The sequence below is a fragment of the Amycolatopsis albispora genome (assembly GCF_003312875.1).
Lineage (GTDB): Bacteria > Actinomycetota > Actinomycetes > Mycobacteriales > Pseudonocardiaceae > Amycolatopsis > Amycolatopsis albispora.
This window is the reverse complement of sequence record NZ_CP015163.1, coordinates 7,168,202-7,225,872: the sequence shown is the minus strand read 5'-3', so window position 1 is coordinate 7,225,872 and position 57,671 is coordinate 7,168,202. Positions and strand designations below refer to the sequence as shown.

The following is a 57,671-nucleotide window of genomic DNA, read 5'->3' as shown; positions in this document are numbered from 1 at the left end:
GCTTTACCGGCCGGGGTCTTCAGCTCGACGCTGGTCATTCGGTGTTACCACCCTTCGCGGCGGTCCTGACGAAAACCAGACCGCCCTTGTTCCCGGGGACCGCGCCCTTGATCAGCAGCAGGCCCTCGTCGGCGCGCACGTCGTGCACGGTCAGGCCCTGCGTGGTGACCCGCGCGGAACCCATCCGGCCCGCCATGCGGAGCCCCTTGAAAACACGGCCCGGGGTGGCGCAGCCACCGATCGAGCCGGGCTTGCGGTGCACGGCCTGCGCACCGTGGCTGGCGCCCTGGCCCTTGAAGCCGTGGCGCTTCATCACACCGGCGTAGCCCTTGCCCTTGGTGGTGCCGGTGACGTCGACCACCGAACCGGCGGGGAACACCTCGGCGGTGATCTCCTGGCCGACCTCGTAGCCGTCGGCGTCGGTGGTGCGCAGCTCGGCGAGGTGCCGGCGCGGGGTCACCCCGGCCTTCTCGAAGTGGCCGGTGCGCGGCTTGTTGACCCGGCGCGGGTCCACGGCGCCGAAGGCCAGCTGCACGGCGCTGTAGCCGTCTTTGTCCTGGGTACGGACCTGGGTGACCACGTTCGGCCCGGCCTGCACGACGGTCACCGGAACCATCCGGTTGTTCTCGTCGAAGACCTGGGTCATGCCGAGCTTGGTGCCCAGGATGCCCTTCACTTGCCTGTCAGACATGAGTCTCTTATCTCCGCCGCTCGCCAAACGCTTACTGGATGTTGACGTCGACGCTGGCCGGCAGGTCGATGCGCATGAGCGCGTCCACCGTCTTCGGCGTCGGGTCGAGGATGTCGATCAGCCGCTTGTGCGTGCGCATCTCGAAGTGCTCGCGCGAGTCCTTGTACTTGTGCGGCGAGCGGATGACGCAATAAACGTTCTTCTCGGTGGGCAGCGGCACCGGGCCCACGACTGAGGCACCGGTGCGCGTGACCGTCTCGACGATCTTGCGCGCGCTGGCGTCGATCGCCTCGTGGTCGTAGGCCTTGAGCCGAATGCGGATCTTCTGTCCCGCCATGGTGGCTGCGTTCCTTGTCGTCTCGTGCCGCTATCTGTTCAACCCGGGCCTGAGGCCCCGGTTTCCGCAGTTCAACGGCCCTGTCTCCGGTCCACGCGGTCGGGCGTGTCGCGCCCGCTGCACAGACGGATCCCTCGGGATCGTCGTCCTGCCTGGTCTTCCTCAACGTGAGGGGGCCACCGCCATGGGCGGCCCTTGCCCGCAACCCTCACCCGAAGGAAGAGCTCGGCGGACCTCGGCTCTCGTGACAGGGCGGCCGCAACCCGGATCGGGTTCGGCCGCCCCATCACGAAGCAACCTGAATAGTGTCGCACAGGCGATTTCACGACCTGAACCCGGGGTCAACAGCCCCCCGGGTTCAGGTGGAAATCACTTGTTGATCTTGGTGACCTGGCCGGCGCCGACGGTACGGCCACCCTCGCGGATGGCGAACCGCAGACCCTCGTCCATCGCGATCGGCTGGATGAGCTGAACGCTGATGTTGGTGTTGTCGCCCGGCATGACCATCTCGGTGCCCTCGGGGAGGGTCACCACGCCGGTGACGTCGGTGGTGCGGAAGTAGAACTGCGGGCGGTAGTTGTTGAAGAACGGGGTGTGACGGCCACCCTCGTCCTTCGACAGGATGTAGACCGAGCCCTCGAACTCCGTGTGCGGGGTGGTGGTGCCCGGCTTCACGACGACCTGGCCGCGCTCGACGTCCTCGCGCTTGATGCCGCGCAGCAGGAGGCCGACGTTGTCACCGGCCTGGCCCGAGTCGAGCAGCTTGCGGAACATCTCGACACCGGTGACGGTGGTCTTGGTCGACTTCTCGCGGATGCCGACGATCTCGACCTCTTCGTTCACGTTGACCTGGCCGCGCTCCACCCGACCGGTCACCACGGTGCCGCGGCCGGTGATGGTGAAGACGTCCTCGATCGGCATCAGGAACGGCTTGTCGAGGTCACGCACCGGGTCCGGCACGTTGTCGTCGACGGCGGTCATCAGCTCGAGAACCGACTCGGCCCACTTGTCGTCGCCCTCGAGGGCCTTCAGGCCGGAGACGCGCACCACGGGGGCGTCGTCGCCGGGGAACTCCTGGGAGGACAGCAGCTCGCGGACCTCCAGCTCGACCAGCTCGAGGATCTCCTCGTCGTCGACCATGTCGGCCTTGTTCAGCGCCACCACGATGTAGGGCACGCCGACCTGGCGGGCGAGCAGCACGTGCTCACGGGTCTGCGGCATCGGGCCGTCGGTCGCGGCGACCACCAGGATCGCGCCGTCCATCTGGGCGGCACCGGTGATCATGTTCTTGATGTAGTCCGCGTGACCGGGGGCGTCCACGTGGGCGTAGTGGCGCTTCTCGGTCTGGTACTCGACGTGCGAGATGTTGATCGTGATGCCGCGCTGCTTCTCTTCCGGCGCGTTGTCGATCTGGTCGAACGCCCGCGACTCGTTGAGCTCCGGGTACTTGTCGTGCAGAACCTTGGTGATCGCCGCGGTCAGAGTGGTCTTCCCGTGGTCGACGTGACCGATGGTTCCGATGTTGACGTGCGGCTTGCTCCGCTCGAACTTCGCCTTCGCCACTGGAATGTCCTCCTGGACTTTTTGAGCTTGCTCACCGAACGACGTGGCTGTCGACGGCGAATCATCTGGTCGGCCGGGCGGGCCCCGGATCGGGACCCGCACGGCCGCGGGCTTGGGGTGTTACTCCCCCGTCGCCTTGGCGACGATCTCCTTCGCGACGTTCGCGGGAACCTCGGCGTAGGAGTCGAACTGCATGGAGTAGTTCGCCCGGCCCTGGGTACGCGACCGCAGGTCACCGACGTAGCCGAACATCTCCGACAGCGGAACCAGTGCCTTCACGACACGGGTGCCTGCGCGCTCCTCCATGGCCTGGATCTGGCCACGGCGGGAGTTCAGGTCGCCGATCACGTCACCCATGTAGTCCTCGGGCGTGGTGACCTCGACGGCCATCATCGGCTCGAGGATGACCGGGTTCGCCTTCTTCGCGGCTTCCTTCATCGCCATCGAACCGGCGATCTTGAACGCCATCTCCGAAGAGTCGACCTCGTGGTACGCGCCGTCCAGCAAGGTGAACTTCAACCCGACGAGCGGGTAGCCGGCCAGCACGCCGTACTGCATGGCGTCCTGCGCGCCCGCGTCCACCGAGGGGATGTACTCCCGCGGGACGCGGCCACCGGTGACCTTGTTGTCGAACTCGTAGAGTGCGCCGTCGGTGGTCGCCAGCGGCTCCAGCTTGACGATCACCTTGGCGAACTGACCGGAACCACCGGTCTGCTTCTTGTGGACGTAGTCGAGCTTGTCCACCGTCTTGCGAATGGTCTCCCGGTAGGCGACCTGCGGCTTGCCGATGTTCGCCTCGACCTTGTAGTCGGACTTCATCCGGTTGACCAGCACCTCGAGGTGCAGCTCACCCATGCCGGCGATGATCGTCTGACCGGTCTCCTCATCCAGCTGGACCTGGAAGGTGGGGTCCTCCTCGGCCAGCTTCTGGATGGCGAGCGACAGCTTCTCCTGGTCGGCCTTGGTCTTCGGCTCGATGGCCACCCGGATGACCGGCTCCGGGAAGGTCATCGACTCGAGCACGACCGGGTTCTGCGAGTCGGCCAGTGTGTCACCGGTGGTGGTGTCCTTCAGGCCGATCACCGCGTAGATGTGGCCCGCCTGGGCCTCGTCCACCGGGTTCTCCTTGTTGGAGTGCATCTGGAAGAGCTTCCCGATGCGCTCCTTGCGCTCCTTGGTCGCGTTGATGACCTGCGCGCCGGCGGCGACCTTGCCCGAGTAGACCCGGATGTAGGTCAGCTTGCCGAAGAACGGGTGCGCGGCGATCTTGAACGCGAGCGCCGAGAACGGCTCGTCGGTCGACGGCTTCCGGCTCACCGGGGTCTCGCCGTCGGGCAGCGTGCCCTCCACGGCCGGGACGTCCAGCGGCGACGGCAGGTAGTCGATGACCGCGTCGAGCATGGGCTGCACGCCCTTGTTCTTGAAGGCGGAACCGGTGAGCACCGGGTACGCCTCACGCGCGATCGTCAGCTTGCGGATGCCGGCCTTGATCTCGGCCTCGGTCAGCTCCTCGCCACCGAAGAACTTCTCCATCAGCGCGTCGTCGGTCTCCGCGATGGCCTCGATCAGCTTCTCGCGGTACTCGGCGGCCTTGTCGGCGAGCGCGGCGGGGATGTCCTCGACCGCGTAGTCCTCACCCTTCTTGACCTCGCCACGCCAGGTCAGCGCCTTCATGCGGACCAGGTCGATGACGCCCTCGAACTCGTTCTCCGCGCCGATCGGCAGCTGGATGACCAGCGGCCGGGCGCCGAGGCGCTCCTCGATGGTCTTCACGGTGAAGTAGAAGTCCGCACCGAGCTTGTCCATCTTGTTGACGAAGCAGATGCGCGGGACCTCGTACTTGTCGGCCTGCCGCCAGACCTGCTCGGACTGCGGCTCGACCCCCTCCTTGCCGTCGAAGACGGCGACCGCACCGTCGAGCACCCGCAGCGAACGCTCCACCTCGACGGTGAAGTCGACGTGGCCGGGGGTGTCGATGATGTTGATCTGGTGGTCGGCCCAGAAGGTGGTGGTGGCAGCCGAGGTGATGGTGATACCCCGCTTCTGCTCCTCCTCCATCCAGTCCATGGTGGCGGCGCCGTCGTGGACCTCGCCGATCTTGTAGTTGATCCCGGTGTAGAACAGGATCCGCTCGGTCGTGGTGGTCTTACCGGCGTCGATGTGGGCCATGATGCCGATGTTGCGGACCTTGTTCAGGTCGGTCAGCACGTCACGTGCCACTGCAGTGTTCCCCTGTCTCAAGCTTGGGGCCCGGGCTGGCTTTGATCGACAGCCGGGCGGACGTCACCAGCGGTAGTGGGCGAACGCCTTGTTGGACTCGGCCATCTTGTGCGTGTCCTCGCGGCGCTTGACGCTGGCCCCGAGGCCGTTGCTCGCGTCGAGGAGCTCGTTCTGCAGGCGCTCGATCATGGTCTTCTCGCGGCGCTGCTGCGAGAAGGAGACCAGCCAGCGCAGGGCAAGGGTGGTCGAGCGGCCGGGCTTGACCTCGATCGGCACCTGGTAGGTGGCGCCACCGACCCGGCGGCTCTTCACCTCGATGGTGGGCTTCACGTTGTCGAGCGCGCGCTTCAGCGTGACGACCGGGTCGGTGCCGGTCTTCTCGCGAGCACCTTCGAGCGCGCCGTAGACGATGCGCTCGGCCAGGGACCGCTTCCCGTCCTTGAGCACCTTGTTCACCAGCTGGGTGACCAGCGGCGAGGCGTAGACGGGGTCGGAGATCAATGGCCGCTTCGGGGCCGGACCCTTGCGGGGCATTAGCTCTTCTCCTTCTTCGCGCCGTACCGGCTGCGCGCCTGCTTGCGGTTCTTCACGCCCTGCGTGTCGAGCGAACCGCGGATGATCTTGTAACGGACCCCCGGCAGGTCCTTCACCCGGCCGCCGCGCACGAGCACCATCGAGTGCTCCTGCAGGTTGTGGCCTTCACCGGGGATGTAGGCGGTGACCTCGATGCCGCTGGTCAGCTTCACACGAGCGACCTTGCGCAGCGCCGAGTTCGGCTTCTTGGGGGTCGTGGTGTACACGCGGGTGCACACGCCACGCCGCTGCGGGCTCCCCTTGAGGGCCGCGGTCTTCTGCTTGGCAGCCTTGTCCTGGCGGCCCTTGCGGACCAGCTGCTGGATCGTGGGCAATGGACCAGCTTTCTGTCGCGATCTTGCTTGTTTCTCCCCGGCCCCCGCGGTCGGGCGTGTCGGCCCGCGTTTGGGTCGTCACGACCCGCAAACTTCCCGTCGGGGTTTCCGTGGAACTGCTTGTGCTCGCCAGCCCGCCCGGACGGCCAAGCGAGCGCTGCGCGCGTCCCGCCCGGCGCCTGACGGCACACGGAGCGGCCCGACATGTGCCGGGCACGGTCATCAAAGATACCCGGCCCGATGGGCAGCTCCCAATCGGGGGGTCGAATCAGGGGGCGGACCACCCAGTCTAGCGCTTCGGCGGCGGGGCGCGGCGGATTCCCACCGGCCGCGTCACCACCTCCCCCACCGCCCGCCGGCCACCTGCTTTTGCGGGCAAAAGCAGGTTCGGGGGCACAGGGACCCGACGTTTGCGCAGGTCAGACGGCCACAACCGGCTTTTCCCCGCAGAAGCCGCGTGGTCCGCGGCGGGGGTGGGGATGATCTTGGCGGGGTGAAAAGAAGAGTGGGGCGCCGCCGCTGCTGCGGTGGCGCCCCACTCGTCGACCGGGGTTCAGTCCTCCGGCTTGGCGTGATCGGGCCGGCCCGGGTTCGGGTCCCGGCTGAGGTCGATCAGCGGGTGCCGGGGCGCGCCCTCGGGGGCCGCGCGGCGGCCGGTTGCCTCCGGCACCGGCTCCGTCCATTCGTTCTGCTCGGTGTTCACAGCGCCCTCCTCGTGTCGCCTGCTGCAACCCGCGCCACGCTACGCGGGCCGATCACGCCACCAGGAGACGCCCGCAGCCGCTACCGCCCAATGGAACTCAGAACCGGACTTTCCGGAGATAATCGAAGCCGACCTTGGCGGTTTTGAGCGGATCGGCCGGATTGTCGTGTTCCACGATGTACTCCCGGATGCCGGGAGTGCCGTCGAAGATCTTCCGGAAGTCGATGTTCCCGGTGCCCACGTCCGCCCAGCCGCCGTCCGCGCCGCGGTCCTTGACGTGGTACTGCAGCACCCGCCCGCGCTGCTCCCAGAACAGCTTGACCGGGTCCACCCCGGCCACCACCGCCCAGTACAGGTCCACCTCGAAGTGCGTGTACCGCCTGCTCGTGCCCTCGGCCAGGATGTCAAACGGCCGCACGCCTTCGACCAGCGCGAACTCGTGGTCGTGGTTGTGGTAGCCGAACCGGATGCCCGCCTTGGCGAACGCCTTCGACGCCTGGTCCAGCCGCTCGGCGAAGGCCTGCCACTCGGCCTTCGTCTCGTACTTGGCCCACGGCACCGCCGAGTACCGGTGCCCCAGCGTCTTGGCGTCCTCGATGAGCTTGTTCACGTCGCCGTCGATGCCGATGTGGCTCGACGTCGCGCGCAGGCGGTGCTTGTCCAGGATCTTGCGGAACTCGGCCGCGCTGCGCCCGTAGGTCCCGGCCATCTCCACGTTGCGGTAGCCGATGTCGGCCAGCGCGCCGAGCGTGCCTTCGAGGTCCTTCTCCAGCAGCGACCGCAGCGTGTAGAGCTGCACGCTGATCCGGTGCAGCGGGATGCTGCCGTGTCCGTGTCCACCGCCGGCGGAGGCGATCCCCGGCAGCGCCAGCATCGCGCCGCCCGCCACCGCGGCACCGGCCGCGCCACGCAGCATCGAACGGCGGGAAAGGTTTCTGTCGACCATCAGATGAACCTCACTTCTGGTTGCTGAACGCGGCGTCGAACGCCGCCGCGGGCTTGTCGAACAGCAGGCCGCGCAGGAAGGTCACGGCCTCGGCCGCCCCGCGCAGCCGGTCCATGCCGGCGTCCTCCCACTCCACCGAGATCGGCCCCGAGTAGCCGATCGAGTTCAGGGCGCGGAAGCAGTCCTCCCACGGCACGTCGCCGTGCCCGGTGGAGACGAAGTCCCAGCCGCGCCGCGGGTCCGCCCACGGCAGGTGCGAGCCGAGGCGCCCGTTCCGGCCGTCGAACCGCTTCCGGGTGTCCTTGCAGTCCACGTGGTAGATCCGGTCGGCGAAGTCGAGGATGAAGCCGACCGGGTCGAGGTCCTGCCAGACGAAGTGCGACGGGTCCCAGTTCAACCCGAAGGCCGGGCGGTTGCCGACCGCCTCCAGCGCCCGCTTCGTGGTCCAGAAGTCGTAGGCGATCTCCGACGGGTGCACCTCGTGCGCGAACCGCACGCCCACCTCGTCGAACACGTCGAGGATCGGGTTCCAGCGGTTGGCGAAGTCCTCGTAGCCGTCGTCGATGACGGCCTGCGAGACCGGCGGGAACATCGCCACGTACTTCCAGATCTTCGAGCCGGTGAAGCCGACGACGGTGTCCACGCCGAGCTTCGCCGCGGCCCTGGCGGTGTCGGCGAGCTCGGCGGCCGCGCGCTGCCGCACGCCCTCCGGCTCCCCGTCACCCCAGATGCGGCTGGGCACGATGGCCTGGTGCCGCTCGTCGATCGGGTCGTCGCAGACGGCCTGGCCGACCAGGTGGTTCGAGATGGTCCAGACCTTCAGGTTGTGCTGTTCGAGCAGCTCCAGCCGCTTCGGCACGTAGTCCTCTTCGGACAGTGCGCGGTCGACCTCGAAGTGGTCGCCAGAGCACGCGATCTCCAGCCCGTCGTAACCCCATTCGGAGGCGAGCTTGCAGACCTCGGTGAACGGCAGGTCCGCCCACTGACCGGTGAACAGCGTGATCGGACGACTCATGGTGAGCTACTCCTTCTTATTTGAGTCCTTGCAGCGACAGCAGCAGCGGGTGCACGTCGGTGGCGGACAGCCGTCCGGCCGGTTCGAAGGCGCTGTCCGAGCAGAGCAGCACCGGACCGTCCTCGGCCGAGTCGGGCAGCCTGCCGTGCGAGCCGCGCACCCAGCGCGGATCGGTCGGCACCACGTTCATCGCGTACCGCAGCCCGGCGAACTTCTTCGCCAGGTTCAACCCCGCCTTGGCCTTGGCCAGCCGGTCGGCCGGGTCGAAGAACAGCTCGGCCGGGTCGTAGCCCGGCTTGCGGTGGATCTCCACGCCGCGCGCGAAGTCGGGCGCGCGGTTGTCGTCGGTCCAGTAGTAATAGGTGAACCACGACTCCGGGTCGGCGACCGCGACCAGCTCGCCGGCGCGCTCGTGGTCCAGGCCGTAGCGGGCCTGCGCCTCGCGGTCGAGCACCTCGTCCACGCCGGTCAGCTCGCCGACGATGGACCGCACGCGCTCCAGGTCCGCGTCCTCCCGCACGTAGACGTGCGCGACCTGGTGGTCGGCGACGGCGAAGGCCCGCGAGGTCCACGGGTCGAGGTACTCCATGCCCGCCTGCGTGTAGACCTCGAGCAGGCCCTCGCGGCGCAGCGCGCGGTTGATGTCGATCGGGCGGCTGACGTTGGTGATGCCGTACTCGCTGAGCGCGACCACGGTGGCGCCGCGGTTGCGGACGTCGTCGAGCAGCGGGGCCAGCGCGTTGTCCAGCTCACGCGCGGCGACCGCCGACTGCGGGTGGTCCGGCCCGAAGCGCTGGTGGTCGTAATCCAGGTGTGGCACGTAGGCCAGGAGCAGGTCCGGTGCTTTTTCCCGCAGAAGCTTGCGGGTGGCGCCGATGACCCATTTGCTCGAGGTCAGCGAGGCCGTCGGGCCCCAGTACTGGAACAGCGGGAACTCGCCCAGCTCGCTGGTCAGCTGGTCGTGCAGCTCCACCGGGCGCACGTAGGCGTCGGGCGACTTGCGGCCGTCGGCGTGGTAGATCGGCCGGGGCGTGACCGTGACGTCGGTGGTCATGCCCATCGCGTACCACCAGCACACGTTCGCCGAGGTGTACCCGGGATGCGCGGCCCGCGCGGTCTCCCACAGCTTTTCGCCCTGCACCAGCCGGTTGTGCTGCCGCCACAGGAAGATCTCGCCGAGGTCCCGGAAGTACCAGCCGTTGCCGACGATGCCGTGCTGGGCCGGCATCAGCCCGGTGAGGAAGGTGGACTGCGCGCTGCAGGTGACCGCGGGCAGCACGGTGCCCAGCTCGGCCCGCCAGCCGTCGTTGGCCAGCGCGGACAGCCGCGGCATGTGCCGCAGCGCCTTGGGGGTCAGCCCGACGACGTCGAGCACCACGAGGGGTTTCATGAAGTTGCCTTTCGGGAGGTCAGCCGGTCGCGCGCCCAGCGCAGCTCGGCGGCGATGCCACCGGCGAGGTCGTCCCCGCCACCCGGGAGCACGCTCCAGGTGTAGGTCTCGACCTCGATGTGCGGCTCACCGCGGAGTTCGGCGAGCACCGCGGTCAGCACGTCGGTGGTGCTGGTCAGCGGCGCGGGCGGGGCGGCGTGCAACGGCATGTGGAAGTGGACGCGCCACGGTCCGTGCGCGGGGAGTTCGGCCGTGGCCGACGGCAGGTCGTCCGACGCCAGCACGGTGCCGTCCTCGGCGAGTTCGCGCACCTGGTGCAGGTACCGCGGCTCGGCGAAGGCGGCCAGTGCGGCTCGGGCGTCCTCGGCGGCCGGGTCGGCGACGTGCAGCGCGGCCGAGGCCTGCACCTTCACCACGTCGAGCCCGGCGTCGGCGATCCGGCGCAGCGTGTCCACCGGGTCGGCGAACGAGACGGCGAGGTGGCAGGTGTCGAGGCACAGCCCGATGTGCGCGGGGTCGACGCGGCCGGACAGCCAGCCGAGCGCGTCGGCGACGGTGTCCAGCACGCAGCCCGGCTCCGGCTCCACGGCCAGCCTGACCGGCCGCTCGCTCTGCGCCAGCGCCCTGGTCAGGTCGGTCAGCGCGGTGGTGGCGACGGCGTCGTCGACCGGCGTCCACGGCTCACGCCAGGCCAGCGGCAGGGTGGAGATGCTGCCGTACACCGCGTCGTCGGCGAGCAGCCCGCCGAGCACCGTCACGCAGTCGAGCGTGTACCGCAGCCGCGCCGGGTCCGTCCACTTCGGATGGTAGACGGCCTGCTTGACCACCTCGTCGTGGAAACCGCCGTACGGGAAGGCGTTGAGCGTGCACACGCCCAGCCCGCGCGCGTCCAGCTCGGCGCGGAACTTCGCCAGCGCCGCCGGGTCCTCGGCGAGCCCGCGCGCGACCGGCGCGGCCAGCCACAGCCCGACGCCCAGCCGGTCTTCCCCATACTGTTCGCGCACCGGCACCGAGTAGCGGTCGAGCTGCGCCAGGATCCCGCCGAGGTCCTCGGCGGGATGCACGTTGGTGCAGTACGAGATCACTTGCGGCCACCCCGGAGCACCGAGTTGCCCTGGAACTCGCTCGCCTCGCCGCTGAACCCCGGCAGCGGGTCCAGGGTCAGCCTGCCGCTCTGCGCGTAGAAGTCGACCGGGTTCTGCCACAGCACGGTGTCCACATGGGACTCCTCGTACCCGTCGGCGAGCATCGCCTGGCCGGTCTTGAGCGTCTTCAGCGGGTCCGAGCGGCCCCAGTCGGCGGCCGAGTTGACGATCTTGCGCTCCAGGCCGTACTCCCGCAGGATCGCCACCATCCGGTGCTCGTCCATCTTGGTGTCGGGATAGATGGAGAAGCCCATCCACGCGCCGGACTCGGCCACGACGCCCACGGTCACCTCGTTGAGGTGGTCCACCAGCACGTGCTCCATCGGGATGCCGGACTCGCGCACCACGGCCAGCGTGCGCTTGGTGCCCTCGAGCTTGTCGCGGTGCGGGGTGTGCACCATGACCGGCAGCTCGTGCTCCTTGGCCAGCTCGAGCTGGCGCGCGAACACGTCGTCCTCTTCCGGGGTCATCGAGTCGTAGCCGACCTCGCCGACCGCGACCACCCCGTCCTTGGCCAGGTACCGCGGCAGCACGTCGAGCACCTCGCGGCAGCGGGGGTCGTTGGCCTCCTTGGGGTTCAGCGCGATGGTGCAGTGGTGGCGGATGCCGAACTGCGCGGCGCGGAACCGCTCCCAGCCGATCAGCGAGTCGAAGTAGTCGGTGAACGAGCCGACGCTGGTGCGCGGCTGCCCGAGCCAGAAGGCGGGCTCGACCAGCGCGCGGACCCCGGCGGCGTACATCGCTTCGTAGTCGTCGGTGGTGCGCGAGGTCATGTGGATGTGCGGGTCGAAAATCCGCATCAGTGCTCTCCCCTTTCCAAGATGGCGAGCGCGTCCGCGGGCACTTCGCGGCCCGCCGCGCTCCGCTCCGCCGCGTAGTCCGAGACCATGCGGCGCAGCTCATCGTCGATCCGGCGGTCCAGCTCCGCGACCGCCGCCAGGGGAACCCCGGTGAACAGGCATTTCAGTACCCCGTGGCGCCACGAGTGGGCGTCGAGGTGACGGCCGGCGAACGCGCCCATGGCAGCCGCGACCAGCCGGGTGTCGTTGGTGCGCAGGGCGTCGGCGACCAGCTGGAGCCCGGTGCCGACGACGTTGTCATCGGGGTGGTCCAGCGCGTTCAGCCCACGCAGCACCCCGCGGCGCTCGGCGTCGTCGCCGTACCGGTACAACTCCGCCAGCTCGGCCGCACATGCTTCTGCGGGCAAAAGCAGGTTCAGCTCGGTGACCAGACGGACGCGGGCCTGGTCATCGAGGGTGCCGTGGACGAGACCCTGCGGATCGGTGTCGGCGTCGACCGGGGTACGGCCGACCCCGCGGCCCGCGGCCGGGAACAGCGTGCCGATCGCGGCGGGCTTCTCCCGGATCTTGACCAGCGCGTCGGCGACCCAGGGGTGTTCGGCTTTCGCGGGCAAAGCAAGGTTCAGCGCGCGGAAGGCCCGCGCGGCGACCTCGGGGGCGGCGTGGCTGTGCCGCGGGAGTTCGACCGCGGCCAGTCCCTCGTAGCCGATCTCGTCGAGCGCGGCGAGCGTCGCGGGCAGGTCGAGCTGCCCTTCGCCGAACTCGAGGTGCTCGTGGACCTTGGGGAGCATGTCGTCGAGCTGCACGTTGAACAGCAGCGGACCGGCCTGGCGCACGCACTCGGCGGCGTCGACCGGTTCGACCGCGACGCAGTGGCCGACGTCGAGCGTGACCCCGAACAGCTCGTGGTTGCCGAGTTGCTCGCGCAGATCCAGCACCTGCCGCAGGTGCTGCACGAAGTGCCCGGGCTCCGGCTCCATGCCCACCCGGACCCCCAAAGCTTCTGCGGGCAAAAGCAGGTTCTGGAGGCCTTCACGCAGGCGGGAGGCGGCGGTGGCATCGTCCAGCTCTTTTGGTTTGACGCCTGACCAGAAGGAGACGCAGTCCGCGTTCAGCTCGGCCGCGATCCGCATCGCCTTCTCCAGGAAGCCCAGCCGCGGCGCCGGGTCGTCCGAGAGCAGCGTCGGGTGGTGCTTGCGCCACGGGTCGAGCAGGTAGCGCGCGCCGGTCTCGATCACCACCCGGTTCAGGCCGAGCGAGGACAGCCGCGCGGCCACGCGGTCGAGCTGCTTCGGCAGGTCGTCGGCGTACGGGTTGAGGTGGTCGTGGTCCAGCGTGAGCGCGACGCCCGTGTACCCGAGGTCGGCGATCACGGCGAGCGCGTCGAGCAGCCGGTGGTTGGCGAAGCCGTTCGTGCCGTATCCGAGCGAGAAGGTCATGTGGGGCTCACCTTCTTCGACAGCTTGCGCGCGATCGGCAGCACCGAGGCGACGAGCGCGGCGCCCACGATCGAGCCGCGCGCGGCGATGGCGGCCTGCAGCGGGACCATGCCGTGGATGCCGGTTTTGGTGGCGTTGCGCACAACTTTCGCGGACGGGTCGGAAACCGCCTCGGCCTGCGCGCGGCCGACGAACCCGGCGTACCCGGAGCCCGCGGTGAGCGAGGCGAGCCGGTGCCAGCCGCTGTGCGCGGGCCCGCTGACCGCGAGCGCGGTGGCCGCGCTGCTGGTGGCCAGTGCCGCTTTGGCGGTGTTCGGCGAAGCGCCGTGGACCTCGCCGGTGGACAGCGCGGTGACGCCGAGCGTGTGCACGCCGATCGCCGCGGCCGCCGGGGCCGCCGCGCGGGTGTTGCCGCCCGCGCCGAGCAGGACGTCGAGCGCGCGGCAGACCGCCATGCCGAGCGGGCCAGCCGGGGTCGGCTTGAGCACGGTGTCGTAGGCCCAGACCGCGCCGGCGAGCGGCACGGCGACCTTGAGCGCCTGCTTGCCGCCGCCGAGCGCGGCAAGGCCCAGCCCGGCGACGGTCAGCGCGCCGCCGGTGGCCAGCGCCTCGTTGGCGGAGATCCGGCCGGACGGGATGGGGCGCTCGGGCCGCTCGACCGCGTCGAGTTCGCGATCCGCCCAGTCGTTCAGCGCCATCCCCGCCCAGTAGAAGGACGCGGATGCCAAGGGCAGCAACAACTTCCGCCCCCGCAACCGGCTTTTCCCCGCAGAAGCTCCGGCCACCGTGTCGCCGAGGACGGTGAGGGCGGCGGGGGCCCGGACCAGTTCGGCGAGGGTGCGGATCCGGCTCACAGGGTGCCCGCCCACTCGTGCAGGAGGCGGGTCTGCTCGGCGAACCGGTGCTCGTCGCTGCCCATCGGGTCCTTGAAGAAGAAGCCCAGCGCGCTCAGCGGGCCCGACTGCCCGGCGGCGTGCGCGGCCGCGGTGAACCGGGCGAGGTCCAGCACCAGCGGCGCGGCCAGCGCCGAGTCGTAGCCGGTCCAGGTGAACTGCAGGTTCATGCGCGCGCCGAGGAAGCCCTCGAAGGACACGTTGTCCCACGCGGTCTTGGTCTCGCCGAGGTCCGGCACGTTGTCGATGTGCAGCGGCGCGGTGACCTCCTCGCCGAGCAGCGCCGCCAGGCCGCGGCCCTTCGACTCCAGCTTGCTGTTGACCTTGGTCGGGTCGCCGAGGGTTTCCCCGTCGCCGCCGCCGAGCAGGTTGGTTCCGGACCACGACCGGACGCGCAGCGCGCGCGAGGTGAACATCGGGGCGAGCACGGTCCGCAGCAGGGTCTCGCCGGTCTTGCCGTCGCTGCCCGCGTACGGAAGCCCCAGGTCAGCGGCCAGGCCGCGGAGGGCCGACATGCTTATGCCCGCAGAAGGCGTGAACTCGACGTAGGGGCTCCCGGCGCGCAGGGCGGCATAGGCCATCAAGGAGCTGGGCGGCAGGACCGCGCGTGCCGGGTCTTCGAGTGCGGCTTCGAGCAGGCCGAGGTCGGCGTGCTCGGGGAGTTCGGGGGTGGGTGCCTCGGTCGAGGAGACGTTGACGACCACCACGCGTTCCAAGTTGTGCCTGGTAGCAAACGATCGGATGTCTTCCGACAGTCTTTTGCCCGCAGAAGCTTGCGAGCCGGTGTGGGTGGCGGGGTGGTAGCCGTCGCGGATTTCGGCGTCGACGGAGGTGAGGCCCGGCCGGACGGCGGAGAGCACGGCGTGGCTGAACACGCCGGCGTCGGCCAGCTGGTCGGCTCGCTTCTCCAGCGGGGTGTGCACGATGTCGTGGCCCCCGAGCACGATGTCGTCCCACGCGGGGAGCGGCACCGAAGCGAAGGCGGGCAGCTCGCTGACGCAACCGGTCGGCCCGGCGACCCCGGCGCGCAACGCCAGCAGCCCCACCGCGGCCGTGGTCGCTACCGATCCTCTCGCCCCCACCAGCCACAGGCCGGTGCGCATAGCTCGCTCGGACATCACAGAACACCTCTCCACGAAAGACGACGGCCCGATGTGGGTGACGACCGATCGGCGCGCCACCCACACCGGCCTGATCAGGGTTGGCCCTGAGTGGTCAAACCTTTCGGATGGAACCACCCGAAGGCGCGATCGCGATAGACCATTCGATTCGCTGGGCCAACTCGTTACCGTCCCTAACCAATACGCCGCGGACCTCGGCGTCCTTCACCAGCGCCGGGTCGGCCGCCAGCTCGGCGAACCGGCGGTACTCGGCCACCGCCTTGGTGTCGTTGTTGTTCGCCTCCGCCTGCCTGGCCTTCTTGAGCTGCTTGCCCAGCTCGTTGTAGGCCGCCAGCGACAGCCGGCTGGTCGCCCGGAACCGGTCGAGCAGCTGCTGCACGTCCCGGCCCGAGGTGATGGTGACGAACTGCACCTTCTGGCTGGTCCGGTTCCCGGCGGCGTCCACGGCGGACACCTCCAGGTCGTGGAAGCCCAGCGGCAGGCGGTACAGCGCGATCAGGTCGCCGTCGCGCACCGGCGCGCCGTCCAGGGTCGCGGTCAGCTCGGTGACCCCGACCTCGTCCTGCGCGTCCAGCTCGAGCACCAGGTCGGTCGCGTCGCCGTAGACCCCGCCCTGCGCGGCCCCGCCGATCGCCACCGTCGGCGCGGTCACGTCCAGCTCCTTGATCTGCACGTTCCGGAAGAACACGTCGTCACCGTTGCCGTGGTTCTGCAGGCCGATGAAGCCCTGCGAGAGATCACGCGCCGGATCGGTCTCGGTGTACTCGTTGATCACCACGCCGTTCAGCACGACCTTGATCGTCTGCCCGGCCAGCACCAGCTCGTAGGAGTTCCACTCGCCGGGCGGCTTCAGCGCCGCGTCCCGCTTGGCGATGTCGGCGCCCTTGAACCCGTAGATCGCACCGGTGGTGCGGTCGGGGGCGTCGGTGGCGTCGATCTGGATCTCCTGGCCCTGGTTGACCGCGACCCACGGGTCGTTGCCGGGGTCGGGGAAGCCGACGAAGACGCCGGAGTTGTCGTCACCGGCCAGCTTCCAGTCCAGCTTGAGGCTGTAGGCGTTGAACTCCTCCTGGTGCCACAGCAGGCCCATGCCGCCGACGGTCTTCCAGCTGCAGTCGGCCTGCCGCTCGAAGGAGCCGGGACCGGCCATCTTCCAGTTCGCCATGCTCGCCTCGGTGCCGTCGAGCAGCGTGGTGTAGCCCGCTTCCGGCGTGGTCGGCTCGCACGCGGTGACCACCGGCTCGGCGACCCCCGGGCCCTGGACGTTGATCGCGTCCACGTCGAACAGCCCGCCGGTGCCCGTTCCGCTGAACACCAGGAACAGCGGCTTGGTGCCACCCGGATCGGTGATCGGGGCGGGCGGCAGGTCGACGTAGGTGTCGAAGCCGCCGGTGTTGGGCACCTGCACGGTCTGGACCACCGGGCCGTCCACCGCGCCCGAGCGCACCTCGATGGTGCCGCCCGCGCCACCGGAGCTGACCCGGTAGCCGATGCCGGTGACGCCGGTCAGGTTCACCGGGGTGAACTGGATCCAGTCGCCGGCGTCGATGTAGCCGACGCGCTTGCCACCGCTGGCCCCGGCCGCCGCGACCACCTGCGTGCCGTTGGTCTCGGTGAAGAACTCGGCCTGCTTGAGCTTCGGCTGCAGAACGTTCTCCGCCGAACCGGTCAACGGCGGCACGGAACCGGAACCGTTGTCGGTGTAGCTGGCGTTGATCACACCGAAGATGTCGGCGTCGAGCCCGTGGCCCTCGTCGGCCGGGGTTTCGATGACGCCTTCACACCCGGTGGCCTGGCTCAGCGGGTGGCCGTGGTTGTCGTGGCCGAGGATGTACTCGACCTTCACCTTGGCGCAGTCGACCGGGCCGTCCTCCGGGTCGGTGACGGTGACCTTGAACGGCACCTTGTCGCCGAAGCCGAAGAAACCGCTGTCCACCGGTGCCTCCAGCGTGACCACCGGCGCGGTGTTGCCCGCGGTGACCACCACGCTCGCCGCCCCGGTCAGCCCGGTCGGGTCGGTCACCGACAGCTTCGCGGTGAACTGCCCGGCGGTGTCGTAGGTGTGCGAAACCGGTCCGGCCGTGGTGGAGTCGATGGTGCCGTCACCGTCGAAGTCCCACGCATAGGACAGGTCCCCGCCGTCCGGGTCGGTGGTGCCCGCCGGGTCGAAGTTCACCGTGAGCGGCGCGGGACCGGAGGTCTTGTCCGCGCTCACCTTCACCTCGGGCGTGCGGTTGCCCTTGGTGTAGTCGATCCGGTAGACCGCCGACTCCGCGGAACCACCGAAGTAACCGGTGCCGTAGTCCAGCACGTACAGCGAACCGTCCGGGCCGAACTCGATGTTCATCGGCCGGACCAGCTCCATCGAGTCGAAGAACGGCTTGATCTCGCCGCGTTCGCCATTGGCGCCCACGGTGATTTCCTTGATCCAGCCGCGGTCCCACTCGTAGAGGAAGTTCTTGCCGTCGTAGTACTCGGGGAACTTCGTGGTGTTCTCCAGCGCCGGGTCGAACCGGTAGGTCGGGCCGCCCATCGGCGACTCACCGCCGGTGCCGAACTCGGGCACCGAACCGCCGTCGTAGGGAATCCAGGCGGGCTGCACCGGCGGCAGGTCGACCAGGCCGGTGTTGTGCGGGCTGGTGTTCTTCGGCGCCGCGCAGTCGAACGCCTGACCCGACTGGCCGGTGGCGAAGTCGTAGTCGATGAACGGCTGGTTGTCGCCGACGCAGTACGGCCAGCCGTAGTTGCCCGGCCCCTTGATCAGGTTGAACTCGACGGTGCCGCCCGGGCCGCGCGCGGGGTTGGCCGCACCGGCGTCGGGGCCGTAGTCGCCGAGGTAGACCCAGCCGGTTTCCTTGTCCACGGCGAACCGGAACGGGTTGCGGAAGCCCATCGCGTAGATCTCGGGCCGGGTCTTCTCGGTGCCCGGCGCGAACAGGTTGCCCTCCGGCACGGTGTACTTGCCGTCCTCGCCGACCTTGATGCGCAGCAGCTTGCCGCGCAGGTCGTTGGTGTTGCCCGAGGTGCGCTGCGCGTCGAAGACCGGGTTGCGCGTGTCGCGCTCGTCGATCGGGGTGTAACCGTCCGAGGCGAACGGGTTCGAGTCGTCACCGGTGGACAGCAGCAGGTTGCCCGCGGCGTCGAAGTCGATCTCACCACCGGCGTGGCAGCAGATGCCGCGTTCCGCGGGCACCTGCAGGATCTGCTGCTCGCTGGCGAGGTCGAGCGTGTTGTCCTCGCTCAGCTTGAACCGCGACAGCTGGTTGTAGCCCTTGAACGGTTCGAAGTCGGCGGCCGTGCCGTTCTCCGGCGCGTCCCCGGCCGGCGTGTTCAGCGTCGGCGCGTAGTAGAGGTACACCCAGCGGTTGTTGGCGAAGTCGGGGTCGATCGCGACGCCCTGCAGGCCGTCCTCGTCGTGGTTGTAGACGGGGATCTGCGCGGCCAGCGAAGTGGTCGCGCCCGAGGTCGTGTACCAGACGCGGCCGTCACGCGAAGTGTGGATCACGTCGCGGTTGGGCAGCACGGCCAGCGCGATCGGCTCGCCGGTTTTCTCCTCGCCCTTGGCCAGGGTGATCTGGTCGAAGTCGGCGTCGCCCGGCTCACCGGTGCCCGGGTCCTCGGTGGAGCAGTCGCCCTCGGCCAGGCCGGCGGCGTAGAGAATGCCGCCCTTGAGGTGGTTGAGGAACTCCGGCTCGCTGTAGGACTCGATGGTGTGCCCGCCACCGGTGTACCAGGAGCGGCCGCCGGAATTGGTGTGGCACCAGGCGATCGGGTGGTCGCCCATGGCGCCGTTGCCGGGGTCGTAGCTCTTCTCGTCGAGCGAGGCGAGCACATGCACGTCCTGGCGCGGGTTCTCGCGGTAGTTGTACCACTCGTCGGTCCGCGGCCACTGGTACGGAAGCTCCGAAGTGGACGGATGCTGGCGGTCCTCGACGTTGACCGTGGCCTGCTGGATCTGCGGGTGCGAGTTGAAGTACGCGCCGACCAGGTCGCCGTAGAACGGCCAGTCGTATTCGGTGTCCGAGGCGGCGTGCACGCCGGCGTAACCGCCGCCCGCCTTGATGTAGCGCTCGAAGGCGCCCTGCTGCTCGGGGTTGAGCACGTCACCGGTGGTGGACAACCAGACCACCGCGTCGAAGCGGGCCAGGTTGGTGTCGGTGAACGCACCGGCGTCCTCGGTGGCCTCCACGGTGAAGTGGTTGTCGGCGCCGAGTTGCTGGATGGCGGCGATCCCGGCGGGGATCGAGTCGTGCCGGAACCCGGCGGTCTTCGAGAAGACCAGCACGCTGGCTTCTTCGTGCTGGGCACCGACTTCGTCGGGCTGGGCCGCGGTGGCGACGGCACCGCCGCTGAAGGCGGTCGCCGCCGAAACGGCGAGCACGCCCAGCCGGGTGGCGAGCCGGCCGCGTGTCGGTGGGCTTTCCGATCGGAGTTTTCTCAATCCGCGCATGACGAATACACACACTTCCTTGGGTGGCAGCGGTAGGAGCGAGGAGACCGAACGAAAAGGGCTGGGGTCACCTCCCCCCGGCCGTGGCGGTGCTGGCGGTGGTGCCGGCCACCGGAGTCCAGCGCGCCTCGTCGGCGGCGCTGGTCTCGACCGCGTGCAGGACCCGCTGAACACGCAGGCCGTCGTCGAAACTGGGGGCGGGATCGGTGCCCGCGCCGATCGCGGCCAGGAAGTCCGCGACCTCGTGCGTGAAGGTGTGGTCGTAACCGAGGCCGTGGCCGGGTGGCCACCAGCCTTCGAGGTACCGGTGGCCGGGCTCGGTGACCAGGATCCGGCGGAACCCGGCTTCGGTGCCCGGGTCGGCACCGTCGTGCCACCACAGCTCGTTCATCGACTCGAAGTCGAACGCCATGCTGGCCTTGGTGCCGTTGATCTCCAGGCGCATCGCGTTCTTGCGCCCCAGTGCGTACCGGGTGGCTTCGAAACTGGCCACCGCGCCGCCGGTGAACCGCGCGAGGAACAACGCGGTGTCGTCCACGGTCACCTCGCCCTGGGCGCCGTTGCCGTCCGGGCGGTGCTTGACGAAGGTGTTGGTCAGCGCGGAAACCCCGGTGATCAGCTCGCCGGTGACGAACTGCGCCGCGTCCACGATGTGCGCGCCGAGATCGCCGAGCGCACCGGAACCGGCCTTGTCCTTGCGCAGCCGCCAGGTCATCGGCGCGGCCGCGTCGGACAGCCAGTCCTGCAGGTAGGTCGCGCGCACGTGGCGGACCTCGCCGAGCGCGCCGTCGCCGACGAGCTTGCGGGCGTGCGCCAGCGCGGGCACCCGGCGGTAGTTGAAGGCCACCATCGACCGGACCCCGCGGGTGGCCGCCGCCCGCGCCGCGACGGCCATCCGCTCGGCCTCTTCGACCGTGTTGGCGAGCGGTTTCTCGCACAGCACGTGCTTCCCGGCTTCGAGCGCGGCGATCGCGATCGCCGCGTGCGAGTCACCGGGCGTGCAGACGTCCACCAGCCCGACGTCGTCACGGGCGACGAGGTCCCGCCAGTCCGTTTCCACCGCGGCGAAGCCGTACTTCGCCGCGGCCGCCTTCGTTTTCGCTTCGTCCCGGCCGCCCAAGGCGGCGAGCACCGGAGTCAGTGGGGTGTCGAAGATCCGGTGCACGTTGCGCCACGCGTGCGAATGCACCGCACCCATGAACGCGTGCCCGACCAAGCCGACCCCGATGCGCTCCCCGCCTGCCGAACTCATTGCTGTTTCCCCGTTCTCCGCGCTGTGACCGCCGACCGCTGCTACGAGTCGAAGCCGACGTCCATGTACTGGTCCACGTTCTCCTTGGTCACCACGGCCGAGTAGGTGGTGATCTCCGAGGGGATCTCGTGCTCGGCGAGGTCGCCGACACCCTTCGCCTGCCCGAGCAGCCTGGCCAGCGCGATCGCCGAGGAGGCCATCGACGGGCTGTAGAGCACGGTGGCCTTGACCGGGTTCGCGTCGGACTTGATGTGGTTCATCATGTTCTTCGAACCGGCGCCGCCGACCATGATGAACTCGCTGCGGTTGGCGTTCTCGATCGCCGCGAGCACGCCGACGCCCTGGTCGTCGTCGTGGTTCCAAAGCGCGTCGAGCTTCGCCGCCGACTGCAGCAGGTTCGCCGTCTGCGACTCACCGGACTCCGGCGTGAACTGTGCGGAAACCCTTGGCCCGACGGCAAAACCGGCGCGGGTGAGGGCGTCCTTGAAGCCCTGGCTGCGTTCCTGGGTCAGCGGCAGCGAGTCGATGCCCGCCACCTCGCCGATCACCGGCGCGGTGATGCCCTTGGCCTTCATCTGCTGGGCGATGTAGTTGCCCGCGTTGACGCCCATCCGGTAGTTGTCGCCGCCGATCCAGGTGCGGTAGGCGAGCGGCGTGTCGAACACGCGGTCCACGTTGATCACCGGGATGCCCGCGTCCATCGCCTGCTGGCCGACGCCGGTCAGCGCCTTGCCGTCGAACGGCAGGATGACCAGCACGTCCACCTTGGCCGTGATCAGCGTTTCCACCTGGGCGATCTGCTGGTTGACGTCGTTCGTGCCCTCGGTGGGCTTGAAGGTGACGTCGGAGAACTTCTCCGCCTGCGCCCGCGCGTTGGTGGTCATCGCGGCCATCCAGCCGTGGTCGGCGGCGGGGGCGGAGAAGCCGACGGTGACCATCTTGCCCGGCTGGGCGTTGTCACCGGCTCCCTGCGCCACCGGCTGCGTGCCGTTCTGCGCCTGCGGCGCCTCGTTCGAAGTACAGCCTGCCAGCACCACACCGGCGCCGACCGCACCCGCGCCGAGCAGGAACCCGCGGCGGGCCAGGAAGGACTGCGTCATTGCTCCTCCATTGATTACTAGGTGGTGCTTCGTTCCCCGCGACCGCGGAACCGCAAGAGCACGGCCAGCACGATGATCACGCCCTTGGCGATGTTCTGGATGTCGGTGTCGAGGTTGTTGAGCGTGAAGATGTTGGACAGCACGGTGAAGATCAGGACGCCGACCAGGGTCCCGATCAGCGAGCCCTTGCCGCCGGTGAGCAGCGTGCCGCCGATGACCACCGCGGCGATCGCGTCCAGCTCGTAGAACATGCCGTTGGTGGAGGCACCGGCGGTGGTCCGCGCGACCACCATCAGCGCCGCGACCCCGCAGCACAGCCCGGCCACCGCGTAGACGAGTGCGGTGTGCCGCTTGACGTTGATGCCCGCAAGCCGCGCGGCCTCGGCGTTGCCGCCGACGGCGTAGGTGCGGCGGCCGAAGGTGGTCCGGTTGAGCACCACCCAGCCGGCGCCGAACACCAGCGCGAAGATCCAGATCAGCACCGGGATGCCGAGGATGTCCCCGCGGAAGAAGTCGAGGAACGAGGTCTCGGCGACCACCTGGGTCTTGCGGCCGCTGATCCGCTCGGCGAGCCCGCGTGCCGAGGCGTACATCGCCAGTGTCGCGATGAACGGCACGACTTTTCCGTACGACACCAGCAATCCGTTGATCAGCCCGCAGCCGAGGCCGACCGCCAGCCCGCAGACCACCATCACGACCGGCCCGTAGGACTGGGTGGCCAGCGTGGTCAGCCAGACGCTGGAGAGCGCGACGATCGAGCCGACGGACAGGTCGATGCCGCCGCTGATGATCACGAAGGTCATGCCGACGCTGACCACGCCGATCGCCGCGGCGAGCCGCAGGATGGTGGAGATGTTGCCTTCGGTGAAGAAGACCTCCGGGCGGGTGAAGTAACCGACCAGGCACAGCACCACCAGCACCCCGGTCAGGCCGATCAACCGGAAGTCGAGCGGGAAGCCGGAGCCGTTCTTCTTCGCCGCGGTCGCCGCGGGCGGCGGGTCGGGCTCCGTGTTGATCGGCCGCGATTCGGTCTGTTCGGTCATGCCGCACTCCCCTCGAGGATCAGGTCGAGCACCCCGGCCTCGGTGAGCTCGTTCGCCTGCCGGTCGGCCAGCACCCGGCCTTCGCGGAGGACGAGGACCCGGTCGGCCAGACCGAGTACCTCCGGGATCTCGCTCGAGACCAGCACGATCGCCACGCCGGTCTCGGCCAGTTCGGTGATGAGGCGGTACAGCTCGGCGCGCGCGCCGACGTCCACGCCCCTGGTCGGTTCGTCGAGCAGCAGCACGCGGCAGCCGCGCACCAGCCAGCGCGCGAGCACCGCCTTCTGCTGATTGCCGCCGGACAGCGTGCGCGCGATGCGCCGCGGGTCGGCGGGGCGCAGGTCCAGCCGCTTGAGCGTGTCACCGGCGTCGCGGAGTTCGCGGGCTCGATCGGTGAAGCCGAACTTGGCGTACCGCGACAGGCTGGCGAGCGTCACGTTGTGCGACACCGGCAGGTCGAGCAGCAGGCCCTGGCTCTTGCGCTCCTCGGGCGCAAGGCCGATGCCCGCCCGGACCGCGGCGTGCACGCTGCCGTTCCGCACGGATTTGCCGTCCACGGACACCGTGCCGGAATCGGCCTTGCGCGCACCGGCGATGGTTTCCAGCAGTTCGCTGCGCCCGGCGCCGACCAGCCCGGCGATGCCGAGCACCTCCCCGGCGTGCACGGAGAAGTCGACCTGCTCGAACTCACCGCGCCGGGCCAGGCCGGTCACGCGCAGCACCTCGGGCGTGCCCTCCGGCCGCGGTTCCCTGGTCGGGCCGAACACCGTCTCGACGCGGCGGCCCGCCATCAACGCGACCAGGTCGGAGGTCGGGGTGTCGCGGGCGTCGAGGCCCTGCGCCACGGTCCGGCCGTCCTTGAGCACGGTCACGCGGTGCCCGATGCGCCGCAGCTCTTCGAGGCGGTGGGAGATGTAGACGATCGCGACGCCGTCGGCGGTGAGCTCCTCGACGATGCGGAAGAGGTTGTCCACCTCTTCCCCGGCGAGCGCGGCGGTCGGCTCGTCCATCACCAGCAGGCGCGCGTCGTGGGCGAGCGCGCGGGCCATCGAAACCAGCTGCTGGTGGGCGGCCGAGAGCTTGCCGACCTCGGTGCCGGGATGGATCTCGGGGTGGCCGAGGCGGGCCATCAGCCGCTGCGCCTCGGCACGCGACTCGGTGACCTTGGTGAAGCCGAAGCGCTGGCGTTCGTGGCCGAGGAAGATGTTCTCGGCGACGGACAGGCCCGGCACCAGGTCCAGCTCCTGGTACATGGTGGCGATGCCCAGCCGCAGGGCCGCGGAAGGATTTGCGGGCGAAACCATCTCACCGCGCCAGTGGATCTCCCCCTCGTCGGGATGGTGCGCGGCGGCGAGCACCTTGATCAGCGTCGACTTGCCGGCACCGTTCTGGCCGAGCAGGCAGTGCACCTCGCCGGGCAGCACCTCGAGATCGACCCCGTCCAGCGCGCGGACGCCGGGAAAGACCTTGACCACACCACGCACCGACAGCAGCGGGGAGTCGTTCATCAGGAGACCTCCGATTTCTCCGCAGAACCCCGCCCAACCGCCCCGACCTGGGCTTCCTGCGGGGAATCCGGCTTTTCCCCGCAGAAGCTGCTCACCGGCAGCGGGGCCAGGGTGGGGTCGGTGAAGAGGCGTTCGGTGGCCAGGTGGGCCGCGCCGAGCAGGGCGGCGGAGGTGCCGAGCGTGGAGGCGACCACCCGGCAGCGCGTGCCGGGGCCGGTGGACCGCGCGCCGAGCGCGACCCGGATCGGCTCGACCAGCCACTCGGCGAGTCCGGCGAAGTAGCCGCCGAGCACCAGCACCTCGGGATCGACCAGGTCGACCACGGTGGCCAGCGCCGTGCTCAACGCGGTGCCGAGGTCGTGCACGGCGGCCGCGGCGCGCTGGTCGCCGTCGCGGATGCGGTCGCGGAGCGCGGTCACCCTGGCGTCGACGCCGAGCGACGGGTCGTGCAGCGAGTCCGGCGGGGAGGCGGCGGCCCGCAGCAGCGCGGGGAACCCGGCCTTGGTCTCGAGGCAGCCGGTGCGACCGCAGGAACAAGCGTCCCCAGCACCATCGATGGTGATGTGCCCGATTTCGCCCGCAAAACCTCGTGCGCCACGGAGTACCACCCCGCCGGAGACGAGTCCGCCGCCGACGCCGATGCCGCCGCTGAGGTAGAACAGCTCGCGCACGCCAGGGCCTTCGAGCACCTCGGCGAAGGCGCCGAGATTGGCTTCGTTCTCGATGACGACCCCGGTCAGGTCGACGCCGAGGCGCGCGGCGATGAGGTCGGCGAGCCCGGCGTCGCGCCAGCGCAACGCGGGGGCGAAGCGGAGCACCTGGGCGTTGGTGTCGACCAGGCCGGGAACCGACACCGCGACCCCGATCGGCGGTCCGTCGAGGTCCGCGCAGACGGCTTCGGCCAGCGCGGCGAGTTCGTCCATGCCGCGCTCGAGCCCGAGCTGGGCGACGTCGGCGACGCTCGCGCGGCTGGCCAGCGGCACGCCCGCGAGGTCCATGGTCATCGCGGAGAACCCGTCGGCCTCGACCCGCAGCGCGAGCCCGTACGCGGCCTCGCCGCGGAGTTCGACCAGCTGGCTGGGCCTGCCGTGCCCGCCGTTGCGGAGCCCGGCCGGGCGGACCAGCCCGCGGTCGGCGAGTTCGGTGACCAGGCTGGAGACGGTGGCCTTGTAGAGACCGGAGTGGGCGGCGAGCTGCGACCGCGAGCGCGGCCCGCGCCGGAGCGCGCGAAGGAGACCGGCGAGGTTCGCCGTGCGCTGGCTGATCTGCTCAGCCTGCACGCTCACGCCCATGGCCACCTTGCCTTCACTTTGTAGTGTCGCCAGCGAAAGTAAGGTGGCGAAGTTCACTCGTCAAGGTGAAGAACACGCCATCTTTTGTCAATCCACCCGATTAGACCAGCCTCCCGCATACCTACTTTCGCTCAAAACATCCAAAAGCTTGCACATCTCTGCCGTTTCCAACTTCTGCAGGCAAAAGCAGGAAACTAACCCACGGTGACGCCCTCACGCGCAAACGATCACCAAGCGTAACGATCTTGGGCAGCATGCTTTTGCGGGCAAAAGCAGGATTCCCAGGTCGGGGAGGGGTCGGGTGAGTGGGCGGGGCCCGGGTCAGGACGAAAGGGTGAACGCGCGGTCCGCGGCGGACCACGCAGCGCCGATCACGCCGGCGGTGTCGCCGAGTTCGGAGAGCACGATCGGCAGGTTCCCGGTGGCCAGCGGCAGCGAGCGCCGGTAGACCGCGCTCCGCACCTCCGCCAGCAGCTGGTGCCCCAGCTGCGCCACCCCGCCGCCGATCACCACCATGCCCGGGTTGATGAAGCTGACCAGCGAGGCCACCACCTGCCCGAGCCGCCGTCCGCCGTCGCGGATCAGGTTGACCGCGCCGAAGTCACCCGACGCCGCGGCCAGGCCGACGTCGTGCGCGTTCACCTCACCCCGCTCGGCGAGCACCCCGGCCAGGAACGCCGACCGCCCGCTGCGCGCCAGCGTGAGCGCGTCCCGCGCGAGCGCCGAGCCGCCGAAGTACGCCTCCAGGCAGCCGACCTCACCGCAGGCACACGTCGGCCCGTAGTCGTCGAGCCGGATGTGCCCGATGTCCCCCGCGGTACCGGCGACACCGCGGTAGACCTTCCCGCCGAGCACGATGCCGCAGCCGATCCCCGTTCCGACCTTCACGAAGATCAGGTCGTCCAGCGAGCGCGCCACGCCCGAATGCCGCTCGCCGAGCGCCATCGCGTTCACGTCGTTGTCCACCGCCACCGGGCAGTGCAGCAGCCCGCCGAGGTGGTCCCGCACGGCGAACCGGTCCCAGCCGGGCATGATCGGCGGCGCCACCGGCATGCCTTCGGCGAAGCTCACCGGCCCCGGCAGCCCGATGCCCGCGGCGAGCAACCGCCCCGGCGCCTCCTCGCGCACCTTCTCCGCCAGCTCGACCACCCTGGCGAGCACCGCGTGCGGACCCTGCCGGATGTCGCAGTCCTCGACCGTGTACCCGAGCACTTCGCAGGCCGCGTCGGTGACCGCGACGCCAACCGAAGTCGCGCCGACGTCCACGCCGAGGATCCGCAGATCCCCCGCCAGCCGCAGCAGCGTCGAGCGCCGCCCGCCCCGGCTCGCCGACGGACCGGCTACCTCGACCAGCCCGAGTTCACCCAGCCGCGCCACCTCCGCGGCGACCCGCGCGCGCGGCAGTTCCAGCCGCTCGCCCAGCTCCACCCGCGACATCGGCCCCTCGTCGCGCAAGAGGGCCAGCAGTTCGGTCTGATGACGGGTCTCGATCATCGGCTGTCCCTTGGTGGATCCGCTGCTCACCGCAGCAGCCTAGAACCTGGGGGAACGATTCCGGTGAATCGCTGGGCGGCACTGCTCCATTTGTACGACAATCAGCCGCGTCGATCGCTGAAACACCCAGCTGGAGGGGCCATGTCCGCGGAATTCGATCAACTCGTCGAGAAGTTCGAGGAGTTCCAGGCCGGGCTCAAGAACGTGGACGACCGGCTGGCGGGCATCGGGCAGATGCAGGCGGAGATCGGCGAAATCGAAGCCGTCGCCACTTCGGCGGACCGGTCGGTCACCGTGGTCGCCGGGCCGGGTGGCGCGGTGAAGGAAATCCGGCTCACCGAAGAAGCCATGCGCCAGCGGCCGCAGGCCCTTTCCGCCACCTTGATGGACACGCTCCAGCAGGCGGTCGCCGAATCCGCGCGCAAGCAGGCCAGCATCGTCGACGCCCACCTGGGTGGTGATCTCAACGCCACCGAACGGGTGCTGGAAACCCAGGCGGAACTTTTCGGAACCACGCCGGAGGAGTTGCGGTCCAAGCTGGCGGAAGAAACCGCACCGGCCCGGCGCCCGCGTGACGAGCAAGAGGACTTCTCGGAGCAGACGTTCCTCAGCGCCACCGACGAGCCGCAGCGGCCGGGACCCTCGCCTTCGGGCGGCGGCTCCCAGGGTGACGCGTTCCTGAAGAACCTGTTCGAGGAGGACGACCGCTGATGCCGGACGGAAGCGGCTTCAACGCCAAGCACGAGCGCCTGAAGGAGTTCAGCGCCGACCTGACCAAGTACGAGGGCTGGGGCAACGACCTCAAGAGCATGGTCACCGAGTCGGACGTGAGCGACAAGTCCTGGGGCCTGGTCGGGCTGATGACCAAGGACAACTACTCCACCATGCTGGCCGAGCTGAACGACCTGCTCGGCCAGCTCAACGAGGGCGTGCTGGCGCTGTCGACCAAGTTCGAGCGCGCCTCGCAGGCCTACCAGTCGACCGACCAGGATTTCGCGAAGGGGTTCAACGACCTGCTGAACGAGATCAACACCGGCGACTCGGCTTCGGGGGGAAGCAATGGCTGAGACCACCACGACCAGCCAGCACGACAAGGGCCTGTCGATCAAGACCGGCGAGAACAACTTCGACCAGGCGATGGGCGCCGCCCCGGCCCCGATCAGCAAGGGTTACACGCTGGTCAAGGACGTCAAGGGGGCGTTCGAGAGCAAGGACGCCGGTGACATCGCGCTCGCCGCGGGCACGGTCATCACCGACACCACCGGCTTCATCCAGTCCATCGGCAGCACCGCGCAGGAGATCGCCACCGACCCGATCGGCTGGCTGGTCGGGCAGGGGCTGAGCTTCCTGGTCAGCATCTTCCAGCCGCTGGAGGACGCGATCGAGCTGGTCAGCGGGGACCCGGAGGGGCTGACGCAGGGCGCGGGCAACTTCAAGGCCATCGGCGAGAGCATGGTCCGGATGAGCCAGGACCTGGTGAAGAACGCCGACGAGACGCTCGCCGAATGGACCGGGGACGCCAGCGAAGCGGCGAAGAAGCGGCTGGGCGAGTTCGCCAGCGGCATCGAAGGCGTGGCGGCGAAGTCCGGCAACGTCAGCGAGATCCTGCAGCTGTCGAGCATGCTGATGACCATCGTCAAGCAGGTCATCATGGCCATCATCACCGAGCTGGTGACCTGGCTGATCACCATCTGGATCCCGGCGCTGGCCGCCGCGGTGCCCACGGCCGGGGCGTCGACCGCCGCCGCCAGCACCGCGTCGGCGGCCAAGGGCGCGAGCAGCGTGTCCAAGGGCAACAAGATCGTGCAGATGCTGCGCAAGCTGCTCGACAAGATCAAGGAGTTCTGGGCCAAGCTCAAGGACAGCCTGGCGAAGATGAAGGACTACGGGTTCCTCAAGTCGCTCAAGGACAACAAGGCCGCGTTCGACCGCGTCCAGAAGATCGGCCTGGAAAAGGGCGCGGGTTACGGGGAAACGCTCGGGAAGTCCGTGGTGGCCGGGCTCAAGGAAGCCGGGATGAAGGGGCTGAAGGAAATCCCGAAGGCCACCGTCGGCATCAACCCGGGCAATTTCGGGGACGGCTCCGGTGAAGGGGTGAAACCGGGCGCGATCGTCAACGACCTGTTTGCCAAGGGCGTCGGCCACGCCAAGTCGGGCAAGAAGGCGAGCGACGCGGACGCGATCGGCGACGAGCAGAGCACCGAGGAGACCAGCGACAAGCTGGACATCTGAGCCGATGGCGAACGCGCTGATTTCGGGCACGCAGTTCGCGGCGGGGGTCGGTGGTGGCCTGGTGGTCAGCATCGCCTCCGCTGTGCTGTACAGCCGCGCGGTGAAAAGCCGCAAACGCCGCGAATTCGAGCGGGTGCTGTCGGGGCGCGCGGAGGAACCGACCTTCGGCTCGTTCACGCACTGGGCGTCCGGGAACCCGTTGAAGGCCGAGGACGTGGCCGGGTTCAGCTTTCGCGGGCAAAAGTTCGTCGCCTTCCGGCACACCGTCAGCACACGCCGGATGCAGGGCGACGATCCGGTGCTGGACACGCAGTCGTACCGCGTCGTCCAACTGGCCACGCCGGTCGGTCCGCGCCTGTCGATCGTGCCCAAGGAGAACGAGCGGGCCTGGGCACCGGTCGACGCGCGTGCCGGGGACCGGGCGATCACCACCGGCGTCGCCGAGTTCGACCAGCAGTACGTGATCTTCACCGAGGACGAGGCCTACGCCAAAGCTGCTTTACCCCGCGAAAGCCTGCGCTGGCTGGCGGGCCGGAAGCTGGGTGTGCCGATCGTGCTCGCGGACGGGGTGCTGAGCGTCGAATCGCCTGGTGAGCTGGACGCGAACGTGCTGCGTTACGCCGACATCCTGGTCGAGCTGGCGCGCCGCATGCCGCCGCTGCGCGTGGTCGGGCAGCCCGCGCCGCGGGACTCCGCGGAGATCCGGCCGGGCGCGCTGGAGCGGGCGCTGCTGGGGTTGCTGGTGGTGGGGTTCCTGCCGCTGCTGGCCACGCTGGTGATCATCGGCGCGGTGGCGTTCGTGAACTCGGTCGCGTACTTCTTCGGGGCGAGCGGGCGGGTGCTCGCCGGGGGTGCGCCGCCGCTGCTGCCGTTCCTGGACAGCCAGTGGTACGGCCCGTACCCGGACTTCGGCACCGCCGCACAGAGCTTCCTGCTCGGCGCCGTCCTCTTCGGACTGCCACTGGTGGCCACCGGAATCGGCCTGGTGCGGCGCGCAAAGGCGCGAACACGCTGACTCGCCCCACCCCGACCTGGCACGGCCCGATCTGGCACGAGTTGACCCGGCCTAGCGTGACCGGGCCTGACCTCGCTTGGCATGACCGGGCCTGACCTGGCTTGGCCTGACCTGGCGTGGCCCGGCCTGGCATAACCGGGCTTGGGTTGGCTCGGCACGAGTGGGCCTGACCTGGCATGAGCTGACCCGGGCTAGGCGGGGCCGAGCTTGGAAGACCTGAGCGGAGCTGCGCTGACTTTGAGCTTGCTGACCCGCACTCGCCTGAGCTGTGCCGACTTGCGCTTGCTGGCCCGAGCCGAGCTAGCGAGGACGGGTGCTCTGATTTGGAATAGTCGCTCTCGTTCGAGAGCGCTGATCTCATCCATGGGCGGCGCTCTCGTTATAGAGCGGTGCCCCGAAAACGGCGGGCGGAAGCGGGACGTTCAAGGACTACCTGCCCGCCTTTGTGGTCGGCGGCTACGCCCTCGCCCGGGTTGCTCGCCTGGCTTCGGAGCAAGCTCGGTGCCAGCCCGCAAGAAGAGCTTTACCCCGCAGAAGAGCTTTAGCCCGCAAAAGCTGCTGGCCGTGGTGATCTGGGGGCTGGTGGTCGCGACCAACCTGTTCTGGCTGGTCGCGGGCGCCGGACTGTCCGGGACGATCACCGTGCTCGCCCTCTTCCTGGTCCTGCCGTTCGTGGTGATCTTCGTGGACCGGTCCTGGTGGTTCGCCTGGGGGCTTTTGCCCGCGGAAGGTGACACCGTGGCGCCGATGTGGCCGTACCCGGCGGACGAGAGCACCTGGTCGGCGGTGCTGATGACCCTGCTCGGCGCGGCCCGGCTGATCCCCGGGGTCCCGCTCGCCCTGCGCGAGCGCCGCAAGGTGGCGTGAACCCCGGGGACCACCGATCAGTTCGGGATGAGGTTGTTCGGCGCCTTCACCACGGACTGCACCAGCCCGAGCACCGGAACGCCCAGTGGCGCGAAGGTCCAGATGTTGTTCAGCTCGCTGGTGTCCGGCTCGTCCACGATCACCGCGTCGGCGAGCGCGGGTGCGGACACGCCGACCAGCGCGATCCCGGACAGCACGGCCGCGGCCACCCCGCGGGCGATGGTCTTCTTCATCACATTCCTCCTTTCCTCCGGCGCCGGTCAGGCACCGATCAGCTTGAGCAGGTCGAACACCGGGGCCAGCCCACCCGGGATCCCGATGGTCGGGTCGAGCACGGAACCGAGGTCCACGCCCGGCAGCACCCAGATCGGCGTGCTGTCCGCGGCGGAAGCGACCCCGCCCGCGGCACCGGAGAACGCCGCCACCGCGACACCGGTCACCAGCACCCGCGAAACCAGTTTTTTCATTTCTCCTCCAAGGGAAATCGCCGCGCTCAGGTGAGCAACGGCAGGCTCACCGGGACCACGGTCGCCTTCGGCACCCACTGCCCGGCCAGCTCTTCGGTCATCGGCATGCCCGGCGCGTGCGCCTCGCCGGGTCCCATCGGCATCACCGTCACCTGCGCGGCGGCGAAGATCTGCACCTCGCCCTTCACCGACTCCGCCTGCGTGCCCAGCCAGGCGTGGAATCCGGCCATGGTCGGGCTTTCGCCGCCAAAAGCATTTCCGACGGCGACGGCGTAGCTCACCGGCAGTTGCTCCCGCGGGTCGAACCGCAGCGGCACCGACGTGGTGGTCACCGAGGTCGCCAGCGGGGTGTTGAGCAGCCACGGCGCCAGATACAGCCCGTGTGCGTACGTCGGGCTTTCCGCCTGTTGCGCACCGGCGGTGGACAGCGCCCGGTGGGCCTCGGCCCAGCCGGACACCGCGACCAGCGCGTTCTCCGGTTGCCGGTCGTCGTCGATCCGCAGCCCGGCCGCGGCCGCCGCCTCCCGCACCACCCCGGCCGCCACCCCACGCGGGGAGTCGTCGGCCTTCAGCGTGATCCCGCCGGCGCCACGGGAATCCAGGAAGGTGACCAGCTTGCGCAACGCGTCGGCGTCCTCAGTGGACAGTGCGTCGGCCGGGCACGAGCCGAGCACGTCGCGGCGGCCGGTGATCAGCCCGCCGAGCGCGGCACTCGCGCATTCGGGACCGTCGGCCCCGGACGCCAGTGCGGGCCCCGGCTGGTCGCCGGCATCCACGTCCACCGAGTTTTCCGCGTCACCGGCGCGCAGCAGCACTTCGCCTCGTCCGGTGGGCAGATCGATTTCCGCCCAGGTGCCTTCGGCCCCGGCCCGGGGTGTCGCGCGGACCAGTGGCCCGCCCGGCACCCCGACATCGAGCTGATCACCCGCGCTGGCCGGGAAGTGCACCAGATTGCGCCCCGGCCGGTGCGGGCTGATCAGCACCGGCACCTGCTGCCCGCCGAGCGCCGCCGCCCCGAGCACGGGAATCCCGGGCACCGGCAGCTCGGCGGGCCGCGGGATCGCCGCCAGCGCACTGAAGGCGACAAAACCCGCGACGATGCCAGCCGTGCCGTAGCGGTAGGCCCGGCTTGGCCGGAAGGCCGCCACCACCGTCACCAGCAGCGGCAGGCTCACCACCACGAGCAGCGCGATGCCGAACGCGCTTTCGTGGACCCTGCGGTCGAACCCGATGCCGGAGGTGGCCAGCCGCACCGCGCCGGCGAGTACGAGCAGCCCGCCGAGCGTGAGCGACAACGGGCCCGGCCGCAGGGAATCGGTGCGCAGCTGGTCCGCCGGGACGGCCACGGAGAGCACCGTGACCCCGAACCACGCGGCCGCCGCGGCCACGTAGACGGTGTCGACGGCGAACTCCACGCCCGACCGCCCGACGGCGGTTTCCACCACCAGCAACAACACCAGTGCCGCCGACAGCCAGCGGGCCGGGCCCGGCCTGCCCAGTGCCGACGGCACCGCGAGCACCAGGACCACGTGCACCGCGGCACCCACCACGTCGACGTCGAGCACGGGCACCGAAACCGCCGCCAGCACGGCCGAAACCGCGGCCAGCGCCCAGGTGAACACCGTCACCCGGAGCGGGATCCGGTCCGCCAGCGGGCGCAGCAACCCGGTTCCGGCGACGAACGCCGTGCCGAGCAGCAATACCAGCCGGAGCAGCAGCGCGGCGGTGTCGGCACCCGCCGACCCGGTGGCGCCGATGTGCGAGTGGTCCATGGTCCCCTACTTCACGTCCGCGTCGGCGATCACGAACAACTCCGAGTGCGGCTTGGCGTTGCCGAACGAACCGTGCGGCCAGTCCTTCCGGTTGAAGTTGATGCCCACCTGACCGGAGAACTCGTCCTTGAAGCTGGTGTCCAGGCTGACCTTCCCGTCGGGGCCCAGCTTCAGCATGTTCACCTTGTGGTCACCGTCCAAACCGGACCGTGCGACGAAGTAGTTCGACACCGCGATCCGCTCCGGCGACTTGGTTTCGTGGTAGAAACCGTCGGCGCCCAGCTTGAAGTTGTCGTAGGCGCCCCAGTGCGGGCCGGCGGCGGGCTGACCGGGATTGATCGGCGCGGCCCCGGCGACGGTCGGGCAGTCGCTTTCGGCACCACCGTTCTGCGCCTCGGCCAGCGTGTCGATCTTGCACTTGAAGTCGGTGCCCGCGGCCAGCAGCTTCTGGATGTCGAGCACGTAGACGCCACCGGTGGTGCCGGGGTCGTTCGGCCCGAGCGCACCCTTCGCCCGCCCGGAAATCGCGCGGTACAGGTACTTGTCGTCGGGGCTGGTCTGGATCCAGCCACCGTTCGAGCCGCCGCCGTTGGCGTCGTTGCCGGCGTGGATCGCCTTGTTGGCGGCCCCGTCGTCGAACACCTCCACCCACTTCGGTTCCTCGGCGGTGATGTCCGGCGTGTAGTGCACCGCGCCGCCCTGCATGGTCTGCGCGAACGCGCCCTTGTGGCCGGGCAGGTTCGTCACCGTCGTCTCCATCACCGCGCGGCTTTCGGCGTGCAGCGGGTCCGCCGGATCGGCACGCGGACCGTCTTGCAGGTAGGACACCGCCTTCAGCTTCGGGTTGTCCCGCTCGGTGATGTCCCAGGTCCGCACGGTCGGGCGCCGCAGGTACGGCGACGGCTGCTTCACCGGGTCGAGAATGATGTTGCGTGGTTCGGCGTAGTCGCTGGTGACCAGCGTGTTCAGGTCCTCGCGGGCCTGGATGCCGTGCGGGTTGGCACAGGTCGGTTTCCCGAGCTGCGGCAGGTTCGCGCACAGCTTGGCGTTGTCGCCCTGCGGGGTGGCCGCCGAGGTCTGCGACAGCACCTTGCCGGTCTGGTCGAACCGGATCAGCGCGCCGGGGCTGCCGGCGAACCCGTTGCCGACCGCGACCTGCCCGTTGGCGTAGGCGTACGGGCCGGGCACCACCGGACCGCCCATGTAGGTGCCGTAGGCGGTGCCGTCCTTCAGCGTCCAGTACGCGTCGGGCACCGAGCCGCCGAGCGTGTTGGTCGGCAGGCTGATGCCCTTGAGCTTCAGCTCCGGCAACGCGCTCACGTCGAAGGCGTAGGTCGCCGCGGCGAACAACGCGCCCGCGTAGATGGTGTCGCCCTTGTGCCACACGTACTGCATGTGGTGCGGCTCGTTCTCCACCAGCGGGCCGACGGTGGCGGTGTTGACCACCTTGCCGTAGGTGCCCGAACCCTCGGTCGCGTCGATCACGGCCAGGAAATCGGGGCCCGGCAAGGCATTGGTCACCTTTCCGAGTCCGCCGGCGAGCGAACCCGGCAGGTTCTTCACGTCCTTGACCAGCGTGTCGGCGATGTTTTCGTCACCGGCCCAGACGAGCAACCATTTCTTGCGCTGCTCCCCGGCCGCGCGGGCGGTTTCCTGCCCGCCGACGAGGTGGTTCTTGACCCAGTACCGCTTTCCGTCGGAGGCGGTTTTCGCATCGGTGAAGGTCTGCACGTCGGCGTAGGCCTCGGTGCTGGATCCCTGGTAGGTGACGGCGCCGAGGGCGAGCACGCCCGCCAGTGCGCCGATCACGAGTTTTCGCCATCGGGGCGAAGTGGACAGCATGGATTTACCCCTATCTTTTCGAATTCGCGCATTCGAAAAATCACCCGCGGGAAAAGGGCACGCGGGTCTTGAGTGAGGTGAGAGAGGTCGTCAGGAAGCCGGACAGAGCGCGCTGGCCTGGTGTCGCAGGTCGACGTGCAAACGCCAGACCAACGCGACTCGAATCGACATGCCCGGAATGTTCGCGGCATCCCCAGGGGGTGTCAATCAGGTGATCAAAGAATGAGACGCCACCGGAGGGAGTGGGTTTCCCACCGTTCAGGGCAGTACGGAGCCCTGTTCGGCCGCTTCGCTGCGCCGAACGGGCGATTCTTTCCCAGAGTCCGGACTGGGCCATTCGCCGGGTGTTCACCGGGCGTGAGCACACCCCGTCAACCACTCCCGAGCCCGTTATCTTTTTGTTACGAATTCCCGGGAACTCTTCCGCCCGCTCGCTGTTACGAAGGTCGGATGTCGCACATCCTCCGCAAGGTGCTCACCGCCGCCGCGGCCGTTCTGCTGTCCGGCGCCGCCTTCGCCGCCCCGGCTTCGGCCGGGCACACCCGCCCGTTCGTGGTGCTGAAGGACTTCGCACCGACCATCCAGCACGACATCCGCTACTACGGCCCGCACAACTTCGTCGGCACCCCGGTCGACGGTTACCGCGAACCGCTGTGCATCCTCACCCGCCCGGCCGCCGAAGCCCTGCGGCGCGTGCAGTGGCAGGTGCTCCGCCACGGGTACACGCTGAAGGTCTACGACTGCTTCCGCCCGCAGCGCGCGGTCGACCACTTCGTGCGCTGGGCCAAGGACCTCGACGACGAGAAGATGAAGGCCGAGTTCTACCCCAACGTGGCCAAGGACCGGCTGTTCGCCGACGGCTACATCGCGGAGAAGTCGGGCCACAGCCGGGGAAGCACGGTCGACCTGACCATCGTGAAGCTGCCGCCGCGACCGCAGCGCCCGTACGTGCCCGGCGAGCCGCTCGTGCCGTGCACGGCGCCGGCGGGTGAGCGCTTCCCCGACAACTCGGCGGACATGGGCACCGGCTTCGACTGCTTCGACACGCTCTCGCACACGGCGAACCCGCTGATCACCGGCGAGGCGCGGGAACACCGCGACCTGCTGGTGACCGCGATGGCCGACGCCGGTTTCCGCAACCTGCCCGAGGAATGGTGGCACTTCACGCTCAACGACGAGCCGTACCCGGACACCTACTTCGACTTCCCGGTTTCGCGGAAGTCGGTGTAGCGGCCCTAGATCCAGCCGTGGTCGCGGGCGATCCTCGCGGCTTGCCCGCGGCTGCGTGCGCCCAGCTTCGTCATCGCCGACGACGTGTAGTTGCGCACGGTGCCCGCCGACAGGTGCATCACCCGCGCGATCTCCGTGGCCGTGGTGGTGTCGTCGACCAGGCGCAGCACGTCCAGCTCGCGCTCGGTCAGCGGGCAGTCGACCTCGGCGATCGCTTCGGCGGCGAACTCCGGATCGACGTACCGGAGTCCGGAGTGGACTCGCCGGATCACGTCGGCGAGCAGCGAAGCCGGTGCGGTCTTCGCCAGGAAACCCTTGGCACCGGAGGAAAGCGCCTGCCGCAGCACGCCCGGCCTGGCGTGCCGGGTGAGCATCACCGAGCGGACCTCCGGATGCCCGGCGGCGATCCGGTCGAGCACGGCGAGACCGTCGAGCCCCGGCATCTCGTGGTCCACCACGAGCACGTCCGGCCGGTGCTCGGCGACCGCAGCCAGGGCCGCGGCCCCGTCGGCCACCCCGGCGACCACGGTCAGGTCGGGTTCCAGGTTGAGCAGCGCTTCGATGGCCTGCCGGGTCAGCTGCTCGTCGTCGGCCAGCACAACGCGGATCATCGCGGCACCTCCGCCCGCACTTCGAAGGCATTGCCGTGGGCTTCGGCGCTGAACTCGCCGCCCGCTTCGGTGATGCGCCGGGTCAGCCCGCGCAGCCCTGAGCCCTCCCGGCCGTCCTCGCGCATCGGCGCGACACCGTCGTTGCGCACGTGCAGCACCGCCCGGTCACGGCGGATTTCCAGGCGTACCAGGCAATGCGTGGCGTCGGCGTGCCGCAGCAGATTGGTCACCGCCTCGCGGAGCACCCGGCCGAGCAGCTGGCTCGCCTCGGCGCCGAGCCGCGCCGGGTCGCCGGTGAACTGCCAGCGGATGCCCGCCGATTCGAGCAGCCCGCGTGCCCCGGCCAGCTCGATCGCCAGTTCCGTGGACCGCCTGCCCTGCACCAGCGCGCGCACGTCGTGCACCGCGCCCCTGGCCAGCCGCTGGACCTCGGTGAGTTCGGCGCGCGAACGCTCCGGATCGACCTCGCTGAGCCTGCTGGCCAGCTCGCTCTTGAGCGAAACCACTTCGAGCGCGTGCCCGAGGATGTCGTGCAGGTCCTCGGCCAGCCGCAGCCTTTCCTTGGTGGTGGCCAGTTCCGCCGCGTCCAGGCGCGCCTTCTCCAGTTCCAGGGTGAGCGTCCACTGCCGGAGCAGCACCACCTCGGCGCCGGTCATCACCAGGGTCAGCCAGAACACCAGTACGACCTGCTGGAGCACCGCGTCCTCGCCGGTGACCAGCATGGTCACCGTCACCACAACGCCCATCAACGCGGCGAAACCGGCGGCGAACCGCCAGCCTGCCTCGGGAAAGCGCCCGACGAGCAGGTCGTGCCCGATCAGCCCGGCGGCCAGCGCCCACACCGCGCCGTTGCCCACGGTGGTGAACGCGACCACCAGCAGCCCACCGGCCACGGCGGTGAACGCCACGGCCTGCCACCACGGCATCCGGCCGGCCGGGCGGTCGATCGAGCGCACCGTCCACCGCCAGTGCCCCAGCCCGACCAGCACCAGTCCGGCGGCGAGACCGGCCAGGCGCAGCGGGCTCGGCTGGTCGCGGACTTCGCTCAGCAGCAGCACGCTGGCCACCGCGATCATCGAGAACAGCACGTTGTACCGGGTGTAGCGGCGCAACGATTCGAGGGCGGCCCGATCCCGGCCCTTCACCCGCCACCTGATTCCGCGCACCGGCCCACAGTAACCACAGATGACACCTGTCACGTGGCTCGCGTACGACCGTCATCTCCGGTGGTGACAGCGGCGACTGGGGCCGGACCGGCCGTGACGGCATCGTTTGACGGCATGAACGCGATCGAGGTTTCCGAGCTGAAGTACTCCTACGACACCTTCACCGCGGTGGACGGCGTGGACTTCACCGTGCGGGCCGGTGAGATCTTCGCGCTGCTCGGCACCAACGGCGCCGGCAAAACCACCACGCTCGAACTCATCGAGGGCTTCCGGCGGCCGGAGTCCGGCAGCATCCGGGTGTTCGGCCACGATCCGGCACGCGCCAGGTCGCGGCTGAAACCGCGGATGGGGGTGATGCTGCAGCAAGCCGGACTGATCGAGGAGCTTTCCACCGCGGAAACGCTGCGGCTGTGGGGTGCGCTGAGCAGCCGCGACGACAACGTCGACGACCTGCTGGAGCGGGTGGAGCTGGCGCACCGGCGGAACACCCGCGTCGAGCAGCTGTCCGGTGGTGAGAAGCGGCGGCTGGACTTCGCGCTGGCCACCTGGGGGCGTCCCGAGCTGGTGGTGCTCGACGAGCCGACCACCGGGCTGGACCCGGAATCGCGGCAGCGGTTGTGGAAGACCGTCGAGCGGATGCGCGACGAGGGCAGCACCATCCTGCTCACCACGCACTACCTGGAGGAGGCCGAGGCGCTGGCCGACCGGGTGGCGATCATGCACCAGGGCCGGATCTCGGTGGCCGGCACGCTGACCGACGTGCTGGCCGCGCACCCGTCGCGGATCACCGCGCTGGTGCCCGCCGCCGCGCTCGACCAGCCGCTGCCGGAGTTCGACGGCACCCTTGATTCCACTTTGGACGAACGCGGCGCGCTGCTGGTGGTGGAAACCCGCGCACTGCAAGAAGACCTCGGCCTGCTGCTGGACTGGGCGCGACGGCACGGCGTCCAGCTGAGCCGGTTGTCGGCCACGCAGGCGTCCCTTTCCGAAATCTTCCTCACGGTGGGAGCACGACGATGACGATGATGCTGCGGCACGGGTGGTTCGAGATCCGCCTGCTGTTCCGGCGGAAGCTGACCCTGTTCTCGGCGACGGTGCTGCCCGCCGGGCTGTGCGTGCTGACCTGGTTCACCGTGCGCGACGCCCCGCCGGAGAACTGGGGCACGCTGGTCGGCGACCGGTTCACCATGCTGATGGTGCTGTCGGTGTTCATGACCAGCATGACCATCTACACCGCGCGGCGGCAGTCGCTGGTGCTCAAGCGGCTGCGGACCACCGAGCTGACCGACGCCGGGGTGATCGGCGCGATCACCATGCCGGTGGTGGTGATGGGCGTGGTGCAGGCGCTGGCCTACTTCGCGTTCTGCCTGGTGCTGGGGGCGCCGCTGCCGGTGCACTCGTGGCTGGTGCTGCTGGGCATGGCGGGCGGGCTGGTGCTGACCGTCGCCGCGGGCATGGCCACGGCGGCGCTGAGCAAGAGCGTCGAAGCCACCCACGTGACCTCGTTCCCGGTGCTGGTGGGGGCGCTGGCCGGGTTGTTCATGGTGGGCTCGGCGAATCCGGGCGTGGCCACCGCCGGGACGCTGATGCCCCTGCTCGGGCCGGCGGACCTGCTGGCGAAGGGCTGGTCGGGCTTCGACACCGGCATGGTGCCGATCACCACGAGCCTGGGCTCCACCCTGCTGTGGGCTGTTGTGTTCGCCGCGGTCATCGGCCGCTTCTTCCGCTGGGAGCCTCGATCATGAAGCACTTCGAAATCCTGCTGGGCACCAAGCTGGCGTCGACGCCCGGCGTGCAACTGGCCATCGACCTGAGCGGGCTCGCGCTGGCGGTCGCCGTCCTGCTGGTCGCCGGGGTGACGAACCCGTGGGCGTGGATCCTGCTGCCAGGCGGCCTCCTCGTGGCGGCGATCGTCCGAACCGCGATAGTGGCCCGCAGAAACACCCCCTGACCAGGGAAACCGTCTTTTGCCCGCAGAAGCATGTGACCGGCTTCTGCGGGCAAAAGCAGGTTCGTCACCTTCGTGCGGCCTGGGGCGTCAGGGAAATGACGTACCCGAGCCAGCGAGGTGACCGCGGATCGTGTTCCTGTTGCACCTGGACTCCAGCGCACACCGCGCCGGTGAGTCCACCACCCGTCAGCTCACCGGCCTGTTCGCCCGCCACTGGCTGGCCGGCCATCGCGACGCCGGTTACCGCTACCGGGATCTCGCCGCCGAGCCGGTCGCGCCGATCGGGGAGGCGTACTGTGACCTCGGCCGGCGCGTCGAGCGACACGGCACGGCTTTCGCCGGAGAACAACTGATCCGGACCGCCGCGGAGCGCCGCGAATGGAACTGGACCCGCGAGCTGGCCGACGAGGTGCTCGCGTGTGATGTCCTCCTGCTCGGCGCCCCGATGTACAACTACTCGGCACCGGCCGCGCTCAAGGCGTGGATCGACCGGGTCAGCTTCCCGGGTGTGTTCCACGGCCCCGGCGGCGCACCGCTGCTCGCCGGTCTGCGGGTGGTCGTGGTGACCGCTTGCGGTGGCGCCTATGGTCCGGGCACGAACGCGGAGAGCCGGGACTTCCTCACCCCGTACCTGCGGTCGTACTTCGTCAAGCAGGGCGTGCCCGCGGTGAACATCGAGATCGTCACGGCCGACCTGACCCTGGCCTGGCTGGTCCCCGGCCGCGAACCCCAGCAACCAGCGGCGGCGGCCGCCTTCGCCGCCGCCCAGGACCGGCTGATCCAGCTCGCCGAATCGCGCTGACCGAAGAACCGCGGCAGGTCACCACCAGCCGGAAATGCGAGAGCCCCCGCTCCCGGAAACGGGGGCGGGGGCTCTCGCGGTGGTACTGCTTACCGGAAGTCGCGACCGAAGTCGTAGTCGTCCAGCGGGACGGCGGCACCGGTGCCGGTGCCGAAGACGTCCGGGGTGTAGTAGCCGTCGTCGTAGGACGGGATCGCGTAGGCGGCGACCCGTGCCTCCTCGGTCGGCTGCACCTGGATGTTCCGGTACTTGTTGATGCCGGTACCGGCCGGGATCAGCTTACCGATGATCACGTTCTCCTTGAGGCCGACGAGCTTGTCCGAACGGCCGTTGATGGCCGCGTCGGTCAGCACCCGCGTGGTCTCCTGGAACGACGCCGCCGACAGCCACGAGTCCGTGGTCAGCGAGGCCTTCGTGATCCCCATCAGCACCGGGCGGCCCGAAGCGGGCTCGCCGCCCTCGGCAACCGCGGCCCGGTTCGTCGCCTCGAACTTGGTCCGCTCGGGCAGCTCGCCCGGCAGGAAGTCCGTGGCACCGGAGTCGATGATCGTCACGCGGCGCAGCATCTGCCGCACGATGACCTCGATGTGCTTGTCGTGGATCGACACACCCTGCGCCCGGTACACCTTCTGGACCTCGTCCACCAGGTGCATCTGCGCCTCGCGGGGACCCATCACGCGGAGCACCTCGTGCGGGTCCGGCGTGCCCTCGAGCAGCTGCTGCCCGACCTTGACGTGGTCGCCGTCGGCCAGCGGGCCGTCCGGGGTGTTCGCCAGCCGCTGCCGCTTGGACAGCTTGTCGAACACGATCTCCTCCGACCCGTCGTCCGGGATCAGGGTGATCTTCCAGAACCGCTCGCTCTCCTCGATCCGCACGCGGCCGTCGACGTCGGCGATCGGCGCCTTGCCCTTCGGCACGCGGGCCTCGAACAGCTCCTGCACACGCGGCAGACCGGTGGTGATGTCGTCACCGGCGACGCCACCCTGGTGGAAGGTACGCATGGTCAGCTGCGTACCCGGCTCACCGATCGACTGGGCGGCCACGATGCCCACCGCCTCGCCGACGTCCACCAGTTGACCGGTCGCCATCGAGCGGCCGTAGCAGGTGGCGCAGATGCCGACGGCCGACTCGCAGGTCAGCACGCTGCGGACCTTGACCTTCGAGATGCCGCTGGAGATCAGCTTCTCGATGGCCGGGTCGCCGAGGTCGTCACCGGCGTTGAGCACCACGTTGCCGCTGGCGTCGGCCGCGTCGGCGGCCAGGGTCCTGGCGTAGACGCTGGTCTCCACGTGCTGGTCGCGCAGCACCTTGCCGCCACCGATGTCCTCACCGATGATCATGTTGATGCCGCGGGTGGTGCCGCAGTCGACCTCGCGCACGATGACGTCCTGCGAAACGTCCACCAGACGACGGGTCAGGTAACCCGAGTCGGCGGTACGCAGCGCGGTGTCGGCCAGGCCCTTGCGGGCACCGTGCGTGGCGATGAAGTACTCCGCCACCGACAGGCCCTCGCGGAAGTTCGCCTTGATCGGGCGCGGGATGTACTCACCCTTCGGGTTCGACACCAGACCACGCATCCCGGCCAGCGACCGGACCTGGGTCATGTTGCCCGCCGCCCCGGACTTCACGATCATCGAGATCGGGTTGTCGTCGGGGAAGTGGGCCTCCATCACCTTGGCGACGTCCTCGGTCGCCTGGGTCCACACCTTCACCAGCTCGTTGTTGCGCTCGGCGTGCGAGAGCTGACCGCGCTGGTAGCGCTTCTCGACCTGGTCGGCCTTGCCCTCGTACTCCTCGAGAATGCCCTTCTTCTCCTCGGGCACCAGCACGTCGGAGATGGCGACGGTGACCCCGGACCGGGTGGCCCAGTAGAAACCGGCGTCCTTGAGGCGGTCCAGCGTCTGCGCGACCTGGGTCATCGAGTACCGCTCGGCGAGGTCGTTCACGATCGCGGCCTGCCGCTTCTTCGGCATCGGCTCGTTCACGAACGGGTAGTCCGCCGGCAGCAGCTCGTTGAACAGCACGCGGCCCAGGGTGGTCTCGGCCAGCCACGGCTTGCCGGGCTCCCAGCCCTTTTCGGCCAGGCGCGCCTCGTCGGCCTTGGCCGGCTGGCGGTCCTTGATCCGGATCTTGATCGGCGCGTGCAGGCTGATCGCCTTGCGGTCGAAGGCCATGATGGCCTCGGCCGGCGAGGAGAAGGCCTGCCCGGCGCCCTCGGCGTCCTCGGTGAGGCGGGTCAGGTGGAACAGCCCGGTCACCATGTCCAGACGCGGCATCGCCAGCGGGCGACCCGACGCCGGGGAGAGGATGTTGTTCGCCGACAGCATCAGGATGCGGGCCTCGGCCTGCGCCTCCGCCGACAGCGGCAGGTGCACCGCCATCTGGTCACCGTCGAAGTCCGCGTTGAACGCCTCGCAGACCAGCGGGTGCAGCTGGATGGCCTTGCCCTCGACCAGCTGCGGCTCGAAGGCCTGGATGCCGAGGCGGTGCAGGGTCGGCGCGCGGTTCAGCATCACCGGGTGGCCGGTGATGACCTCTTCGAGCACGTCCCACACCTGCGGCCGCGAGCGCTCCACCATCCGCTTGGCGGACTTGATGTTCTGCGCGTGGTTCAGGTCGACCAGCCGCTTCATCACGAACGGCTTGAACAGCTCCAGCGCCATGTCCTTCGGCAGACCGCACTGGTGCAGCTTCAGCTGCGGCCCGACGATGATCACCGACCGGCCGGAGTAGTCGACGCGCTTGCCGAGCAGGTTCTGGCGGAACCGGCCCTGCTTGCCCTTGAGCAGGTCGGACAGCGACTTCAGCGGGCGGTTGCCGGGACCGGTCACCGGACGGCCGCGGCGGCCGTTGTCGAACAGCGCGTCGACGGCCTCCTGCAGCATCCGCTTCTCGTTGTTCACGATGATTTCGGGCGCGCCGAGATCGATCAGCCGCTTGAGCCGGTTGTTCCGGTTGATCACGCGGCGGTACAGGTCGTTCAGGTCCGAGGTGGCGAACCGGCCACCGTCGAGCTGCACCATCGGGCGCAGGTCCGGCGGGATGACCGGGACGGCGTCGAGCACCATGCCGCGCGGGTCGTTGCCGGTGACCTGGAAGGCCGCCACCACCTTGAGCCGCTTGAGGGCGCGGAGCTTCTTCTGCCCCTTGCCGTTGCGGATGGTGTCGCGCAGGCTCTCCGCCTCGGCGGCCACGTCGAACTCGGCGGCCAGCTTCTGGATGGCCTCCGCGCCCATGCCGCCGGTGAAGTACTCGCCGTAGCGGTCGATCAGCTCGCGGTAGAGCAGCTCGTCCGCGATCAGCTGACGCGGCTCGAGCTTGGTGAAGGTGGTCCAGACCTCCTCAAGACGGTCCAGCTCACGACCGGCGCGGTCGCGGATCTGGCGCATCTCGCGCTCGCCGCCCTCCTTGACCTTGCGGCGGACGTCGGACTTGGCGCCCTCCGCCTCCAGCTCGGCCAGGTCGGCTTCCAGCTTCTGCGCACGGGCCTCGATGTCGGCGTCGCGCTTGAGCTCGAGGTTCTTGCGCTCGACCCCGATCTCGTTCTCGAGCGTCGGCAGGTCGTTGTGCCGCAGCTCGGTGTTCACGCCGGTGATCACGTAGGCCGCGAAGTAGATGATCTTCTCGAGGTCCTTCGGGGCCAGGTCGAGCAGGTAACCCAGCCGCGAGGGCACGCCCTTGAAGTACCAGATGTGGGTGACCGGGGCGGCCAGCTCGATGTGGCCCATCCGCTCGCGGCGCACCTTGGCGCGGGTCACCTCGACGCCGCAGCGCTCGCAGATGATGCCCTTGAAGCGGACCCGCTTGTACTTACCGCAGTAGCACTCCCAGTCGCGGGTCGGACCGAAGATCTTCTCGCAGAAGAGCCCGTCCTTCTCCGGCTTGAGCGTGCGGTAGTTGATGGTCTCCGGCTTCTTCACTTCACCGAAGGACCACTGGCGGATGTCGTCAGCGGTGGCGAGGCCGATCCGGAGCTCATCGAAGAAATTGACGTCCAGCACGTCGTTGCATCCCCTTGGGGTTGTTTCGAATAGCGGGGGCGGCTAACCCGGCGGCTGCTCGCGGGAGGCAGGCAGCCGCCGGGCGCGCGGTCATTGAACGACGTCGTCCACCGAGGGCGACTCGTTGCGGGACAGGTTGATGCCGAGGTTCGCCGCGGCGCGCTCGAGGTCCTCGTCGTCGGAGTCGCGCATCTCGATCGCCGCACCGTCGGAGGACAGGACCTCCACGTTGAGGCAGAGCGACTGCAGCTCCTTCAACAGCACCTTGAACGACTCCGGGATGCCCGGCTCCGGGATGTTCTCGCCCTTGACGATGGCTTCGTACACCTTGACCCGGCCGATCACGTCGTCCGACTTGATCGTGAGCAGCTCCTGCAGCGTGTAGGCCGCGCCGTAGGCCTGCATCGCCCAGCACTCCATCTCACCGAAGCGCTGGCCACCGAACTGGGCCTTACCACCCAGCGGCTGCTGGGTGATCATCGAGTACGGCCCGGTGGAGCGCGCGTGGATCTTGTCGTCCACCAGGTGGTGCAGCTTCAGGATGTACATGTAGCCGACCGAAACCGGGTACGGGAACGGCTCGCCGGAGCGGCCGTCGAGCAGCACCGCCTTGCCGTCCGGGCGGACCATGCGCTCGCCGTCGCGGTTGGGCTTGGTCGCCGACAGCAGACCCGTCAGCTCCTCCTCCTTGGCGCCGTCGAACACCGGGGTCGCGGTGTTCGTGCCTGGCTCGACGTCGTAGAGCTCTTCCGGCAGGTTCTTCGCCCAGTCCGGATTGCCTTCGACCTTCCAGCCCTGCGAGGCCAGCCACCCGAGGTGCAGTTCGAGGATCTGGCCGATGTTCATACGACGCGGCACACCGTGCGTGTTCAGCACCACGTCGACCGGGGTGCCGTCCTCCATGAACGGCATGTCCTCGACCGGGAGGATCTTGCCGATGACGCCCTTGTTGCCGTGCCGGCCGGCGAGCTTGTCGCCGTCCTGGATCTTGCGCTTCTGGGCCACGTAGACGCGGACCAGCTCGTTGACGCCCGGGGGCAGCTCGTCGTCGTCCTCGCGGGAGAACACCCGGATGCCGATGACCTTGCCGGTCTCGCCGTGCGGCACCTTCAGCGAGGTGTCGCGCACCTCGCGGGCCTTCTCGCCGAAGATCGCGCGGAGCAGGCGCTCCTCCGGGGTCAGCTCGGTCTCACCCTTGGGCGTGACCTTGCCGACCAGGATGTCGCCGTCGCGGACCTCGGCACCGATCCGGATGATGCCGCGCTCGTCGAGGTCGGCGAGCACCTCCTCGGAGACGTTCGGGATGTCCCGGGTGATCTCCTCGGCACCGAGCTTGGTGTCGCGGGCGTCGATCTCGTGCTCTTCGATGTGGATCGAGGTGAGCACGTCGTCCTGCACGAGGCGCTGCGACAGGATGATCGCGTCCTCGTAGTTGTGGCCCTCCCACGGCATGACCGCGACCAGCAGGTTCTTGCCGAGCGCCATCTCACCGTTCTCGGTGGACGGGCCGTCGGCGATGACCTGGCCCTGCTCGACCCGGTCGCCCTCGTTCACGATCGGGCGGTGGTTGAAGCAGGTGCCGTGGTTGGAGCGGCGGAACTTGTACAGCCCGTAGCTCTTCCGCGTGCCGTCGTCGTGCATGATCGTGATCAGGTCGGCGGAGAGCTCCTCGACCACGCCGGCCTGCTCGGCGACGAGCACGTCACCGGCGTCGACCGCGGCCCGCAGCTCCACCCCGGTGCCGACCAGCGGCGCCGAGTTGCGCAGCAGCGGCACGGCCTGGCGCTGCATGTTCGCGCCCATCAGCGCGCGGTTCGCGTCGTCGTGCTCGAGGAACGGGATCATCGCCGTCGCGACCGACACCATCTGGCGCGGCGAGACGTCCATGTAGTCCACGTCCATCGGGTCGATCAGCTCGACCTCGCCGCCCTTCTTCCGGACCAGGACGCGGTCCTCGACGAAGTGGCCGTCGGCGTCGATGGCGGCGTTCGCCTGCGCCTTGACGAAGCGGTCTTCCTCGTCCGCGGTCAGGTAGTCCACCTGGTCGGTGACCCGGCCCTCGACCACCTTGCGGTACGGGGTCTCGATGAACCCGAACGGGTTGACCCGCGCGTAGGAGCACAGCGAGCCGATCAGGCCGATGTTCGGGCCTTCCGGCGTCTCGATCGGGCACATCCGGCCGTAGTGCGACGGGTGGACGTCGCGGACCTCCATGCCGGCGCGCTCACGGGACAGACCGCCGGGGCCGAGCGCCGACAGGCGGCGCTTGTGGGTCAGCCCGGACAGCGGGTTGTTCTGGTCCATGAACTGCGACAGCTGCGAGGTGCCGAAGAACTCCTTGATCGCCGCCACCACCGGGCGGATGTTGATCAGGGTCTGCGGGGTGATCGCCTCGACGTCCTGGGTGGTCATCCGCTCGCGGACGACGCGCTCCATGCGGGACAGGCCGACCCGGATCTGGTTCTGGATCAGCTCGCCGACGGTGCGCAGGCGGCGGTTGCCGAAGTGGTCGATGTCGTCGGTCTCGACCGGGATGGTCTGGTCGCCGACGACCATCTTGTCCTCGCCGGCGTGCAGCCGGACCAGGTACTCGATGGTGGAGACGATGTCCTCTTCGGTCAGCGTCCCGGTGTCGTACGGCGTGGTCAGGCCCAGCTTCTTGTTGACCTTGTAGCGGCCGACCTTGGCCAGGTCGTAGCGCTTGTCCTTGAAGAACAGGTTCTCCAGCAGGGTCTGCGCGCTCTCCTTCGTCGGCGGCTCGCCGGGGCGCAGCTTGCGGTAGATGTCGAGCAGGGCCTCGTCGGTGCCCGCGGTGTGGTCCTTCTCCAGGGTCGCCATCAGCGTCTCGGAGAAGGAGAAGCGCTCGCGGATCGCCTCGGTGGTCCAGCCGAGCGCCTTCAGCAGCACGGTGACCGGCTGGCGGCGCTTGCGGTCGATGCGGACGCCGACGGTGTCGCGCTTGTCCACGTCGAACTCGAGCCACGCGCCGCGGCTCGGGATGATGCGGGTGCTGAAGACGTCCTTGTCGGTGGCCTTGTCGACGCTGGAGTCGAAGTAGACACCGGGCGAGCGGACCAGCTGGGACACCACGACACGCTCGGTGCCGTTGATCACGAAGGTGCCCTTGTCGGTCATCACCGGGAAGTCACCCATGAAGACCGTCTGGCTCTTGATCTCGCCGGTGTTGTTGTTGACGAACTCGGCGGTGACGAAAAGCGGCGCCGCGTACGTCATGTCCTTGTCCTTGCACTCCTCGACCGAGGCCTTGACCTCGTCGAAGCGCGGGTCGGAGAAGGAGAGGGACATGGAGCCGGAGAAGTCTTCGATCGGGGAGATCTCGTTGAGGACCTCCTCCAGACCGCCGACCGGGTTCTCTTCGCCTTCCTCGACGCGGCGTTCGAACCACGCCTCGTCGCCGGTGAACCATTCGAATGACCGGATCTGCACGTCCAGCAGGTTCGGAGTGCTCAGCGGCTCGCGAATCTTCGCGAACGACACCCGCTTGGGGGCGCCGGGGATGGTCGCGAGCTCTGAAGACTCCGAAGCAGATTCAGCCGAGGTGGTCGCAGCAGTGGCCTGGTTCGCGGGAGAGACTGCCAAGATGCGTCCTTCCAGGGACAATGAGCGGCTGACAGACGCGCTAGCAGGGCGTAACACGAACTGTCAAGGGTGCGGTGGTGCCGACCATCCTAGCTGCCTGCTTCGGGCAGCCTGAAAGAGGGCAGCGCAAAGAAGCAGTCTAGCCCCGAAGGCCGCGCTTGTCGAGGGGGCACGCCCGACGGGGGCCCAGCCTCATACGCCTGCCTTCCACGACGCCGGTTTCCCGGTGTCCACCGGCCCTGCCCTCCCGCACGAGGCGGGCCGTTGGGAGTAAGCGTGACCCCCCGGAGACCGCGAGTCAAGATGCCACTCCCGCCAGGAGGCCAAACCGCAGGTTCGAAGGCGGATTTTCCGCCGGATGGCGGAGCGTGCAGCCCCCTTGTGCACAGAGTCACAAGCTGTTCGGGGTGCTGGCCACGCTCCCACCAGGCCTTTAACCCCGATCAACCGGCTTTTGCCCGCAGAAGCTTCCGGGCGCCGGGCGTCACGGCGGACATGGGTGCGGGGCCCGCGCCGGGGACCGCGAAGGCCGCCTCCGAAGGGGCCGGTGTCCAGCTCGACTCAGCCGGGCGGAGCATCCGGCCCGGACGCCAGCGCCGGGGTGATGACCGACCAACCGGCTTTTCCCCGCAGAAGCTCCCAGGCGCCCGACGCCACCACGAACACAGGTGCGGCCCCCACGCCAGGAGGCGCGAAGGCCACATCCGAAGAGGCCCTGTGCAGCTCCGCTCACCCGGGCGGAACACCCGCCCCGGACGCCAACGCCGAGGGTGGCGACCGACCAACCGGCTTTTCCCCGCAGAAGCTCCCAGGCACCCGGCGCCACCACGAACACAGATGTAGCCCCACGCCCGGAAGCGCGAAGGCCACATCCGAAGGGGTCGTATCCAGCTCCGCTCAGCCGGGCGGAGCACCCGGCGCGGGCGCCGGGGCCGGGGTGGTGGGCTGCGCCGGCTGACCACCCGAATAGGTGTTCATGTCGGTGATCTTCCACTGGCCGTCACGCAGCTCGGTGGTGAACCACATCTGCGCCCCACCGGCGGAGGTCTGGTTCTGCGCGGTCCGCGTGGACGTCTGGTCGGCGGAGACCATCACCTTCGCGCGGTCGCCGTCCAGCAGCACCACGGCGCTGCGGGTGACCTTCATGGTCACCACCATCTTCTGCTCCGGCGCGAGCCGCTTCACCTCGCCCATGAAGCCGTTGTACTTCTGCCGCACCTCGTCGTTGACCAGCAGCTCGTTCGCCGCGTTCTCGGTCTTCGCGATGTTGTTGAAGTCGTAGGAGAACAACGCCTCCGCCGCGCTCGTCACGGCCTGCTTGACCTGCGCGGTCTTCGCCACGTCGAGCAGTGCGGTGTTGCTGGTCGCCTCGGAGACCTTGCTCTCCTCGATCTTGAACCACACCGCCAGCCCGGCGAACGCCACCGCGGCTACCAGCAGCACCGCGATCAGCGCGCCCCCGCGCTTCCGCTTGGCCGGGAAAGCCGCCGGGGAGGCGGGCTCGTCTTCGCTGAGTTCCGCGGCCTCGGCCTCCGAGGACGGCTTGCGCACGCCGGTGTCCCGCACCTTCGGCCGCGGGCTCGGCCGCGCGGGCTTCGCCGGTTCCGCAACCTCCGAAGACTCCGAAGACTCCACGGCCTCCGAAGACTCCACAGCCTCTTCGGGCTCCACCGCCTCGGGCTCGGCAACGGCAGGCTCGGCCTCGGCAACCTCGGGCTCAACAACCTCAGGCTCGGCAACCTCGGAAGAAACCGCCGGCTCCGGCCGCGGCTTCGGGCTGGGCCTGCGGATGCCGGCCACCTTGGGCCGCCGCACCGGCGTGGGGCCGGGGCGGGGCGGCTGGCGACGGTTGGCCATCAGAAGAAGCTCCTCACTGCTGTCCAGCGCCGACGACGGGAACGTTGCCGATGGCCGACAGCTTCCACTCGTCACCGACCCTGGTCATCTCGATCTCCACGCGCAGCGACTTGACGCCCTTCTCGGCGCCCTTCGTCACGTCCGTGGACAGCGCCACCAGGCAGGTCGCCTTGCCCTCGTGCTCGTTCAGCTCCTCCACCGCGATGTCCTGCACGGTGGTCACCACCACCGTCTTCGCCTGGCCGATCGCCTCCCGGAACTTGCCCTCCGAGTTGCGGGCCTGCTCCTGGATCGCCCCGGTGGACAGCTCCTGCTGCTTCTGGAAGTACTGGTCGAGGTTGTTGTAGTCGAACTCGGTGAACGCCTTCACCGCGGCCGTGCCCGCGGCCAGCACGTCGTCGCGTGCCTGGGCCAGTTCGGCGTCGTCACCGTTGGCCGCGACCAGCCACTGGACGCCGAAGATCGCCGCGGCCAGGAAGGCCGCGGTGGCCAGCGCCGCCGCACCCAGCAGCAGCGGGCGCGCACGGTCCCGCGGCTCGGGGGTCTTGACCACGGCCTTGTCGGCCTTGTCGGCCTCGTCGGCCGTCGCCGCGTCCTGCTCCGAATCCATAACTCTCCAGACGAATGCGGTTGCTCAGCCGGGCAGGCCGAACAGCGAGGGCAGGCTGGTCAGGCTCAGCCCGGGACTGCCCGCGATCCCGGGCACCCCGCGCAGCGCGGCCAGTTCCTCCTCGGAGCGGTTGGCGTTCGCCTCCAGCTCCTGCTGCGACGGCACCACCGGCACCCCGTTGTACGGCGCGTTCTGCGAACCCCGCACGTTGATCGGGCTGCCCTTGGGTTCCGCACAGTACGCATCCCGCTTCGCGTCGCGCGGGGTGAGGTCCTCCGGCCGGTTGCCGGTGCGGAACTCCTCGACGTCCCGGTAGCCCTTGGTGCACGACGGCGGGTCGAACAGGTTCAGCACCAGCCCGAGGTGCGCGGTGTCGTCACCGGGCGCCACGGTCTGCGCACCCACCGACAGCAGCGGATAGGTGACCAGGCCCTGCTCCAGCCCGTCCAGCCGGGTGACCAGCAGGTTCGACGTGGTGAGCAGGTTCGCCACCACCGCGCCGAGCCCTGGCCCGGTCTCGGCGACCACCTCGCTGATCTGGTTCGCCACCTGCGGGGTCACGCCGATCAGCTTGCGGACGTCGCCGTCGGAGTTCTTCAGCGTCTCCGACAGTTTGTTCAGGTCACCGCTGAACGACGCGAACGAGCCGGCGAGGTCGTTCTGCGTTTCCAGCACCTTCCCGCCCTGCTCCAGCAGGTTGACCGTCTCCGGCAGGTTCTCCTGCGCGGCCGCGGTGAAGTCGCGCGCGGTGTCCATCAGCACCTGGAGGTCGTCACCGGTGCCGCGGAAGGCGTCGTAGGACTCGTCGACCACGGTCCGCAGCGCGTCGGTGGGCACCGAGGCGGCGAGGCTGTCCAGGTCGCCGAGCACCTGGTCGGTGGGCACCGGGGTGACCGCGCGGTCGGCCGGGATCACCGAGCCCTCCGCCAGGAACGGCCCGTTCTCGTTCTTCGGCCGCAGGTCGACGAACTGCTCGCCGACCGCCGACCGGTTGACCACCATGGCCTGCAGGTCGGCGGGGATCTGCGGCATGTCCGGCTCGATGTTCAGCTCGGCCTGCAGCCCGCGCTCGGTCAGCGACAGCTCGCCCACCCGGCCCACGTTGTAACCGCGGTAGGTGACCTCGGCGTTGGTGAAGATGCCACCGCTGGCGTTGAGCTGCAGGTTCACCGTGTAGCCGCCCTGGCCGAACACGCGGCCCACGTCGGTGAACCGGAACAACGCGTACACGATGGACAGCACCGCGATCACCGCGAAGGCGATCAGCTGCAGTTTCGTCTTGCGCACCAGCATCAGCCGGCACCCCCTGAAAGCACGTCGAAGATGCCGCCGATGCCGGTCTGCTGCGGCGCGGGCGCCTGCCCGCCGGTCGGCGCGCCCTGCCCGGTGCCGATCGGGGTGGAGGTGGGCAGCGGCAGCAGCGGGGGCGCGTTCGGATCGACCCCGTTCTGGCCGCCGGTCAGCCCGAGGTTGCCCGGCAGGATGTCCTGCAGCGGGTTCTGCCTGCTGCGGCCCAGGTTCGCCAGCACCTCGTTGAGGTTCAGGTCGATCTTGGCGTACAGGTTGAAGTAGTCGCCCTTCACGCCGTCCACGGCGGCGTCGCTGAACGGGAAGGTCAGCAGCAGCTCCAGCGCCTTCGGCAGGTCGTTGCCCGCCTCGCCGAGCTTCTGCAGCGTCGGCTGCAGCGCCTTGAGATTGGCGACCAGGTCCTCCTGGCTCTTGTTGACCGTGTCGGTGGCCACCCCGGACAGGTCGTTGAGCGCCTGCAGCATGGTGACCAGCTGCCCGCGCTGCTCCTCCAGCACCTTCAGGCCCGGCCCGAGGTTGTCCAGCGCGCCGGCGATCTGGTCGCGCTGGCCGTTCAGCGTGGACGAGAGCCGGTTCAGCCCGTCGAGCGCGCGGGTGATGTTCGACGACTGCGCGTCGAGGCTGGCGACCAGGTCGTTGGCGTTGTGCAACAGGTTCCGCAGGTCCGGCGCGCGGCCCTCGGTGGCCGCGTTCAGCTCCTTGGTGATGGTGTTGAGCTGCTCCACGCCACCGCCGTTGAGCAGCATGGACAGCGCGCCGAGCACCTCCTCCACCTCGACGTTGCGATTGGTCCGCTCGACCGGGATGAGCATGCCGTCGGCGAGGCGCTCCTGCGCCTTGCCGTCCGGCGGCGGGCTCAGCTCGACGTACTTCTCACCGAGCAGGCTCGACTGGCGCAGGTTGGCCAGCGCGTTCGACGGCAGCTCGACGTCGCCGTTGACCAGCACGCTGACCTCGGCGGTCCAGCCGTCCGGCGCCAGCCCGATGCTCTCCACCCGGCCGACCGGCACCTCGTTGATCTTCACCCCGGCCTGCGGGATCAGGTCGAGCACGTCCCGGAACTGCACCTTCACCGTGTACGGGTGGTCGCCGAGATCGGCACCGCCGGGCAGCGGGATGTCGTAGATGCCGGTGAACCCGCAGCCGGACAGGGTCACCGCGGCGACCGCGCCGATGGCGGCGAAGGCCTTGCGCCTCATCGGGCACCTCCGGACATCACGTCAACCAGCGGCAGCGGCAACGGCGGTGCCTCGCCCTTCTTCGCCGCGGCCACCACCTGCGCCACCGAGGGCAGCGGCAGCGCGCCGTCGAGCACCGGCTGGAGGTCCTTGCACAGGTCGCCGACCAGGTCGAGCTGGTCCGGCGTCTGCTTGAGCAGGTTGCACACCATCAGCACCGGCGGCTGGGTCAGCTCGTTCAGGTTCGGCCTGGCGTCGAGCGTGCCGGACGAGGCGTTGTAGGTGTTGACCAGGTTGCCCAGCGCCACCGGGGCCACGTCCAGGATCTCGGCCAGCGCGCCGCGCTGGTCCACCAGCGTCCTGGTGATGCTGGCCAGCTTGTCCACATTGGACTTGAGCTTGTCGCGGTTCTTCTCCACGAAGGCCTGCACCTGCTCCAGCGTCGGGCCCAGCTGCTGGACCGTCTCGGCCAGGTTGCCGCGCTCGTCGGCGAGGAAGCCGGTGACGTCGGCGAGCTGCCGCTCGAACTCGCGGATCTGGCCGTCGCTGTTGGCCAGCGTGGTGGAGAAGTCGCCCAGGTTGCGCACGGTGGCGAACAGGTCGTCCTTGTTGCCGGCCAGCGTGCCCGACGCCTGGCCGAGCCGGGTGATCGTGTCGTGCAGGGCCTGGCCGTTGCCGTCGAAGTTGTCGGCGAGCGTGGTCAGCAGGGTGGACAGCGAGCCGTCCTTGTTCACCCCGTTCGGGCCGAGCGACTGGCTGACCCGGCTCAGGCTGGCGTAGAGGTCGTCCACCTCCAGCGGCACCGCGGTGCGCTCGATCGGGATGGTGGCGCCCTCCTCGATCACCGGGCCGCCGGTGTGCGCCGGGGTCAGCTGCACGTACCGGTCGCTGACCAGCGACGGCGCCACGATCACCGCCTGCGCGTCGGCGGGCACGGCGACCGCGCGGTCGTACTCCATGCTCACGCGGACCCGGTCGCCCATCGGCTCGACCTTCTCCACGGTGCCCATCTGCACACCGAGCATGCGCACGCTGTTGCCCTCGTACAGGCCGACCGCGGTGGGGAACCAGGCGGTCAGGTGCTTGCGGCCCGGGTCCTTCAGCGTCCACCACAGGCCACCGGCCACCAGCAGCGCGAGCACACAGGCCACGCTGAGCCAGCGGGCCACGTTCATTCCGAAGCGGGTATCGGTCATTTCGCGTTGCACCCGTCTTCGTTGATCGGGCCGACGGACGGCAGCAGCAGGCCGCAGATGTAGTTGTCGAACCAGCGGCCGTTGCCGATGGTGTTGTTGAACACCCGGATGAACGGCGCGAACTCGCGCAGGCCCGCGGCCAGCGCGTCCTGGTTGCGCTGCAGCATCGAGGTGAGCTGGTCGAGCTGGGTGAGCACCGGGTCCAGCTGCGCGTCGTTGTCCTCGATCAGCCCGCGGAGCTCGGTGGACAGCGTCTTGGTGCCCTCGAGCAGCCTGCTGATCGCCTCCTTGCGCTTGCCGACCTCTTCGAGCAGCTTGTTGCCGTCCTGGAGGAGCTTGGTCACCTCGGCGTCGCGGTCCACCAGGGTCTGGCTGACCTGCTTGGTGTTGGCCAGCAGCTGGGCCAGCTGGTCGTCGCGCTTGGCGATGGTGTCGGACAGCTCGGACAGCCCGGACAGCGCGCCCTTCACGTCGTCCGGGGTGTCGGAGAAGGTCTCCGACAGCACGTCGAAGCTCTTCGCCAGCTGGGTGGTGTCGATCTCGTCGACCGTGCCGGACAGCCCGCGGAAGGCCTCCAGCACGTCGTACGGCGAGGCCGTGCGCTCACGCGGGATGGCCACGTCCGGGTCGAGCACCTGGTCGCCGATCGGGTCGAGCGCCAGGTACTTCTGCCCGAGCAGGGTCTTCAGCTTGATCGCCGCGCTGGTCTTGTCACCCAGCCAGGCGTCCTTGACCTTGAACGAGACGCGGACCTTGTCCCCGGCCAGCTCGATGTCGGAGACCGCGCCGACCTTGACCCCGGCGATGCGCACCTCGTCGTCGGGCACCAGCCCGGCCGCCTCGCCGAACTCGGCGGTGTAGCTGGTGCCGCCACCGATCACCGGCAGGTCCTCGGAGTTCAGCGCGGCGATCACGCCGAGCAGGATCACCGCGATGCCGGCCAGCGCGATGGGGATCGGATTGCGTTGCTGGAAGCTTTTCATCCGCCACACCGCTCCCGGTTGACCGGCGCGATCGGCACGTCGATCGGCTGGCTGATCAGCGGCGGCAGCGCGACGCTGCCGGTCATCTCACAGGCGTAGAAGTTGAACCACGACCCGTAGTCGGCGGTCCGGCTCAGCGTGGCCACCTTGTACGGCAGGAACTGGATGAAGTGCTCCACCACCGGCTCGTTCCGGTTGAGGTTCTCGGTCAGGGTGCCCAGCGCGGCGATGTCGTTCTTCAACGGCTCCCGCGCTTCGCTGAGCAGCCCGGAGGTGGTCTCGGCCAGGCCGCCGAGCGAGTCGATCGCGTCCCCGATCGGCTTGCGGTCCTCGGCCAGCCCGGAGACCAGCCGCTGCAGCGTGGCGATCAGCTCGGACAGCTGCGGGGTGCGCTGGTTGATCGTGTCCAGCACGCCGTTGAGGTTCGTGATCACCTCGCCGATGACCTGGTCCTTCTCGGCGATCGTGCTGGTCAGCGACGCGGTGTGGGCGAGCAGGCTCTCCACCGTGCCGCCTTCTCCCTGCAGAACCTGGATGACCTGGTACGACAGCTTGTTCACGTCCTCCGGGTTCAGCGCGCGGAACAGCGGCTTGAACCCGTTGAACAGCTCGGTCAGGTCCAGCGCGGGCTTGGTGCGCTCCAGCGGGATGGTGCCGCCCTCGGGCAGCGTGTCCCCCGGCGTGCCGGTGCCCTGGGCGAGCGAGATGTAGCGCTGGCCGACCAGGTTCCGGAACTTGATCGTCGCGGTCACCCCGGCGGGCAGCTTGCGCCCGGCGTCCACCTCGAACTCCACCTCGGCCTGCCGCCGGTCCACGATCCGCACGTCGGACACCTGGCCGACGCGGACCCCGGCGATGCGCACGTCGTCGTTGGGCAGCAGCAGCGTGGCGTCGGTGAACCTGGCGGTGTAGGTCGCGGTCTTGCTCAGGTTCAGGTTCGCGATGCTGATGCCGAGCACCGCGGTGAACAACACGGTGATCACGATGAAGATGATCAGCTTGACCAGTGCTCCGGTCACCTTCACTTGAAGGTCACCTCCGCTCCGCGGTACAGCGGTCCCACCAGCAATCCGCTCCAATCCGGCACCTGCCCGGCGGCCATCCCGGTCTGGATGCCCAGCAGCTCGCTGAGGAAGCGCTGCTCGGCCGGGCTGTAGGCGAGGTCGCCACCGGCCGCGCCACCGCCGACGCCGACCGCGTTCGCCGCGTTGCTCGGCGGCAGCAGGCCGTCGTTCTGCGAACGCGCTGGCGGCGGGTGCTCGCTGCCGTCGTCGATCGGGCCGTCCGGCGGGTGCTGCGGGAAGGGCACCGGGAACTGCTTCATGTCGTAGCAGCGCGGGCCGCGCTTGTCGTTGAACTCCGGCTCGTCCTGCCCCGGCTGGTACGGCCCGCGGTTCACGGTGATCTCGATGGTCGCGTGCAGGCCGGGCTTGCCGGTGCCCTTGCCGAGCGCCTTGTCCACCTTCGGCACGGTGTCGGCCATCTGCCCGATCACGCACGGGTACTCGGGCGCGTACTTGGCCAGCAGTTCGGCCGTCGGGCGCGCGGTCTCGCCGAGCGCGATGAGGTTCGACTTGTTCGCCTCCAGGAACGACCCGAGGTCGACCGAGGCGTTGGTCAGGTTGCCGTACAGCGCTTCGAGGTTCGGCTTCTGCTCGGCGATCGTGCCGGTG

The 57,671-nt window shown here is 69.3% G+C and carries 49 protein-coding genes (2 of these 49 running past the window's edge); 10 read left to right on the top strand and 39 right to left on the bottom strand.

The annotated features are described in order from the left end of the window. From rplD to A4R43_RS34185, 23 genes are all read right to left on the bottom strand, one after another. Positions 1–38, bottom strand: the start of a protein-coding gene (gene rplD, locus A4R43_RS34295) for a 50S ribosomal protein L4 (protein WP_113695883.1). The gene continues 652 nt to the left of window position 1, outside the view; only the first 38 of its 690 coding nucleotides appear in the window; it begins with the start codon at positions 36–38; its stop codon lies beyond the left edge, outside the window. Then, the gene (rplC, locus tag A4R43_RS34290; protein ID WP_113695882.1) at positions 35–691 is read right to left on the bottom strand and encodes a 50S ribosomal protein L3; all 657 of its coding nucleotides are present in this window, start codon (positions 689–691) and stop codon (positions 35–37) included. The genes rplD and rplC overlap by 4 nt, the downstream gene beginning before the upstream one ends. Before the next feature lie 31 nt (positions 692–722). Continuing rightward, positions 723–1,028, bottom strand: a complete 306-nt coding sequence (rpsJ, locus tag A4R43_RS34285) for a 30S ribosomal protein S10 (RefSeq protein WP_003883485.1) — start codon at positions 1,026–1,028, stop codon at positions 723–725. A 369-nt stretch (positions 1,029–1,397) separates the two neighbouring features. After that, positions 1,398–2,591, bottom strand: coding sequence for an elongation factor Tu (tuf, locus tag A4R43_RS34280; protein WP_113695881.1), 1,194 nt, complete (start codon positions 2,589–2,591; stop codon positions 1,398–1,400). A 120-nt stretch (positions 2,592–2,711) separates the two neighbouring features. After that, positions 2,712–4,811: an elongation factor G gene (fusA, locus tag A4R43_RS34275; RefSeq protein WP_113695880.1), complete on the bottom strand. Its 2,100-nt coding sequence runs from the start codon at positions 4,809–4,811 to the stop codon at positions 2,712–2,714. Between the two features lie 63 nt (positions 4,812–4,874). Beyond that, the gene (rpsG, locus tag A4R43_RS34270) at positions 4,875–5,345 is read right to left on the bottom strand and encodes a 30S ribosomal protein S7 (protein ID WP_009072291.1); all 471 of its coding nucleotides are present in this window, start codon (positions 5,343–5,345) and stop codon (positions 4,875–4,877) included. Further along, the gene (gene rpsL, locus A4R43_RS34265; RefSeq protein ID WP_003102113.1) at positions 5,345–5,719 is read right to left on the bottom strand and encodes a 30S ribosomal protein S12; all 375 of its coding nucleotides are present in this window, start codon (positions 5,717–5,719) and stop codon (positions 5,345–5,347) included. The genes rpsG and rpsL overlap by 1 nt, the downstream gene beginning before the upstream one ends. Before the next feature lie 553 nt (positions 5,720–6,272). Beyond that, a complete protein-coding gene (locus A4R43_RS34260) occupies positions 6,273–6,422 on the bottom strand; it encodes a hypothetical protein (RefSeq protein ID WP_162788242.1) in 150 nt (49 codons plus the stop codon). A 97-nt stretch (positions 6,423–6,519) separates the two neighbouring features. Next, positions 6,520–7,368, bottom strand: coding sequence for a sugar phosphate isomerase/epimerase family protein (locus A4R43_RS34255; protein ID WP_113695879.1), 849 nt, complete (start codon positions 7,366–7,368; stop codon positions 6,520–6,522). 10 nt (positions 7,369–7,378) lie between these two features. Then, positions 7,379–8,383: a sugar phosphate isomerase/epimerase family protein gene (locus tag A4R43_RS34250; RefSeq protein WP_113695878.1), complete on the bottom strand. Its 1,005-nt coding sequence runs from the start codon at positions 8,381–8,383 to the stop codon at positions 7,379–7,381. Positions 8,384–8,399: 16 nt separating this feature from the next. After that, positions 8,400–9,773, bottom strand: a complete 1,374-nt coding sequence (locus tag A4R43_RS34245; RefSeq protein ID WP_113695877.1) for an alkaline phosphatase family protein — start codon at positions 9,771–9,773, stop codon at positions 8,400–8,402. Then, entirely contained in the window at positions 9,770–10,858 is a 1,089-nt protein-coding gene (gene eboE / locus A4R43_RS34240; RefSeq protein ID WP_113695876.1) for a metabolite traffic protein EboE, read from the bottom strand. Before eboE ends, A4R43_RS34245 begins: the two co-directional genes overlap by 4 nt. Beyond that, entirely contained in the window at positions 10,855–11,718 is an 864-nt protein-coding gene (locus tag A4R43_RS34235) for a TatD family hydrolase (protein ID WP_113695875.1), read from the bottom strand. The genes eboE and A4R43_RS34235 overlap by 4 nt, the downstream gene beginning before the upstream one ends. Further along, positions 11,718–13,157, bottom strand: a complete 1,440-nt coding sequence (locus A4R43_RS34230) for an EboA domain-containing protein (RefSeq protein WP_113695874.1) — start codon at positions 13,155–13,157, stop codon at positions 11,718–11,720. The genes A4R43_RS34235 and A4R43_RS34230 overlap by 1 nt, the downstream gene beginning before the upstream one ends. After that, positions 13,154–14,002 carry an SCO3242 family prenyltransferase gene (locus A4R43_RS34225; protein WP_113698066.1) on the bottom strand — a complete coding sequence of 283 codons (849 nt, stop codon included), beginning with the start codon at positions 14,000–14,002 and terminating at the stop codon, positions 13,154–13,156. Before A4R43_RS34225 ends, A4R43_RS34230 begins: the two co-directional genes overlap by 4 nt. Positions 14,003–14,007: 5 nt before the next feature. Next, positions 14,008–15,168: an inositol-3-phosphate synthase gene (locus tag A4R43_RS34220; protein ID WP_205215127.1), complete on the bottom strand. Its 1,161-nt coding sequence runs from the start codon at positions 15,166–15,168 to the stop codon at positions 14,008–14,010. A 97-nt stretch (positions 15,169–15,265) separates the two neighbouring features. Continuing rightward, positions 15,266–19,621 carry a ThuA domain-containing protein gene (locus tag A4R43_RS34215; protein WP_113695872.1) on the bottom strand — a complete coding sequence of 1,452 codons (4,356 nt, stop codon included), beginning with the start codon at positions 19,619–19,621 and terminating at the stop codon, positions 15,266–15,268. A 67-nt stretch (positions 19,622–19,688) separates the two neighbouring features. Further along, a complete protein-coding gene (locus A4R43_RS34210; protein WP_113695871.1) occupies positions 19,689–20,873 on the bottom strand; it encodes a Gfo/Idh/MocA family protein in 1,185 nt (394 codons plus the stop codon). A 41-nt stretch (positions 20,874–20,914) separates the two neighbouring features. Continuing rightward, the gene (locus A4R43_RS34205; protein ID WP_113695870.1) at positions 20,915–21,973 is read right to left on the bottom strand and encodes a substrate-binding domain-containing protein; all 1,059 of its coding nucleotides are present in this window, start codon (positions 21,971–21,973) and stop codon (positions 20,915–20,917) included. 17 nt (positions 21,974–21,990) lie between these two features. Beyond that, positions 21,991–23,016 carry an ABC transporter permease gene (locus A4R43_RS34200; RefSeq protein WP_113695869.1) on the bottom strand — a complete coding sequence of 342 codons (1,026 nt, stop codon included), beginning with the start codon at positions 23,014–23,016 and terminating at the stop codon, positions 21,991–21,993. Then, the gene (locus A4R43_RS34195; protein WP_113695868.1) at positions 23,013–24,524 is read right to left on the bottom strand and encodes a sugar ABC transporter ATP-binding protein; all 1,512 of its coding nucleotides are present in this window, start codon (positions 24,522–24,524) and stop codon (positions 23,013–23,015) included. Before A4R43_RS34195 ends, A4R43_RS34200 begins: the two co-directional genes overlap by 4 nt. Then, on the bottom strand, positions 24,524–25,816 hold the full coding sequence (locus A4R43_RS34190; RefSeq protein WP_113695867.1) for an ROK family transcriptional regulator: 1,293 nt from the start codon (positions 25,814–25,816) through the stop codon (positions 24,524–24,526). The genes A4R43_RS34195 and A4R43_RS34190 overlap by 1 nt, the downstream gene beginning before the upstream one ends. Positions 25,817–26,137: 321 nt before the next feature. Further along, positions 26,138–27,310, bottom strand: coding sequence for an ROK family transcriptional regulator (locus A4R43_RS34185; protein ID WP_162788885.1), 1,173 nt, complete (start codon positions 27,308–27,310; stop codon positions 26,138–26,140). Between the two features lie 141 nt (positions 27,311–27,451). On the opposite strand from A4R43_RS34185, the gene A4R43_RS34180 reads away from it, so the two are divergent. The 5 genes from A4R43_RS34180 to A4R43_RS34160 all read left to right on the top strand — a co-directional run bounded on the left by A4R43_RS34180 (position 27,452) and on the right by A4R43_RS34160 (position 31,424). Then, a complete protein-coding gene (locus tag A4R43_RS34180; protein WP_113695865.1) occupies positions 27,452–28,021 on the top strand; it encodes a YbaB/EbfC family nucleoid-associated protein in 570 nt (189 codons plus the stop codon). Beyond that, complete coding sequence (locus tag A4R43_RS34175) at positions 28,021–28,377, top strand: hypothetical protein (RefSeq protein WP_113695864.1); 357 nt, start codon at positions 28,021–28,023, stop codon at positions 28,375–28,377. The genes A4R43_RS34180 and A4R43_RS34175 overlap by 1 nt, the downstream gene beginning before the upstream one ends. Continuing rightward, positions 28,370–29,542: a WXG100 family type VII secretion target gene (locus tag A4R43_RS34170; protein WP_113695863.1), complete on the top strand. Its 1,173-nt coding sequence runs from the start codon at positions 28,370–28,372 to the stop codon at positions 29,540–29,542. The genes A4R43_RS34175 and A4R43_RS34170 overlap by 8 nt, the downstream gene beginning before the upstream one ends. A gap of 4 nt (positions 29,543–29,546) precedes the next feature. Beyond that, positions 29,547–30,557: a hypothetical protein gene (locus A4R43_RS34165; protein WP_113695862.1), complete on the top strand. Its 1,011-nt coding sequence runs from the start codon at positions 29,547–29,549 to the stop codon at positions 30,555–30,557. A 501-nt stretch (positions 30,558–31,058) separates the two neighbouring features. Further along, positions 31,059–31,424 carry a hypothetical protein gene (locus A4R43_RS34160; RefSeq protein ID WP_162788689.1) on the top strand — a complete coding sequence of 122 codons (366 nt, stop codon included), beginning with the start codon at positions 31,059–31,061 and terminating at the stop codon, positions 31,422–31,424. A gap of 17 nt (positions 31,425–31,441) precedes the next feature. On the opposite strand, the gene A4R43_RS34155 is transcribed toward A4R43_RS34160, so the two are convergent. From A4R43_RS34155 to A4R43_RS34140, 4 genes are read right to left on the bottom strand one after another with little or no spacing between them, the layout of a single operon-like run. Beyond that, entirely contained in the window at positions 31,442–31,657 is a 216-nt protein-coding gene (locus A4R43_RS34155; protein WP_113695860.1) for a hypothetical protein, read from the bottom strand. A gap of 27 nt (positions 31,658–31,684) precedes the next feature. Next, entirely contained in the window at positions 31,685–31,891 is a 207-nt protein-coding gene (locus A4R43_RS34150) for a hypothetical protein (protein WP_205215126.1), read from the bottom strand. Positions 31,892–31,917: 26 nt separating this feature from the next. Next, positions 31,918–33,663 carry a hypothetical protein gene (locus tag A4R43_RS34145; protein ID WP_113695859.1) on the bottom strand — a complete coding sequence of 582 codons (1,746 nt, stop codon included), beginning with the start codon at positions 33,661–33,663 and terminating at the stop codon, positions 31,918–31,920. A gap of 6 nt (positions 33,664–33,669) precedes the next feature. Continuing rightward, a complete protein-coding gene (locus A4R43_RS34140; RefSeq protein ID WP_236808455.1) occupies positions 33,670–35,505 on the bottom strand; it encodes a selenium-binding family protein in 1,836 nt (611 codons plus the stop codon). A gap of 450 nt (positions 35,506–35,955) precedes the next feature. Here A4R43_RS34140 and A4R43_RS34130 point away from each other — a divergent pair, with 450 nt between their 5' ends. Continuing rightward, positions 35,956–36,735: a M15 family metallopeptidase gene (locus A4R43_RS34130; protein ID WP_113695857.1), complete on the top strand. Its 780-nt coding sequence runs from the start codon at positions 35,956–35,958 to the stop codon at positions 36,733–36,735. Positions 36,736–36,740: 5 nt separating this feature from the next. Here A4R43_RS34130 and A4R43_RS34125 read toward each other — a convergent pair whose 3' ends face one another. After that, a complete protein-coding gene (locus tag A4R43_RS34125) occupies positions 36,741–37,346 on the bottom strand; it encodes a response regulator transcription factor (protein ID WP_113695856.1) in 606 nt (201 codons plus the stop codon). Further along, positions 37,343–38,512: a sensor histidine kinase gene (locus A4R43_RS34120; protein ID WP_162788688.1), complete on the bottom strand. Its 1,170-nt coding sequence runs from the start codon at positions 38,510–38,512 to the stop codon at positions 37,343–37,345. Before A4R43_RS34120 ends, A4R43_RS34125 begins: the two co-directional genes overlap by 4 nt. A gap of 114 nt (positions 38,513–38,626) precedes the next feature. Here A4R43_RS34120 and A4R43_RS34115 point away from each other — a divergent pair, with 114 nt between their 5' ends. The 4 genes from A4R43_RS34115 (at position 38,627) to A4R43_RS34100 (ending at position 41,265) form a co-directional block, all read left to right on the top strand. Beyond that, on the top strand, positions 38,627–39,532 hold the full coding sequence (locus tag A4R43_RS34115) for an ABC transporter ATP-binding protein (protein WP_113695854.1): 906 nt from the start codon (positions 38,627–38,629) through the stop codon (positions 39,530–39,532). After that, positions 39,529–40,257 (top strand): ABC transporter permease, encoded by a 729-nt coding sequence (locus A4R43_RS34110; protein WP_162788687.1) that lies wholly within the window; start codon positions 39,529–39,531, stop codon positions 40,255–40,257. Before A4R43_RS34115 ends, A4R43_RS34110 begins: the two co-directional genes overlap by 4 nt. Next, a complete protein-coding gene (locus tag A4R43_RS34105; RefSeq protein ID WP_113695852.1) occupies positions 40,254–40,463 on the top strand; it encodes a hypothetical protein in 210 nt (69 codons plus the stop codon). The genes A4R43_RS34110 and A4R43_RS34105 overlap by 4 nt, the downstream gene beginning before the upstream one ends. Before the next feature lie 130 nt (positions 40,464–40,593). Then, positions 40,594–41,265 carry an FMN-dependent NADH-azoreductase gene (locus A4R43_RS34100; RefSeq protein ID WP_236808454.1) on the top strand — a complete coding sequence of 224 codons (672 nt, stop codon included), beginning with the start codon at positions 40,594–40,596 and terminating at the stop codon, positions 41,263–41,265. Between the two features lie 89 nt (positions 41,266–41,354). Here A4R43_RS34100 and A4R43_RS34095 read toward each other — a convergent pair whose 3' ends face one another. The 10 genes from A4R43_RS34095 to A4R43_RS34045 all read right to left on the bottom strand — a co-directional run. Then, on the bottom strand, positions 41,355–45,266 hold the full coding sequence (locus A4R43_RS34095) for a DNA-directed RNA polymerase subunit beta' (protein ID WP_113695850.1): 3,912 nt from the start codon (positions 45,264–45,266) through the stop codon (positions 41,355–41,357). 90 nt (positions 45,267–45,356) lie between these two features. Beyond that, positions 45,357–48,866 (bottom strand): DNA-directed RNA polymerase subunit beta, encoded by a 3,510-nt coding sequence (rpoB, locus tag A4R43_RS34090; protein ID WP_113695849.1) that lies wholly within the window; start codon positions 48,864–48,866, stop codon positions 45,357–45,359. 897 nt (positions 48,867–49,763) lie between these two features. Further along, the gene (locus A4R43_RS34080; RefSeq protein WP_236808453.1) at positions 49,764–50,723 is read right to left on the bottom strand and encodes a hypothetical protein; all 960 of its coding nucleotides are present in this window, start codon (positions 50,721–50,723) and stop codon (positions 49,764–49,766) included. A 13-nt stretch (positions 50,724–50,736) separates the two neighbouring features. Beyond that, the gene (locus A4R43_RS34075; RefSeq protein ID WP_113695847.1) at positions 50,737–51,333 is read right to left on the bottom strand and encodes a hypothetical protein; all 597 of its coding nucleotides are present in this window, start codon (positions 51,331–51,333) and stop codon (positions 50,737–50,739) included. A gap of 24 nt (positions 51,334–51,357) precedes the next feature. Then, a complete protein-coding gene (locus tag A4R43_RS34070; RefSeq protein ID WP_113695846.1) occupies positions 51,358–52,626 on the bottom strand; it encodes an MCE family protein in 1,269 nt (422 codons plus the stop codon). Next, positions 52,626–53,840, bottom strand: coding sequence for an MCE family protein (locus tag A4R43_RS34065; RefSeq protein WP_113695845.1), 1,215 nt, complete (start codon positions 53,838–53,840; stop codon positions 52,626–52,628). Before A4R43_RS34065 ends, A4R43_RS34070 begins: the two co-directional genes overlap by 1 nt. Then, positions 53,837–55,015 (bottom strand): MCE family protein, encoded by a 1,179-nt coding sequence (locus A4R43_RS34060; protein ID WP_113695844.1) that lies wholly within the window; start codon positions 55,013–55,015, stop codon positions 53,837–53,839. The genes A4R43_RS34065 and A4R43_RS34060 overlap by 4 nt, the downstream gene beginning before the upstream one ends. Next, positions 55,012–55,998, bottom strand: a complete 987-nt coding sequence (locus A4R43_RS34055; protein WP_113695843.1) for an MCE family protein — start codon at positions 55,996–55,998, stop codon at positions 55,012–55,014. Before A4R43_RS34055 ends, A4R43_RS34060 begins: the two co-directional genes overlap by 4 nt. After that, positions 55,995–57,023, bottom strand: coding sequence for an MCE family protein (locus A4R43_RS34050; RefSeq protein ID WP_113695842.1), 1,029 nt, complete (start codon positions 57,021–57,023; stop codon positions 55,995–55,997). Before A4R43_RS34050 ends, A4R43_RS34055 begins: the two co-directional genes overlap by 4 nt. Next, on the bottom strand, positions 57,020–57,671 hold the final stretch of the coding sequence (locus tag A4R43_RS34045) for an MCE family protein (RefSeq protein WP_113695841.1). The gene runs 680 nt beyond the window's last position; the window shows 652 of its 1,332 coding nt (coding positions 681–1,332); its start codon lies beyond the right edge, outside the window; its stop codon occupies positions 57,020–57,022. The genes A4R43_RS34050 and A4R43_RS34045 overlap by 4 nt, the downstream gene beginning before the upstream one ends.

Bases quoted from the DNA above. Each gene is read 5' to 3' on its own strand.
- A4R43_RS34055 (WP_113695843.1), bottom strand. From the start codon at position 55,998: ATGAAAAGCTTCCAGCAACGCAATCCGATCCCCATCGCGCTGGCCGGC.
- A4R43_RS34065 (WP_113695845.1), bottom strand. From the start codon at position 53,840: ATGAGGCGCAAGGCCTTCGCCGCCATCGGCGCGGTCGCCGCGGTGACC.
- A4R43_RS34105 (WP_113695852.1), top strand. From the start codon at position 40,254: ATGAAGCACTTCGAAATCCTGCTGGGCACCAAGCTGGCGTCGACGCCC.
- A4R43_RS34150 (WP_205215126.1), bottom strand. From the start codon at position 31,891: ATGAAAAAACTGGTTTCGCGGGTGCTGGTGACCGGTGTCGCGGTGGCG.
- A4R43_RS34130 (WP_113695857.1), top strand. From the start codon at position 35,956: ATGTCGCACATCCTCCGCAAGGTGCTCACCGCCGCCGCGGCCGTTCTG.
- A4R43_RS34155 (WP_113695860.1), bottom strand. From the start codon at position 31,657: ATGAAGAAGACCATCGCCCGCGGGGTGGCCGCGGCCGTGCTGTCCGGG.
- A4R43_RS34235 (WP_113695875.1), bottom strand. From the start codon at position 11,718: ATGCGGATTTTCGACCCGCACATCCACATGACCTCGCGCACCACCGAC.
- A4R43_RS34190 (WP_113695867.1), bottom strand. From the start codon at position 25,816: ATGGGCGTGAGCGTGCAGGCTGAGCAGATCAGCCAGCGCACGGCGAAC.
- A4R43_RS34170 (WP_113695863.1), top strand. From the start codon at position 28,370: ATGGCTGAGACCACCACGACCAGCCAGCACGACAAGGGCCTGTCGATC.
- A4R43_RS34110 (WP_162788687.1), top strand. From the start codon at position 39,529: ATGACGATGATGCTGCGGCACGGGTGGTTCGAGATCCGCCTGCTGTTC.
- A4R43_RS34180 (WP_113695865.1), top strand. From the start codon at position 27,452: ATGTCCGCGGAATTCGATCAACTCGTCGAGAAGTTCGAGGAGTTCCAG.
- A4R43_RS34115 (WP_113695854.1), top strand. From the start codon at position 38,627: ATGAACGCGATCGAGGTTTCCGAGCTGAAGTACTCCTACGACACCTTC.
- A4R43_RS34205 (WP_113695870.1), bottom strand. From the start codon at position 21,973: ATGACGCAGTCCTTCCTGGCCCGCCGCGGGTTCCTGCTCGGCGCGGGT.
- A4R43_RS34070 (WP_113695846.1), bottom strand. From the start codon at position 52,626: ATGCTGGTGCGCAAGACGAAACTGCAGCTGATCGCCTTCGCGGTGATC.
- A4R43_RS34230 (WP_113695874.1), bottom strand. From the start codon at position 13,157: ATGACCTTCTCGCTCGGATACGGCACGAACGGCTTCGCCAACCACCGG.
- A4R43_RS34195 (WP_113695868.1), bottom strand. From the start codon at position 24,524: ATGAACGACTCCCCGCTGCTGTCGGTGCGTGGTGTGGTCAAGGTCTTT.
- A4R43_RS34175 (WP_113695864.1), top strand. From the start codon at position 28,021: ATGCCGGACGGAAGCGGCTTCAACGCCAAGCACGAGCGCCTGAAGGAG.
- A4R43_RS34220 (WP_205215127.1), bottom strand. From the start codon at position 15,168: ATGTCCGAGCGAGCTATGCGCACCGGCCTGTGGCTGGTGGGGGCGAGA.
- A4R43_RS34060 (WP_113695844.1), bottom strand. From the start codon at position 55,015: ATGACCGATACCCGCTTCGGAATGAACGTGGCCCGCTGGCTCAGCGTG.
- A4R43_RS34255 (WP_113695879.1), bottom strand. From the start codon at position 7,368: ATGGTCGACAGAAACCTTTCCCGCCGTTCGATGCTGCGTGGCGCGGCC.
- A4R43_RS34250 (WP_113695878.1), bottom strand. From the start codon at position 8,383: ATGAGTCGTCCGATCACGCTGTTCACCGGTCAGTGGGCGGACCTGCCG.
- A4R43_RS34125 (WP_113695856.1), bottom strand. From the start codon at position 37,346: ATGATCCGCGTTGTGCTGGCCGACGACGAGCAGCTGACCCGGCAGGCC.
- A4R43_RS34215 (WP_113695872.1), bottom strand. From the start codon at position 19,621: ATGCGCGGATTGAGAAAACTCCGATCGGAAAGCCCACCGACACGCGGC.
- rplC (WP_113695882.1), bottom strand. From the start codon at position 691: ATGTCTGACAGGCAAGTGAAGGGCATCCTGGGCACCAAGCTCGGCATG.
- A4R43_RS34245 (WP_113695877.1), bottom strand. From the start codon at position 9,773: ATGAAACCCCTCGTGGTGCTCGACGTCGTCGGGCTGACCCCCAAGGCG.
- rpsG (WP_009072291.1), bottom strand. From the start codon at position 5,345: ATGCCCCGCAAGGGTCCGGCCCCGAAGCGGCCATTGATCTCCGACCCC.
- rpsJ (WP_003883485.1), bottom strand. From the start codon at position 1,028: ATGGCGGGACAGAAGATCCGCATTCGGCTCAAGGCCTACGACCACGAG.
- A4R43_RS34185 (WP_162788885.1), bottom strand. From the start codon at position 27,310: ATGATCGAGACCCGTCATCAGACCGAACTGCTGGCCCTCTTGCGCGAC.
- A4R43_RS34080 (WP_236808453.1), bottom strand. From the start codon at position 50,723: ATGGCCAACCGTCGCCAGCCGCCCCGCCCCGGCCCCACGCCGGTGCGG.
- A4R43_RS34200 (WP_113695869.1), bottom strand. From the start codon at position 23,016: ATGACCGAACAGACCGAATCGCGGCCGATCAACACGGAGCCCGACCCG.
- A4R43_RS34165 (WP_113695862.1), top strand. From the start codon at position 29,547: ATGGCGAACGCGCTGATTTCGGGCACGCAGTTCGCGGCGGGGGTCGGT.
- A4R43_RS34210 (WP_113695871.1), bottom strand. From the start codon at position 20,873: ATGAGTTCGGCAGGCGGGGAGCGCATCGGGGTCGGCTTGGTCGGGCAC.
- A4R43_RS34145 (WP_113695859.1), bottom strand. From the start codon at position 33,663: ATGGACCACTCGCACATCGGCGCCACCGGGTCGGCGGGTGCCGACACC.
- A4R43_RS34075 (WP_113695847.1), bottom strand. From the start codon at position 51,333: ATGGATTCGGAGCAGGACGCGGCGACGGCCGACGAGGCCGACAAGGCC.
- A4R43_RS34140 (WP_236808455.1), bottom strand. From the start codon at position 35,505: ATGCTGTCCACTTCGCCCCGATGGCGAAAACTCGTGATCGGCGCACTG.